Annotated in this window: 37 protein-coding genes; 23 read left to right on the forward strand and 14 right to left on the reverse strand. The window is 72.2% G+C overall.

Annotated elements, in window-relative coordinates; genetic code table 11:
• Positions 1-1,874: 1,874 nt before the first annotated feature.
• The 4 genes from ACFWEJ_RS04000 to ACFWEJ_RS04015 are packed head-to-tail and all read right to left on the reverse strand — an operon-like array spanning position 1,875 to position 5,828.
• Positions 1,875-3,434 carry a glycosyltransferase gene (locus ACFWEJ_RS04000; protein WP_377227913.1) on the reverse strand — a complete coding sequence of 520 codons (1,560 nt, stop codon included), beginning with the start codon at positions 3,432-3,434 and terminating at the stop codon, positions 1,875-1,877.
• Positions 3,431-3,670: an acyl-CoA carboxylase epsilon subunit gene (locus ACFWEJ_RS04005; protein ID WP_377227914.1), complete on the reverse strand. Its 240-nt coding sequence runs from the start codon at positions 3,668-3,670 to the stop codon at positions 3,431-3,433. The genes ACFWEJ_RS04000 and ACFWEJ_RS04005 overlap by 4 nt, the downstream gene beginning before the upstream one ends.
• A complete protein-coding gene (locus tag ACFWEJ_RS04010; protein WP_377227915.1) occupies positions 3,667-4,191 on the reverse strand; it encodes a hypothetical protein in 525 nt (174 codons plus the stop codon). The genes ACFWEJ_RS04005 and ACFWEJ_RS04010 overlap by 4 nt, the downstream gene beginning before the upstream one ends.
• A 38-nt stretch (positions 4,192-4,229) precedes the next feature.
• Positions 4,230-5,828, reverse strand: a complete 1,599-nt coding sequence (locus ACFWEJ_RS04015; RefSeq protein WP_377227916.1) for an acyl-CoA carboxylase subunit beta — start codon at positions 5,826-5,828, stop codon at positions 4,230-4,232.
• A 120-nt stretch (positions 5,829-5,948) separates the two neighbouring features.
• Here ACFWEJ_RS04015 and ACFWEJ_RS04020 point away from each other — a divergent pair, with 120 nt between their 5' ends.
• From ACFWEJ_RS04020 to ACFWEJ_RS04030, 3 genes are all read left to right on the forward strand, one after another.
• Positions 5,949-6,797 (forward strand): biotin--[acetyl-CoA-carboxylase] ligase, encoded by an 849-nt coding sequence (locus ACFWEJ_RS04020; protein WP_377227917.1) that lies wholly within the window; start codon positions 5,949-5,951, stop codon positions 6,795-6,797.
• 209 nt (positions 6,798-7,006) lie between these two features.
• Positions 7,007-7,303 carry a hypothetical protein gene (locus tag ACFWEJ_RS04025; protein ID WP_377227918.1) on the forward strand — a complete coding sequence of 99 codons (297 nt, stop codon included), beginning with the start codon at positions 7,007-7,009 and terminating at the stop codon, positions 7,301-7,303.
• Positions 7,304-7,380: 77 nt separating this feature from the next.
• Positions 7,381-8,448, forward strand: coding sequence for an adenylate/guanylate cyclase domain-containing protein (locus ACFWEJ_RS04030; protein WP_377227919.1), 1,068 nt, complete (start codon positions 7,381-7,383; stop codon positions 8,446-8,448).
• 71 nt (positions 8,449-8,519) lie between these two features.
• Here the strand turns inward: ACFWEJ_RS04030 and ACFWEJ_RS04035 are convergent, their stop codons facing one another.
• From ACFWEJ_RS04035 to ACFWEJ_RS04045, 3 genes are all read right to left on the reverse strand, one after another.
• Positions 8,520-9,317: a crotonase/enoyl-CoA hydratase family protein gene (locus ACFWEJ_RS04035; RefSeq protein WP_377227920.1), complete on the reverse strand. Its 798-nt coding sequence runs from the start codon at positions 9,315-9,317 to the stop codon at positions 8,520-8,522.
• A 55-nt stretch (positions 9,318-9,372) separates the two neighbouring features.
• Entirely contained in the window at positions 9,373-11,070 is a 1,698-nt protein-coding gene (locus tag ACFWEJ_RS04040; protein WP_377227921.1) for a lysyl oxidase family protein, read from the reverse strand.
• A gap of 109 nt (positions 11,071-11,179) precedes the next feature.
• Positions 11,180-12,016, reverse strand: a complete 837-nt coding sequence (locus ACFWEJ_RS04045; RefSeq protein ID WP_377227922.1) for a helix-turn-helix domain-containing protein — start codon at positions 12,014-12,016, stop codon at positions 11,180-11,182.
• A gap of 101 nt (positions 12,017-12,117) precedes the next feature.
• On the opposite strand from ACFWEJ_RS04045, the gene ACFWEJ_RS04050 reads away from it, so the two are divergent.
• The gene (locus ACFWEJ_RS04050; RefSeq protein ID WP_377227923.1) at positions 12,118-12,858 is read left to right on the forward strand and encodes an SDR family NAD(P)-dependent oxidoreductase; all 741 of its coding nucleotides are present in this window, start codon (positions 12,118-12,120) and stop codon (positions 12,856-12,858) included.
• Positions 12,859-12,882: 24 nt separating this feature from the next.
• Positions 12,883-13,554 carry an HAD family hydrolase gene (locus tag ACFWEJ_RS04055; RefSeq protein ID WP_377227924.1) on the forward strand — a complete coding sequence of 224 codons (672 nt, stop codon included), beginning with the start codon at positions 12,883-12,885 and terminating at the stop codon, positions 13,552-13,554.
• A 57-nt stretch (positions 13,555-13,611) separates the two neighbouring features.
• On the opposite strand, the gene ACFWEJ_RS04060 is transcribed toward ACFWEJ_RS04055, so the two are convergent.
• Positions 13,612-14,367 (reverse strand): SOS response-associated peptidase, encoded by a 756-nt coding sequence (locus ACFWEJ_RS04060; RefSeq protein WP_377227925.1) that lies wholly within the window; start codon positions 14,365-14,367, stop codon positions 13,612-13,614.
• 140 nt (positions 14,368-14,507) lie between these two features.
• Between ACFWEJ_RS04060 and ACFWEJ_RS04065 the strand changes: the two genes are divergently transcribed.
• The 4 genes from ACFWEJ_RS04065 to ACFWEJ_RS04080 all read left to right on the forward strand — a co-directional run bounded on the left by ACFWEJ_RS04065 (position 14,508) and on the right by ACFWEJ_RS04080 (position 20,897).
• The gene (locus ACFWEJ_RS04065) at positions 14,508-15,764 is read left to right on the forward strand and encodes a multidrug effflux MFS transporter (RefSeq protein ID WP_377227926.1); all 1,257 of its coding nucleotides are present in this window, start codon (positions 14,508-14,510) and stop codon (positions 15,762-15,764) included.
• A gap of 111 nt (positions 15,765-15,875) precedes the next feature.
• Positions 15,876-18,122: an esterase-like activity of phytase family protein gene (locus ACFWEJ_RS04070; protein WP_377227927.1), complete on the forward strand. Its 2,247-nt coding sequence runs from the start codon at positions 15,876-15,878 to the stop codon at positions 18,120-18,122.
• A gap of 53 nt (positions 18,123-18,175) precedes the next feature.
• Positions 18,176-19,402 (forward strand): LCP family protein, encoded by a 1,227-nt coding sequence (locus ACFWEJ_RS04075; RefSeq protein WP_377227928.1) that lies wholly within the window; start codon positions 18,176-18,178, stop codon positions 19,400-19,402.
• A 208-nt stretch (positions 19,403-19,610) separates the two neighbouring features.
• Positions 19,611-20,897: an LCP family protein gene (locus tag ACFWEJ_RS04080; RefSeq protein WP_377227929.1), complete on the forward strand. Its 1,287-nt coding sequence runs from the start codon at positions 19,611-19,613 to the stop codon at positions 20,895-20,897.
• Positions 20,898-20,915: 18 nt separating this feature from the next.
• Here the strand turns inward: ACFWEJ_RS04080 and ACFWEJ_RS04085 are convergent, their stop codons facing one another.
• The gene (locus tag ACFWEJ_RS04085; RefSeq protein WP_377227930.1) at positions 20,916-21,521 is read right to left on the reverse strand and encodes a LysE/ArgO family amino acid transporter; all 606 of its coding nucleotides are present in this window, start codon (positions 21,519-21,521) and stop codon (positions 20,916-20,918) included.
• Positions 21,522-21,618: 97 nt separating this feature from the next.
• Positions 21,619-22,545, reverse strand: coding sequence for a LysR family transcriptional regulator ArgP (locus tag ACFWEJ_RS04090; protein ID WP_377227931.1), 927 nt, complete (start codon positions 22,543-22,545; stop codon positions 21,619-21,621).
• 90 nt (positions 22,546-22,635) lie between these two features.
• Here ACFWEJ_RS04090 and ACFWEJ_RS04095 point away from each other — a divergent pair, with 90 nt between their 5' ends.
• Positions 22,636-23,253, forward strand: a complete 618-nt coding sequence (locus ACFWEJ_RS04095; protein WP_377227932.1) for a LysE/ArgO family amino acid transporter — start codon at positions 22,636-22,638, stop codon at positions 23,251-23,253.
• Here the strand turns inward: ACFWEJ_RS04095 and ACFWEJ_RS04100 are convergent.
• Together ACFWEJ_RS04100 and ACFWEJ_RS04105 are read right to left on the reverse strand one after the other, a co-directional pair.
• On the reverse strand, positions 23,250-24,524 hold the full coding sequence (locus ACFWEJ_RS04100) for a pyridoxal phosphate-dependent aminotransferase (protein WP_377227933.1): 1,275 nt from the start codon (positions 24,522-24,524) through the stop codon (positions 23,250-23,252). The genes ACFWEJ_RS04095 and ACFWEJ_RS04100 overlap by 4 nt on opposite strands.
• Positions 24,525-24,806: 282 nt before the next feature.
• Entirely contained in the window at positions 24,807-27,776 is a 2,970-nt protein-coding gene (locus ACFWEJ_RS04105; protein ID WP_377227934.1) for an AAA domain-containing protein, read from the reverse strand.
• Positions 27,777-27,860: 84 nt separating this feature from the next.
• On the opposite strand from ACFWEJ_RS04105, the gene ACFWEJ_RS04110 reads away from it, so the two are divergent.
• The 6 genes from ACFWEJ_RS04110 to ACFWEJ_RS04135 all read left to right on the forward strand — a co-directional run bounded on the left by ACFWEJ_RS04110 (position 27,861) and on the right by ACFWEJ_RS04135 (position 32,231).
• Positions 27,861-29,258: a CpaF family protein gene (locus tag ACFWEJ_RS04110; RefSeq protein WP_377227935.1), complete on the forward strand. Its 1,398-nt coding sequence runs from the start codon at positions 27,861-27,863 to the stop codon at positions 29,256-29,258.
• Positions 29,258-30,115 (forward strand): type II secretion system F family protein, encoded by an 858-nt coding sequence (locus tag ACFWEJ_RS04115; RefSeq protein ID WP_377227936.1) that lies wholly within the window; start codon positions 29,258-29,260, stop codon positions 30,113-30,115. Before ACFWEJ_RS04110 ends, ACFWEJ_RS04115 begins: the two co-directional genes overlap by 1 nt.
• Complete coding sequence (locus ACFWEJ_RS04120) at positions 30,112-31,029, forward strand: type II secretion system F family protein (RefSeq protein WP_377227937.1); 918 nt, start codon at positions 30,112-30,114, stop codon at positions 31,027-31,029. The genes ACFWEJ_RS04115 and ACFWEJ_RS04120 overlap by 4 nt, the downstream gene beginning before the upstream one ends.
• Positions 31,030-31,096: 67 nt before the next feature.
• A complete protein-coding gene (locus ACFWEJ_RS04125) occupies positions 31,097-31,282 on the forward strand; it encodes a hypothetical protein (RefSeq protein ID WP_377227938.1) in 186 nt (61 codons plus the stop codon).
• Positions 31,279-31,659: a TadE/TadG family type IV pilus assembly protein gene (locus ACFWEJ_RS04130; RefSeq protein WP_377227939.1), complete on the forward strand. Its 381-nt coding sequence runs from the start codon at positions 31,279-31,281 to the stop codon at positions 31,657-31,659. The genes ACFWEJ_RS04125 and ACFWEJ_RS04130 overlap by 4 nt, the downstream gene beginning before the upstream one ends.
• A 164-nt stretch (positions 31,660-31,823) precedes the next feature.
• Positions 31,824-32,231, forward strand: coding sequence for a pilus assembly protein (locus ACFWEJ_RS04135; RefSeq protein ID WP_377227940.1), 408 nt, complete (start codon positions 31,824-31,826; stop codon positions 32,229-32,231).
• Between the two features lie 163 nt (positions 32,232-32,394).
• Here ACFWEJ_RS04135 and ACFWEJ_RS04140 read toward each other — a convergent pair whose 3' ends face one another.
• A complete protein-coding gene (locus ACFWEJ_RS04140; RefSeq protein WP_377227941.1) occupies positions 32,395-33,717 on the reverse strand; it encodes an endo-1,4-beta-xylanase in 1,323 nt (440 codons plus the stop codon).
• Positions 33,718-33,947: 230 nt separating this feature from the next.
• Here ACFWEJ_RS04140 and ACFWEJ_RS04145 point away from each other — a divergent pair, with 230 nt between their 5' ends.
• The 3 genes from ACFWEJ_RS04145 (at position 33,948) to prfB (ending at position 36,051) form a co-directional block, all read left to right on the forward strand.
• The gene (locus ACFWEJ_RS04145; RefSeq protein WP_377227942.1) at positions 33,948-34,427 is read left to right on the forward strand and encodes a hypothetical protein; all 480 of its coding nucleotides are present in this window, start codon (positions 33,948-33,950) and stop codon (positions 34,425-34,427) included.
• Positions 34,428-34,459: 32 nt separating this feature from the next.
• Entirely contained in the window at positions 34,460-34,873 is a 414-nt protein-coding gene (locus ACFWEJ_RS04150; RefSeq protein ID WP_377227943.1) for an ankyrin repeat domain-containing protein, read from the forward strand.
• A 68-nt stretch (positions 34,874-34,941) separates the two neighbouring features.
• Positions 34,942-36,051 carry a peptide chain release factor 2 gene (gene prfB, locus ACFWEJ_RS04155; RefSeq protein ID WP_377227944.1) on the forward strand — a complete coding sequence of 370 codons (1,110 nt, stop codon included), beginning with the start codon at positions 34,942-34,944 and terminating at the stop codon, positions 36,049-36,051.
• 64 nt (positions 36,052-36,115) lie between these two features.
• Here the strand turns inward: prfB and ACFWEJ_RS04160 are convergent, their stop codons facing one another.
• Positions 36,116-37,159: an NAD(P)-dependent alcohol dehydrogenase gene (locus ACFWEJ_RS04160; protein ID WP_377227945.1), complete on the reverse strand. Its 1,044-nt coding sequence runs from the start codon at positions 37,157-37,159 to the stop codon at positions 36,116-36,118.
• Between the two features lie 198 nt (positions 37,160-37,357).
• On the opposite strand from ACFWEJ_RS04160, the gene ftsE reads away from it, so the two are divergent.
• The 4 genes from ftsE (at position 37,358) to smpB (ending at position 40,999) form a co-directional block, all read left to right on the forward strand.
• Positions 37,358-38,134, forward strand: a complete 777-nt coding sequence (ftsE, locus tag ACFWEJ_RS04165) for a cell division ATP-binding protein FtsE (protein WP_377205701.1) — start codon at positions 37,358-37,360, stop codon at positions 38,132-38,134.
• Between the two features lies 1 nt (position 38,135).
• Positions 38,136-39,047: a permease-like cell division protein FtsX gene (ftsX, locus tag ACFWEJ_RS04170; RefSeq protein WP_377227946.1), complete on the forward strand. Its 912-nt coding sequence runs from the start codon at positions 38,136-38,138 to the stop codon at positions 39,045-39,047.
• Positions 39,047-40,426 carry a peptidoglycan DD-metalloendopeptidase family protein gene (locus ACFWEJ_RS04175; protein WP_377227947.1) on the forward strand — a complete coding sequence of 460 codons (1,380 nt, stop codon included), beginning with the start codon at positions 39,047-39,049 and terminating at the stop codon, positions 40,424-40,426. The genes ftsX and ACFWEJ_RS04175 overlap by 1 nt, the downstream gene beginning before the upstream one ends.
• A 90-nt stretch (positions 40,427-40,516) precedes the next feature.
• Complete coding sequence (gene smpB / locus ACFWEJ_RS04180; protein WP_377227948.1) at positions 40,517-40,999, forward strand: SsrA-binding protein SmpB; 483 nt, start codon at positions 40,517-40,519, stop codon at positions 40,997-40,999.
• Positions 41,000-41,194: the final 195 nt, after the last annotated feature.

Below are 41,194 nucleotides of genomic sequence, written 5' to 3' on the forward strand. Positions count from 1 at the left end.
GGCCTCGTCCGGGCCCTTCGCGTTCCCGGCGACGGCACCGACCTGCCGACGGCGAGGCGCCGGGCGCGCGATCTCGTGGCCGCGGGCGCGCCCGTGTCCGAGGTGGACGACGCCTACGGTCGGGTGCTGCTCCTCGACCCGACGAGCGCCCAGGCCTGGGCCGAGTGGCGGGACGCGCCTCGCGGGGCCGACGACGTGCCGCTCCCCGAACGGCTCTCCGAGCTCCAGGCGGGTTCGCCCCGGCCGCTTCCCGTGGTGCTGCTCGCCCTGCTCGGCGGGCCCGAGGCGGACACGGCGCGGCACGAGCACGCCGCGCACCTCGCGGCGTTCCTGGAGACCGACGACGCCGCTGCGTGCGCCCGCGTCTGGGCGGCGTACTCCGCCCTGCGTCCGCTGCCCGAGGCGGACGCCGCCCGCGTCGGCGCGCTGCAGCCCGCCGTGATCAAGCTGTACTTCACCGCCACGCGGCCCCGGGTGCTGACGTTCGAGGAGGCGGCCGAGGCCGGGGAGCCGCTGTCCGCCGACGCGCTCGCGTGGTGGCAGGACGAGTTCCTCCGCCCGGACGTACCCCGGGCGCACGACCGGGAGTTCGTCACGCCGGCGCAGCGGCGGATCCACGAGGCCGCGGACCCGTACCTGGGCCACCAGACGCGGGCCGTCCGCGACCGGCGGCTCGTGCTCCGCGACCCGGTGACCGGCGCCGAGTGCGCGCCGTTCGACGCGGTGGTGACGGCCGGCAAGGCCGTCTACTCCTTCGGCGACACCGAGCACACCATGCTCGTGAGCGTCCTCGGCGGCTTCAAGGCCGCCTACCTGTTCCTGCCTGCCCGCGGGCTCGTGCTGAACCTCGGCGCGTTCAAGGGAGCGGTGCTCGCACCGAGCAGGATCACCAACCTGGCGGCGGACCTGCTCCGCCGGGTCGTGGCCCGGCGCGACCAGTACGCCCGCGCGGTCGCCACCCGCCCGGACCCCCGCGCGCGGCGCCGGGTGGTGCTCCAGATGACGGTCGCGGAGAACTTCGCGCACCACGTCTGGAACTTCTACCCCGGCGTGGAGCGGCTGATCGACCACGGGCTGGCCGGCAACGTGGCCGAGGTGCGCACGGCGGGCACCGGGTTCTTCGGGGCGTTCGAGGAGCTGTTCCCGGAGTTCTCGGCGGCCCGCGTCGTCGACGAGCCCCGGCGGCCCCTGCGCGACCCCTACCCCTTCTCCCGCGAGCACCTGGTGCTCTCGGTCGGCGGGTACTTCATCCGGCGCTCGCTGGTGGACCGGATCCGGCGGCGGATGGTGCAGGCCGAGCCGGCGCCCGGGTACCCGCAGCCGCCGCCGGCCACGGACGGCCCGGTGGTCTGGGTCGGGCTGCGCGTCCGCAGCCGCGCGTGGGCGGACCAGGAGCGCGAGGCCGCCCGGTTCGTCGACGCACTGCACCGGCGCTACCCGCGGGCGCTGGTGCTCCTGGACGGCTACTCGTACCCCGTCGGCACCGACCTCGTCTCGGACCGGTGGCGCGCCAGCATCGAGGAGCTGCACGCGGTGGCGCGCGCGATCCGGGGCGACGTGCGGCGCCCGGACCAGGTGGTCGACCTGGTCGGCAGCACGCTGCGGGAGGCCGTGCTGTGGGCCGAGGCCACCGACGTGTACGTCGCGCCGAACGGCACCAGCCAGCACAAGGTGGGCTGGTTCAGCGACGCCCCGGGCGTGGTCTACGCGCCCCCGAGCCTGGGCGACGTCCTGCCGGAGCTACGGCCGGGCGCGCGCGAGGCGGAGGGGCGGCCGGTGCCCGTGACCCTGCTGGGCGAGCCGGTGGGTGAGGGCGAGCGCCGTCGGCACGACGACGTCCGCCCCCACCTGGACAACCTCCGGATCGACCGCCGTCAGCTGCTGGCGACGGTGTGCGAGCTGCTCGACTCGCGGCTCGCGACGTGGCCGAGCAGGTCCCGCCAGGCGTCCCTGTACCGGCGCGGCGAGAAGCTCGTGGTGACGCGCTTCGCCTCCCGGCCGAGCCGGCGGGCCAGCCGGTCGTCCTGGAGCACCTGAACCAGGCGGTCGGCCAGCGCGGGCACGTCGTCCCGGGCCACCAGGAACCCGTTCTCGCCGTCCCGGATCACCTCGGCCGGGCCGTAGTTGCAGTCGTACGCCACGAAGGGCGTGCCCACCGACATGGCCTCGGTGAGGGTGAGCGGCAGCCCCTCGTGGAAGGACGTCATGGCCGCGACCCGGGCGCCGGCGAACGCGTGCAGGGCCTGCGACGTCGCGCCGTGGAACCGCACGGTGGTGCCGAGGTCCAGGCCGAGCTCGGTGGTGAGCTTCTTGAGGGACTCCTCCTCGACGCCGTGCCCGTACACGTCGAGGTGCGCGTCCGGGACCTGCTCGTGCACCAGCACGAACGCCCGCAGCAGGTGGTCGAGCTGCTTCTGCGGCGCGAGCCGGCCCACAAACACGACGGAGTCGCCGTCGCGCCGCACGCCGCGCACCTTGGGCTTGGGCGCGGCGTGCCGCAGCACGTGCAGCGGCAGCCCCGGGTATCGCTCCAGCAGGTCGGTGCGCTGCCGCTCGGTGAGGCAGACCATGGCGTCCACGTTGGTCGTGTCCGAGAAGAAGCCGGCCCAGTGCGGCTTGGTGGGCGCAGCGGCGTCGTAGGGCGCCGCGAGGTGCGAGTTGTGCAGCACCGACACGCCCCGCAGGTGCGGGTGGCGCATGAGGCGCAGGCTGCGCTGCCACACGTTCTCGCCGTCGGCGAAGACCACGAGGTGGCCCGAGCCGGCGAAGGTGGTGTCGAGCCAGCGCGCGATCGCCCCCGCGTAGTCCCCGACCTCCTCCTCGCGCAGGCGCAGGTGGGCCTCGCCCGTGCCGACGTGCCCGTCGACCTCGGCCTCCAGCCAGACGGCGCGTCCGTCGACGACGAGCTCGCGCCGGCGGCCGCCGCCCTGCGGGAGGTGGTCGATCGCGATGAGCTCGCCGTGCGCGAACGCCCACAGCGACTCCCGCGAGCCGTCCTCGCGCAGCACGATGAGCTGTCGCGTGGTCTCGGTGCCCTGGTCGAGCAGCTCGATGGTGCGCAGCTTGTCGTCCACCAGCGTGCGCACCTGGAGCACGTCGCCCACGGTCCGCCGACGGCGCTTCACGCCCGGCCCGTCGGCGATGCGGGGCACCGTCACGGGCTCCACCTCGCGGGCGCGCGCCCGGTCGACGGCGTCGGGCCCGTCACGCCACAGGACCAGCAGGCGCACGTCGGGGCGCAGGAGGCCGTGCTCGCGGACCCAGTCGCCGCCGTCGTCCAGCAGGCCCGTGACCACGAGCGTGGTGCGGTACCCGAGGCCGGCGTAGAGGTTGGCGCGGGCCAGGACGGCGCGGGTGCCACCCGCGATGCGCTGGCCGAGCGAACGGACGAACAGGACGACGTCGGTGTCCCCGGGACGGGGCGCCTTGGTCATGAGCGCAGGCTCCAGCGCCACGCGTCGGCGTTGTGCCGCCCGGAGCGTCCGCCGAAGTTCTTGGCGGTCGCGGCACCGTTCCCGCGCAGCACGCGCGAGTGGTTCGTCCACTCGTCGAGCGGCGCGGCGTCGTCGGGCTCCGTGCCGGCCGCCGCGACCGCGGCGAGGCCGGCGACCAGGGCCGCCACCTCGACGTCGTCGGGCTCGCCGCGGACGACTCGGACCTCGGGGCTCACTCGTCGTCCTCCTCGTAGAAGCCGAAGCCGGGGGCCTCGCCGCGCGAGGCCGCCCACTCGGCGATGTCGTAACCACCCTCGGTGAGCTGCGTCGCGACGGACTCGCCGGCGGCGTCGAGCAGGTCGATCACGCCGTCCAGCGAGGCGTCCCCGCCCCGCGCGCCCACGACGAAGCCGAGGTAGAACGACTCGCCCTCCTCCGGCGTCTCGGACTCGAGGATCTCGTCCTCCTCGCCCTCGTGCTCCGGCTCCCACACGGACGACGTGAGGTCGGGGTGCATGCCCAGTGCGCCGTGCAGCACGTCGAACAGTGAGGCGTTCAGGTGCCCCACCTTCGACTCGAGGGCCAGCACGCGCGGGTCCTCGTCGGCCTCGGCGGCGCCGAACTCGGCGCGTACGCCCACGGCGGTCCCCACGTAGTCGTGCAGCGCGGCCGCCAGGGCGTCGACGGCGCGGTGCATCGGCTCCGTGTCGACGCGGCCCATCGGCGCCGGGCCGTGGGTGGCGTCTTCGTGGCTCATGCGGTCTCCTCCAGGTCTGGACCGGCTCGACATCCCGCTCAGAGCGGGATGTTGCCGTGCTTCTTCGGAGGAAGCGTAGATCGCTTGGTGCGCAGCGCGCGCAGGGCACGCACGACCTGCACCCGGGTCTCGGACGGGCGGATGACCGCGTCGACGTAGCCGCGCTCGGCGGCGTCCCACGGGTTGACGATGGCGTCCTCGTACTCGGCGGTCAGCCGGGCGCGCTCCGCCTCGACGTCCCCACCGGCCTCCTGGACGGTGCGCAGCGCGCCGCGCTGCAGGATGTTCACCGCGCCGCTCGCGCCCATGACGGCGATCTGGGCGGTCGGCCACGCCAGGTTGACGTCGGCGCCGAGCTGCTTGGAGCCCATCACGATGTACGCGCCGCCGTACGCCTTGCGCGTGATGATCGTGACCAGCGGCACCGTGGCCTCGGCGTACGCGTAGATCAGCTTGGCGCCGCGGCGGATGATGCCCTGGTGCTCCTGGCCGACGCCGGGCAGGAAGCCCGGCACGTCCACGAACGTCAGCACGGGGATGTTGAACGCGTCGCACGTGCGCACGAACCGCGCGGCCTTCTCGGCGGCGTCGATGTCGAGCGTGCCCGCCATGGACTGCGGCTGGTTGGCGATGATGCCGACCGACTGGCCCTCCACGTGCCCGAACCCGATCAGCACGTTCGTGGCGAACATCGGCTGGACCTCCAGGAACGACTCCGGGTCCAGCACCGCCTCGACGGCGTCGCGCATGTCGTACGGCTGGTTGTCGCTGTCCGGGATCAGCGTGTCGAGCGCCTCGTCCTCGGCCGTGACCTCCAGCACCGTGTCGTCCTCGGGCGGGAACGCCGGGGCGTCCGACAGGTTGTTCTGCGGCAGGTAGCTCACGAGGTGGCGCACGTAGTCGAGCGCGTCGTCCTCGTCGCTGCCCATGTAGTGCGCCACGCCCGACTTCGAGTTGTGCGTGCGGGCGCCGCCCAGCGTCTCGAAGTCGACGTCCTCGCCCGTCACGGTGCGGATCACGTCCGGGCCGGTGATGAACATGTTGGACGTCTGGTCCGCCATGACGATGAAGTCGGTCAGGGCGGGGGAGTACACCGCACCGCCCGCGCTCGGGCCGAGGATCAGGGAGATCTGCGGGATCACGCCCGACGCCGCGACGTTGCGCCGGAACATCTCCGCGAACTGCGTCAGCGCCGCGACACCCTCCTGGATGCGCGCGCCGCCGCCGTCGCTGATGCCGATCAGCGGCACGCCCGTGCGCAGCGCGAGGTCCTGCACCTTGGTGATCTTCTGGCCGTGCACCTCGCCGAGGCTCCCGCCGAACACCGTGAAGTCCTGGGAGAAGATGCACACCTGGCGGCCGTCGATCGTGCCGTAGCCGGTCACGACGCCGTCACCCGCGATGCGCTTCTTGTCCAGGCCGAAGTTGCGGCTGCGGTGCTTGGCCAGCGCGTCCAGCTCGGTGAAGCTGCCCTCGTCCAGCAGCGCGTCGATGCGCTCGCGGGCGGTCTTCTTGCCCCGCTTGTGCTGCTTCTCCTGGGCCGTCACCTCCGGCTCGTCGATGGCGGCGGCCCGGCGTGCGTCGAGGTCGTCGAGCTTGGCGCGCGTGCCGGCGAGGGTCGTCGTGGAGTCGTTCACATCTCCGAGGGTAGTTGTCGGATGCCTCCCGCTCGATGCGGGAGCGTCCAGCGGGTCGCGCCGCCGACTTGTGGGTTTCCTCCAAGGGCGGTCGTGCGGCCCAGGAGAGAGGATGAAGACGTGCACCCCGCCCTTTCCCGCGACCGGCTCACCGTCCCCGGGTTCGCCCGGGTCGAGGTGGTCGAGACCTCGCCCTCCACCAACGCCCAGCTCGTCGCCGCCGTCCGGGACGACCCGGCCGCCTGGCCCGCGCCGTCGGCCCTGGTCGCGGAGGAGCAGACCGCCGGGCGCGGACGCGCCGGGCGCTCCTGGGAGACGCCGCCGCGCGCTAGCCTGACCGTCTCCGTGCTGCTCCGGCCCCGCGTCCCCGCGCAGAGCCTCGGCTGGCTCCCGCTCCTGGCCGGCCTCGCGGTGGTCCGCGCGGTGTCCGACGGCGGGGTCACCGCCGCCGTGAAGTGGCCCAACGACGTGCTGCTTCCCGCCGCCGACGCCGTCGGCGGGCTGGGCCCGTACCGCAAGGTCGCCGGGATCCTCGCCGAGGTGGTGCCCGAGGCGCCGGACGCCTCGCGGGCCGTGCCGGGCGCCGCCCCTGCCGTCGTGCTCGGGATCGGCCTCAACGTGTCGCAGTCCGCCGAGGAGCTCCCCGTGCCGACGGCGACGTCGCTGGCGCTCGCGGGCCACCCGCGGCCCGACCGCACCGACGTGCTGGTGCGGATGCTCGGCGAGGTGCACGCCGTCGTCCGGCGCTGGGAGGAGGCGGGCGGCGACGTGGTCGCGGCCGGCCTGCTGGCGGAGTACACGGCCGTGTCCGCGACGTTGGGCACCCGCGTGCGGGCCGAGCTCGCCGGGGACGCGGGCGTGGTGGAGGGCGAGGCCGTGGGTCTCGACGGCACGGGTGCGCTGACGATCCGCACGGACGCGGGCGAGGAGCGCACGGTGACCGCGGGCGACGTCTGGCACCTGCGGTAACGCGATCTCCCGCCCCGCGTCGTTGCGCCTCCCGCCTCGTGCGGCGCCGTCGGCCGGGCCCGTGCGCCGCCGTCGGCCGGGCCTGGGTGAACTCGTGCGCGGCGCCGGGTGAACTCGACGGCAGCCCCTGCCGCAGAGCCCCTGACCTGCGGTAATCTCCGCCACAAGCGACGACGGGCAGCACGGGCGGGTGACGGTCAGGAGACGCCATGGAGGCAGGTCGAGCCACGGTAGGGGTGGCCAAGGGAATCGTGTGCGCCGCGGCGGTGGTCGCGGTCTATCTGATCAGCACGGTCCGGCTGGACCGGGGCATCGTCCAGACGGAGGGGACGCCGACGGCGGGCCTCATCGCGGCGGGGATCTCCTGGCTGCTGGTGGTCTGGGTGCTGCTCTACCGGGACGACGGCGTCCCGGGCGTGCGGCTGGGCCTCTGGAACGTCGTGACCGTGGTCGGGATGCTCCTGGTGCTCACGGGGATCCCCCTCGTGCTGACGTTCTGGAGCTGAGCTCTCCGGAGCCCTGACCGCGGTGTGCCCCACTGATGCATGCGGTTGCATGAGGTGCGCCCGCCTACAGTGGTGACGTGCTCCACAACTCCGAGACGTCCCCCACGAACCACGAGACCCCCGGCGCCGACACCGCGGCCCGGCTCGACGAGACCCTGCTCGGCGGCGCCCGCCGCTACACCCTGTCGCAGGTCGTGGAGCTCACCGGGCTCGACAAGCAGTTCGTGACCCGCTACTGGCGCTGGATCGGCCTGCCCGTCACGCACCCCACCGAGACCTGGTTCACCGACGCCGACGTCGAGGCGCTCAAGGACGCGGCCGGCCTGTTCGAGGCGGAGCAGATGGACGAGCGCGCCCAGATGACCTTCATCCGGTCCGTGGGCCACACGACCGAGCGGCTGGCGCTGTGGCAGGTCGAGGCGCTCGTCGAGCACCTCGCCCGGCGGTACGAGCTCGACGAGACGTCGGCCCGGCTGCTCGCGCTGGACAAGCTCCCGGAGATGTCCGAGATGCTCAGCCGCCAGCTCGAGCACGCCTGGCGGCGTCAGCTCGCGGCGCTCACGGGGCGTACGGCCATCGAGTTCGCCGGAGCGCGCGGGGACGAGAGCAACGACGGCCACCAGCTCCCGCTGCTGCGGGCGGTCGGCTTCGCAGACATCGTCTCGTTCACCAAGCGGACGGCGGGGCTCGGCTCGGAGGAGCTGGCGGAGTTCGTGCAGCGGTTCGAGGCCGGCGCGCGCGACGTCATCGTCAACGCGGGCGGCCGCGTGGTGAAGACCATCGGCGACGCCGTCCTGTTCGTCACCGACGACGTGGCCACCGGGGCGGAGGTGGCCCTCGGCCTGGCCGAGACCTCCGGGGCGCAGCTCGGCACCGCCGCGCCGGGCGACCCCGAGATCCCGGTGCGCGTCGGGTTCGTCTGGGGGCGGGTGCTCTCGCGGTTCGGCGACATCTTCGGCCCCACGGTCAACCTCGCGTCGCGGCTGACCGAGCAGTCCGACCCGTCGACGGTGCTGGTCGACAAGGAGACCGCCGCGCTGCTCGCCACGAGCTCGCGCTACGCGCTCACCGCGCAGCCCGAGCGCGACGTCCCGGGCATCGGCCCGCTGGCGCCGGTGCGGCTGCAGCGGGCGTACCGGGGCTGACGCCGGGGCGGTTCCGTCGGGCGCGGCCGTCAGGCCCACCCGTCGGGCGCAACCGCCGGGCGCGGCCGCCCTCAGTCTGCCCGGCCGCCCTTCATCCGCTGGAGCGCGCGCATCGCGCCGGGCAGCAGCCGGAGCTGCTCGCGGCGCTCGGCCGCGAACGTGCGCCGGTCGCCCGACGACCAGCGCCGGTCGAAGAGCCGCTTGGCCGCCGCCACGGCCTCGGGCCGCCGCTCCGCGATGCGGCCGGCGAGCGCGAACGCCTCGTCCAGGGGCGTGTCGGTGACGGTGCCCGCCAGGCCGAGCCGCCCGGCGTCGGCGCCGGTGAACTCCTCGGCGGTGAAGGTGAGGCGCTTCGCCGTCTCGATGCCCACGAGCTGTGTCAGGGCGCGGATCCCGGACATGTCGGGGATCAGGCCGCGCTCGACCTCCTTGACGGACCAGCGCGCGTCCGGCGTGGTCAGGCGCAGGTCGGCGGCGAGGGCGATCTGCACGCCCGCGCCGATGACGTGCCCGTGCACGGCCGCGATCACCGGTACGGGCAGGCGACGCCAGGCCCAGCAGGCCTCCTGGAACAGGTTGGTGCCCCGCGGCGTCGGCACGAAGGCCCGGGCGACCGCCGCCGGGTTCCGCGCCGCCGAGCCGAGGTCGAGCCCCGCGCAGAACGAGCGGCCGTTGCCGGAGACGACGACCGCACGCAGCCCGGGTTCGCGCCCCAGGCGGCGTGCGGTGGCCCTCAGCTCGCCGAGCATGCCCAGCGACAGGGCGTTCAGCTTGTCGGGCCGGTCGAGGCGGACGTCGGCGATCCCGTCCGAGAGGGTGCAGGAGACACCGCTCCCGGACGGGATGCCGGTCGTGCTGCTGGCGTTCATGGGCCGCAGCCTACGGTTCGGTGCGCGACCAGTCGTACTGGTCCACGACCTCCGTCTAGTTCACGATCTCCGTGTCGACGCCCTCGTACGGCGGCACCGTCACAGTGCGCTTGCCGGGCTTGCCGCCCAGCACGACGGTCCGGTAGCTGACGTTGTTGTCCGTCGTCAGCTCGTGCAGGGAGCCGTTCGGGTTCACGGTGATCTTGATCTGGTAGGTGCCGTTCTTGACGCCCGTCAGCTTGAACGCCTGCGTCTGGGTCTGGTTGTAGGTGTCGCCCCAGCCCACGGGCAGGACCTCACGCAGCCAGAGCGCGGACCGGTCGCCGCAGGTGCTGTCGAGGCCGGTGGCCTCCGGCCGCCAGGTCGCGCCGGGCACCGACAGGTCGACGGCGTTGGTGGGCGCGAGGCACCAGGACTGCTTGCCGCTCGTGGTCACCAGGGTGCCGTCGGGCTTGACCAGCTCGTAGCTCGCGAAGTCCAGGAAGTGCCAGTGGTCGTGCTCGGGGGCGGCGTGGTACTTCATCTTGCCGGTCTTGGTGCTGCCCACCTCCTTGCCGTCCCGGTAGAAGAACTGGTAGGCGTCCATGACCTCCGCGGCGCCCTTGCGGTAACCCTCGACCACCAGGGGCGCCGGGCCGGCGTTCCACTCGTTGGCGTTGAAGGTGAGCCGGTCGGCGCCGGAGGACCGCTCGATCCCGATCTGCCACGCGGGCAGGGACTGGAGGTCCGGGAGCGTGTCCTCGGCGGGGGCCTTGTTCGACGGCTTCGAGCCCGGCTGGCCGAGCGCGGGGTGGTCACCGCCGTGCTCCTGGCTCCCGCCCTGCAGGGTGAAGAGGTTCGCGCGGTGCGAGGAACCGGCGCCGTCGCCGGCGCCGTGGGTCCCGTGGGCGCCGCTGGCCATCGCCCGCACCTGGTCGGCGTGGGTGGACGCTGCGTCACCCTCGGCCAGCGTGCTGAAGCCCTCGGCGGGCGCCCCGAGGAGCGCGTCCCCGACCTCGCCGCAGTCCACGACGGTGCACTCGTCGATCACCTTGACGCGCTGCGACACCGAGCGGCCCGTGGCAGGGAGGCCCAGGAAGTCCGCGACGGGGTCGCTGATGGTCACCGTCATCCGGAGGTTCTTGCGCGTGGTCTTCAGCTCGAAGTACGTGTCCAGCTTGGTGGCCCAGCCCTGCTCGATCCCGGAGACGCTGGACTTGGTGAACCAGTCGCCGCCGCAGAACATGGGGTAGATCGGCTCGGTGTTGCCGGTCGGCTCGACACGCTGGCGCTCCATGCCGCTGAGGCACAGGCTGCGCGACTTCTTGATCAGCACCTTGCCCGTCGAGTCCGTGACCTGGACCGTGAGGCCCTTCTTGAAGCCGCCCAGCCCGTCGACGATCGCGGCGGGTGCCTTCGTGGTGGTGCGCTCGTCGCCGCGGATCACCGTCTTGGTGAGCGTCGCGCGGGCGGAGGGCTTGGCCTTCTTCGCCCAGAACTCGTAGCCCTCGCCGTAGGCGGCCATCCAGACGCCCGAGTCGAAGTACACAAAGCCGTCGTAGTTGTAGGCCTCGACGGTGCTCGCCGCCGGGGCGAAGCGCAGGCCGCGCTGCGCGGCGGTCGGCGCGGCGTCCGCCGGGGCGGTCGCGATCGGCGCGGCTGAGGCGGTGGCGTTGGTCGCGCCGCCCTCGCCGAGCAGGCCGAGGGCCAGCACGACGGCGACGCCCATGGTGAGCAGGCGCGGCGACGGCCGGGACAAACGTAGTGCGGTCATGGATCCCCCAGATCGGTGAGGACAGGAACCTGTCACCGCTAGGGACGCACGAGAGGGCCAGTTCGTTGGCAGGCGCGCCGAATTCACCCGCCGAATTTGTCCGGGCAGGTCAGACGGCGCGCAGCGCGCCCGGCCGGCGCCCGGCGAGCCGGTCCAGCGCGTCCGACGTCGCCGCGTCCGCGGGCAGGTAGGCCACGAGGCGCTGGCCGTCGGCGTCGGGCAGGGCCAGGGTCTCGACGTCGAGCCGCAGGTCGCCCGCCTCGGGGTGCCGCATCCGCTCGGTGCCGGTGCGGTAGCGGGCCGAGAGCGGCGCCCTGAACCGGTCGCTGAACGCGGCGCCGGCCAGGACGGCCAGCGCCTCGGCGAGCTCCGCGACGTGCGGGTCGCCCGGCACCGACTCCATCCGGAGCGCGGCGACCTGCCGGTCGGCGACGTGCTCCCAGTCCGGGTAGGCCGCGCGGGCGCGGGGCTCGGTCAGCACGAACCGGAGCAGGTTGGGGTGGTCGTCGTCGAACATGCCGAACGGGGCGAGCAGCGAGCGGTATCCGCTCGTGGCGGCCAGCACGTCGCCCAGCCGGTTGAGCAGCACCGCGGGCGACGGCTCCAGCCGGTCCAGGAGCGCGCGGACGGGCGGCCGCACCGAGTCCGCGGGCGGGTCGACGGAGCACGCGCCGCCCGAGCCCTTGGTGGCGCGGAGCAGCAGGAAGCGCTCGTCCGGGGGCAGCCGCAGCGCGTCGGCCAGCGCGCCCAGGATCTCGGGCGACGGGTGCTGGTCGCGCCCCTGCTCCAGGCGCGTCAGGTACTCGACGCTCACCTCGGCCAGCGTGGCGAGCTCCGACCGGCGCAGTCCCGGCGTCCGGCGCCGGGCGCCGCGCGGCAGGCCCACCTCCTCCGGGGAGAGGGCCTCGCGGTGGGCGCGCAGGAGGGTGCCGAGCTCGCTGGTCATGCACCTCAGCGTAGAGCGGTCGCGCGGTCGGAGGGTGGCCCGCTCAGGGCCAGTCTCGGGCCGGTCTGGTTACCCGGTCGCGCCGCGAGCACGGTGGGGCCATGGACATCGGACTTCAGGAACGGACAGTCATCGTGACCGGCGCGTCGGGCGGCGTCGGCAGGCACATCGCCACCGCCTTCGCGGCGGAGGGGGCGAACGTCGTGCTCACCTACCGCGGCGGGCGCGACGAGGCGCAGAAGGTGGCCGACGAGATCGGCGACCGGGCGCATGTCGTGCAGTACGACCAGGCGGACCCGGGGGCCGCCGAGGCGCTTGTCGCGGCTGCCGTCGAGGCGACCGGGCGGGTGGACGTGCTCGTCAACAACGCGGTGGCCTGGGGCGACATGGTCCCTTTCGACACCGTGCCCGACGAGGAGTGGACCGCGCTGGTGCGGAGCAACGTCGAGGGCGCCATCCGGCTGACCCGCGCCGTGACGCCGCTGATGCGCGCCGCGCGCTGGGGCCGGCTGGTGCACCTCTCGTCCTCGCTCGTCACCGAGGGCATGGCCGGCGGCGAGTACTACACGGCAGCCAAGGCGGCGCTGCACGGCTTCAGCCGGTCGGTCGCGTTCTCGCTCGGGCGCGACGGCGACCTGCTCTCCAACGTGGCGCTGCTGGGGCTGACCCGGACGGCGACCAACACCCACGTCGTCGAGCAGGTCGGCAAGATCTACGAGGAGCGGTCGCCGCTGGGGCGGCTGATCGACGCCGCCGAGGTGGCCTCCGCCGTCGTCTGGCTCGGATCCGGGGCGAACACCGCGGTGAACGGCCAGGTCATCGGGGTGACGGGCGGGGCATAGACCGGCGTGTGACACGATGCGAGCGTGCTGAAAGTCGTTCTCTTCGATCTCGACGACACACTCGTGGACCAGGAGGGCGCCTCTCGGACGGCGCTCCTGGGCTGGCTCCCCGAGCTGGGTCTGGACCACGACGACCCCGACGAGCTGGTCACGGCATGGGGCGGCATCGCCGAGGAGGCCTACGGCCGGTACCAGCGGCGCGAGATCACGTTCCAGGAGCAGCGGCGCGTCCGCGTGCGCGAGTTCCTGGGGGCGGACGCCACCGACGACGAGGCCGACGAGCTGTTCTCCGGCTACCTGACGCGCTACGAGCAGGCCTGGACGGCGTTCGACGACGCCGTCCCGGCCCTGCGCCGGGTGCGGGACGCCGGCCTCGTCGCCGCGCTGCTCACCAACGGCGACTCCGTCCACCAGCAGCTCAAGCTCGACCGCACGGGGCTGGCCGCGCACCTCGACGTCGTCGTCGCCTCGGACGACCTGCCCGCGGGCAAGCCGGACCCGCGCGCCTACGTGGCGACGTGCGAGGTGCTCGGTGCGGTTCCGGGCGACGTGCTGATGGTGGGCAACGACGTCGAGAAGGACTACCAGGGTCCGCTCGACGCCGGGCTCGCCGCGGTGCTGCTGGACCGGTTCGACCGTTACCCGGACGTCGAGGACCGCATCCGGACCCTCGACGAGGTGCCGTTGGCGGCGTAGGCGCCGTCGGCTGCTGCTCAAGCGTTTGTGCACCAACCTGCTGCACAGATCGGCGCGTCAGACCCGGACCGGCTCGGGATCCCGCGGCTCCGGGTCCTCCTCGATCAGCGACGGCCCGTCGTTCTGCACCGAGCCCACGGCGTCGCCGACCGGGAGCGTGGTCAGCGGGGCGTTGTCCAGCTTCAACAGCTTGGACGCGTCGCCGACCGCGGGGTCGAGCCACTCGTCCCAGGCGCCGGCCGGCAGCACGAACGGCATGCGGTCGTGGATCGGGGCCATGCTCTCGGACGCCGGCCGGGTGATCACCGTGGTGGAGACCAGCCAGCGGTCGGGGTCGGTCTCGCTCGCCGCCGGGTTGCGCCAGAACTCGTACAGTCCCGCGAACGCCGCGACATCCGCCTCGGCCGGGTGGATCCAGTATGGCTGCTTCGGGACCTTCTTCGAGCCCGTCGCGGGCAGCGCCAGCTTGCGCCACTCGTAGTAGCCGTCGGCCAGCACGATGCAGCGCCGCACCTTGAAGGGCTTGGCGAACGCCGGCTTGTCCAGCAGCGACTCGGACCGCGCGTTGATCATGCGCGCGCCGCCGCTCGGGTCCTTGGACCAGGACGGCACGAGCCCCCAGCGGGCGAGCCGCACGGAGCGCGTCACCTCGTCGGAGCCCTTGGCCGCCCGCTCGACGACGATCCGCACCGGGTCGGTCGGTGCCACGTTCCAGGACGGCGGCAGCAGCCGCGCGTCCTCGGCGATCTCGGCGATCGCGAGCTCGTCGGCGAGGTCCTGGGTCTGGGTGAAGGAGGCAAAGCGTCCGCACATGGGACCAGCATGCCCCGAGCCACTGACACTCGCGGGAGCAGGGCGAGCGTCGTCTCCTGCTGGTGAACTCCTGGCGAACGCGTGACCGGAGAGCGAGATCACTCTTCTCATCGTCGTATCGATTCGATAGCATCGTGCGCATGCCAACCTCCGCGCCGTCGGGCGTCTCCCCAGTCGTGCCCGCGCGCCGAGCGTCGTCCCGGTCCACCGTCAAGTGGGTCCTCATGCTCGGGGCCCTGTCGGCCCTGCCCGCCTTCACCGTCGACATGTACCTGCCGGCCCTGCCGCAGGTCGCCCTGGACCTGGGGTCCACGGAGGCGCTGGCGCAGCTCACGGTGTCCTGCATGCTCATCGGCGGTGGTGTGGGCCAGCTCGTCATCGGCCCGCTCTCCGACCGGTTCGGCCGGCGCACCCCGCTCCTGATCGGCCTCGCCCTGCACGTCGTCATCTCGCTGCTGTGCGCCGTGGTCACGAGCATGCCGCTGCTGATCGGCCTGCGCCTCGCCCAGGGCTTCTTCAACGCCGCGGCCGGCGTGGCCTCGGTCGCCATCGTGCGCGACCGCTTCGTGGGTGCCGAGGCCGCCCGCATCCTGTCCCGCCTGATGCTGGTGATCGGCGTGGCGCCCATGTTCGCGCCCACGCTCGGCACCTTCGTGCTGGCGCACGGTCCCTGGCGCTGGGTGTTCGTGGTGCTGGCCGTGATGGGCGCCGCGCTGGCCGTCGTGGTGCTCCGGGTGATGCCCGAGACCCACCCGCCGGTCAAGCGGCTCACCGGCGGCGTCCGCACCGTCGCCGGCGGCTACGGCAAGCTGCTCAGGGACCGGCACTTCATGGCTCTCGCGGTGATTCCGGGCCTGGGCTTCGGTGTGCTGATGAGCTACGTGGTGGGCTCGCCCATCATCTTCCAGCAGGAGTTCGGGCTCAGCGAGGGGCAGTTCGCCCTGCTGTTCGCGGTCAACGGCGTGGGGCTCGTCCTGTCGGCCCAGGTCAACGCGGCGCTCGTGCGCAAGGTCGCCCCGGTCCGGCTGCTCCGGTTTGGCGTGGTCGCCCAGGCGATCCTCGTGGTCGTGCTGCTCGTGGTGGTGCTGACCGGGGCGGGCGGGCTGATCGGCCTGCTGGTCGCCCTGTGGTGCGTGCTCGCGTTCCAGGGGCTCGTCCCGGCCAACGCGTCCGCACTGGCGCTGTCCCGGCACGGCGAGATCGCCGGCACCGCGGCGGCGATGATCGGCGCCGTCCAGTCCCTGATCGCCGGCTCGGTGAGCTCGCTCGGCGGGTTCCTCGGCGGGGACGCCGCGGCCATGGCCCTGGTGATGCTCGCGGCGGTCACGCTGGCGATCCTCGTCCTGGCGACCGCCACCCCGGCGTTCCGGCGCGGCGGCTGGCACATGCCGGTCTGAGACCCGCCGGAGCGCTGCGGCCCGGTGGGGCGCTGAGACCCGCCCGAGAGTTCACCGGGAGGTAGCGCCAGGTTCACCGGGATGTGGGGTGCGCCCACTTGGCTCGGCCGCATGAGCACACCCCTGCGTACCCGCGCCACGCGCGTGGTGGCCGCCGCGGCCGCGGCATCGTTGCTGCTGCCGGCGGCCTCCGCCGTCGCCGGCCCTCGTCCCGGCCCCGCCGCCGAGCACCACGGCGGGACCCACCTCGCCGCGTCCCTGGCGGGCCGCGCCACCCTGTCCGCCGACTACCTGGCGGACGGCCCGCCGTCGGGCGCCGCCGCGAGCCCGGGCAACGGGCGCCAGGGACCCTGGGACGGCCAGGTGATCCCCGGCTTCTCCGCGATGGTCGACAACCACGACGGCACCTTCTGGGCCCAGCCCGACAACGGGTTCGGCGCCAAGGGCAACTCCGCCGACTTCCTGCTGCGCAACTACCTGGTGCGTCCCCAGTGGGACACGGGCCGCCGCGGCTCGGGCGACGGCGAGATCGAGGTGCTCGACCTCATCGAGTACAACGACCGCAACGCCGTGCTCGACTTCGACATCGTCAACGAGGACACCGACGAGCGGCTGCTCACGGGTGCCGACTTCGACATCGAGTCCCTGTTCCGTGCCGCCGACGGCACGCTGTGGGTGGGCGAGGAGTTCGGCCCGTTCCTGCTGCACTTCGACGCCGACGGCACCCTGCTGGAGGCCCCGTACGCGTTCCCCGACGGCAAGTCGCCCGGCAACCCGTACCTGGAGCCCGGCGAGACGCCCAACGTGGGCAGCAGCCGCGGCTTCGAGGCCATGGCGGGCGTCGGTCGCTACCTCTACCCGGTGGTCGAGGGCGCGCTGGCGAACGACACCGACCCGCGCCGCCGCTGGATCTACCAGTTCGACACCCGCCGCGGCGAGTACACGGGCAAGCGCTGGGCGTACCAGACCGACCAGCCCGCCGACGTCATCGGCGACGCCTTCGCGACCGGCCGCGACACGATGCTGCTCATCGAGCGCGACGACTTCGAGGGCGACCAGGCGGTCACCAAGCGCGTCTACGAGATCGACCTGGGCACGAAGGACCGCGCCGGGTTCGTGCGCAAGGAGCTCGTGGTGGACGCCCTGCGGATCGACAACCCGCGCGGCATCGACGCGGGGGAGGGCTACGGCCTGGGCGACACGTTCGCCCTGCCCGTGCAGTCCTTCGAGACCGTCCTGTTCGTCGACAAGGACACGCTCCTGATCGGCAACGACAACAACTACCCGGGCAACGACGCGCGCGTCACCGGCACCCCGGACGACACCGAGATGGCCCTGGTCGACCTGAGGAAGAAGCGCGTCACGGACGACGGCGTCACCGTCGTCGGGCACCGCGGCGCCTCCGGCTACCGGCCGGAGCACACGCTCGCCGCCTACGAGACCGCCATCAACCAGTGCGCCGACTACATCGAGCCCGACGTGGTCTCCACCAAGGACGGCGTGCTCGTCGCCCGGCACGAGAACGAGATCAGCGGCACCACCGACGTCGCCGCGCACGCCGAGTTCGCCGGCCGCCGCACGACCAAGACGATCGACGGCACCCGGATCACCGGCTGGTTCACTGAGGACTTCACGCTCGCCGAGCTGCGCACCTTGCGCGCCAAGGAGCGCCTGCCGCAGGTCCGGCCGCAGAACACGGCCTTCGACGGGCTGTACCTGATCCCGACGCTCGACGAGGTGCTCGACCTGGCCCGGAACAGCCGCACCTGCGACGGCGCGCCCGTCGGCGTCTACCCGGAGACCAAGCACCCCACCTACTTCGACTCGGTGGGTCTCTCCCTGGAGGAGCCGCTGGTCGCCGAGCTGCGCCGCAACGGGTTCGACGACGAGGACGCGCCGGTGATCGTGCAGTCCTTCGAGGTCGGCAACCTGCAGGAGCTCGACGAGCTCACCGACGTCCCCCTCGGCCAGCTCGTCAGCAGCAGCGGCGCGCCCTACGACCTGGTGGCTGCCGGCGACCCGCGCACCTACGCGGACCTCGTCACCCGCCAGGGGCTCCGCGAGATCGCGACGTACGCCGACGGTATCGGCGCCGAGAAGAACGTGCTGATCCCGCGCAAGGCCGACGGCACCCTCGGCGCGCCGAGCAGCGTGATCCGCGACGCGCACCGCGCGGGCCTCGAGGTGCACACCTGGACCTTCCGCCGGGAGAACCAGTTCCTGCCCGCGGAGTTCCGTTCGTCGACCGACCCGAACGCCGTCGGCGACCTGGTCGGCGAGATCCGCGTCTTCCTGGATGCCGGACTCGACGGGTTCTTCTCGGACAACCCGGACCTCGGCGCCGCCGCGGTCAGGTGATCTCCGGGTGACTTAACAGGCCCCGTGCCGGGGTACGTGCTTATGCTCCGCATGTGCCCCGGCACCTCCGTCACCAGCGCAGTCATCGCGTCGCGCGCGCCGCGGCGCTCGTCGTCGTCGGCGCGCTCGCGCTCGTGGTCGCCGGCGGCGCGGCCGCCTATCTCGACTTCAAGCAGCAGATCGGCGTCAGCGACGTCTCGGGTCTCGTCAAGGGGCCGACGCCGTCCGTGGACCCCGACGACCCGTTCACCGGGCGCAGCCTGAACATCCTCGTGCTGGGGACCGACCTGCGCGGCGGCGAGAACACCGAGATCGCCGGTGCGGGCGACGGCGGCATGCGGTCGGACACCACGATGCTGGTGCACATCTCCGGCGACCGGTCGCGCATCGAGGTGGTCTCGATCCCGCGCGACTCGCTGGTCGACATCCCGTCGTGCAAGCTGCCCGAGGGCGGCGAGTCCGGTGCCACGTACGGCATGTTCAACAGCGCGTTCACGATCGGCGGCGGCGCGGCCGAGGACCTCACCTATGCCGCCGCCTGCACCATCTCGGCCGTGCAGACCCTCACGGGCGTGCCCGTCACCAACCACATGGTGGTGAAGATGGACGGCGTGGTCGACGTCGTCAACGCCCTCGGCGGGGTGCGCATGTGCCTGCCCGAGCCGCTCGTCCAGAACCCGGCGTACGGCCGGTTCGAGCTGCCCGCCGGCGAGCAGACCCTCGACGGCCGCCAGTCCATCGGGTTCCTCCGGGCGCGGCACGGCACCGGCCTGGGCCTGGAGCAGGGCAGCGACCTGACCCGCATCGACCGCCAGCAGGCGTTCGTCGACGCGCTGGTGCGCCAGATCCTGGACCAGAACATCGTGACCAACTCGCCGAAGCTGTACCGCACCATCGAGGCCGTGCTGCGCGCCATCTCGGCCGACCCCGGGCTGGCCGACCCGGCGGCGCTCGCGGGCCTGGCGTTCAGCATCCGGAACATCGACCCGGCCGAGATCGTGTTCACCGAGCTGCCGGTGGTCGCCGCGCCGACGGACCCCAACCGGGTGGTCTGGACCGAGGACGCCACGGCGATCTGGGAGCGGCTCGCGGCCGACGAGCCGCCGCCCGGCCACGAGAGCGCGGCGTCCGGGTCCGGCGGGGCCTCGGACAAGCCGTCGGGCGGGGTCACGGACGAGGCCACCGACAAGGCGACGGACGGCGGCGGCACCACCACGCCGTCGGACACCCCCAGCCCGTCGCCCTCGGCCTCGCTGCTCCCGGGCGTCTGCGCGAACTGACCCGCGGGGCGGACCGACCCGCGGGCCGGATCCCTGACGCGGCCTGAACACTGCCTGGGAACGGCGCGACTTATTTACACGATTGTTGCACTGAGGCCCTAGTCTCCGATGCGTGGCGAGTGACTTCTGGACGGCAGTCCGACCTGTCGGCGAGATAATTCCCGGGGTTCCCCGACATGCGCGCACCGGTGAGCGTCAGCCGCGCCACGTGCGCAGCTGGCGCCGGGCGCTCGTGTTCCGCAGCGTCACGATGGGCCTGGTCGGGGTGATGGCCTTCGGTTCCGCGGCGGCCGCTACGGCGTACCACAACGCGATCTCGCAGATCGAGGTCCAGGACCTCGACGGCCTGGTGACCGAGGTGGTCGAGCCGAAGGACCCGTCCGACCCGTTCAAGGACCAGGCCGTCAACCTGCTCCTCATGGGCACGGACATCCGGGACGGGACGAACGCCGACATCGGCGGCACCGTCTCCGGCATGCGCTCGGACACCACGATGCTGGTGCACATCTCGGCGGACCGGCAGTGGATGGAGGTCGTGTCGCTGCCCCGCGACACGTTCGTCGACATCCCGTCGTGCAAGCTCCCTGACGGGAGCCAGTCGCAGCCGTACCGGGACAAGTTCAACGCCTCGTTCACCGTCGGCAGCGGCGGCACGGACATGAAGTACGCCGCCGCCTGCACGATCAACACGGTCAACGCGATCACCGGCGTGACGGTGACCAACCATGCCGTGGTCAAGATGAACGGCGTGATCGACGTGGTCGACGCGATCGGCGGCGTCAAGATGTGCCTGCCCGAGGCGCTGCACGGCAACCCGAAGTCCGCCCGCATCGACCTGCCCGCGGGCGAGAACCTGCTCGACGGCAAGACTGCGATCCAGTTCCTCCGCGTGCGCAAGGGCACGGGCATGGGCCTGGAGATGGGCAGCGACCTGACGCGCATCGAGCGCCAGCAGGCCTTCATCAACGCGACGATGCGGCAGATCCTGTCCGCCGAGACGCTCGCCGACCCGACCAAGACGTTCCGCCTGATCAACGCCGCCCTCGGGTCGCTGAGCGCCGACCCGGCGATCGCCAACCCGGGCAGCGTGGCCGGTCTGGCGTGGTCGCTGCGCGAGATCGAGAAGCGCAACATCGTGATGACCAAGATCCCGGTCTACGACACCGAGGAGGGCGGCGTCGGCGGCCTCGGCTGGGGGCCGGAGGCCGCGGAGATCTTCGCCCGCATCGCCGCCGACCAGCCGCCGGCGGACGTCGTCCTGGACACGCCGGAGCCGACCGCCTCGGGCAGCCCCAGCGGAGAGCCGCAGGAGGGCGACACCGCCGGGGACGCCGGCGGCGACACCGAGGAGGGCGCGGACGCCGGCACGGGCGACACGGAGGGTGGCGACGCCGGGACGGGTGACACCGCCGAGGGCGACGGCACCGCTTCCGAGCCGCCCACACCGAAGCCGAGCCCGAGCCCCGAGGTGCTGCTCGACGGCGTCTGCGCCTGACGGACGCTCGTCCTGGGCTCAGACGCCCAGGACGAGCGTGGCCGCGACGACCACCATGGTCAGCGCGACCACGCTGTCCAGGACGCGCCAGGCGCCGGGCTTCTCCAGCAGCGGCGCGAGGTAGCGGGCCCCGTAGCCCAGCGCGACGAACCACAGCGTGCTGGCCAGGCAGGCGCCGAGCCCGAACCACCAGCGGTCGTCGCCGTGCGTGGCCGCCAGGCCGCCGACGAGCACCACGGTGTCGAGGTAGACGTGGGGGTTGAGCCAGGTCAGCGCGAGGGTGGTGGCGACGGCGGCCCCCATGGTCCGCGACGTCATGCTGTGCCGCCCCATGACGACCTGCTGGCCCTTCCAGGCGCGGCGGGCGGCCATGCCCCCGTAGACCAGCACGACGACGGCGCCCGCCCACCGCGCGATGTCGACCACCAGGGGCGCGCTCTGGATCAGGGTGCCGAGCCCGCCGACCCCGGCCGAGATGAGCACGAAGTCGCTGACGGCGCAGATGCCCGCGACGAGGCCGACGTGCTCCCGCCGCAGGCCCTGGCGGAGGACGAAGATGTTCTGCGCACCGACGGCGACGATGAGGGAGAGGCCGAAGGCCATCCCGGCGAGCGCTGAGAGCATGCGTGAACCGTAGGAAGTCGGACAGGGTATGTCCGGTTCATGATTCGGAAGTGCGGAAGGACTGGAACAGGGTTAATGATGGCGGTACGTCCAGATTTCACGCTGGCAGCAGCTTGCGCGTCGCTTCTTTTCGCAGCGCTGCCGTGACCCGGTCCAGCACCGCGGAGCGGAGCTTCCACTGCTGCAGCAGGAGCGGGATGTCCAGGACGTAGCCGGGCTCCAGCAGCGTGATACCGCCGCCCGAGCCGGCGTGCAGCCCGCCGATGGCGGGCCGCTCCAGGAGCATGCCCCAGCCCAGCCCCAGCCGGATGGTGTCCTCGTACTCGACGGTGCTCGGCACGTGGAACCGCGGCGGCCGGGCGTGCGGCGCGCGGGCGCGCAGGTAGACGTCCTGCAGGTCGTCGGTCCGGTCGAAGGCGACGACGGGCGCGGCGGCGAGCGCCTCCGGCGTCGGGCCGTGGGGGAACCAGCGCTCCGCGAAGGCGCGCGTGCAGGCGGGGCGGTAGCGCATGATCCCGAGCGGGGTGCTGCGGCAGCCCTGCACCTGGGCGGTCTGCGAGGTCACCGCCGCCATGACCACGCCCTCGCGCAGCAGGTCGGCGGTGCGGCTGTCGTCGGCCCGGTGCAGGTCGAAGGTGATGCCCTCGACCTGGGCGAGGGCGGGCAGCACCCACGTGGCCAGGGAGTCGGCGCTGACCGCCAGCGGCACGGTGACCAGGCGGTCCGGCGCGCCGCTGCCCGGGTCCTCGGGCGGGTCGTCGGCGCCGTGCGCGCCCAGCTCGGCGGCCACCTCCGCGCCGAGCAGCTCGGTCTGCCGGGCGAGCCGCAGCAGCGCCTGGCCCGACGGCGTGGCGACGACCGGCCGGGCGCGGCGCACGAGCACGCTGCCCGCCGCGTTCTCCAGCGCGCGGATGCGCTGGCTCACCGCCGACGGGGTCACGTGCAGGGCGCGCGCCGCGGCGTCGAACGAGCCCTCGGCTACCACGGCGGCCAGCGCCTCGAGCTGGCGGGAGTCCCATCGCATAGAGCCAGTGTGGCGCATCTTCAGTTCTGCTTACGCGGGCTGAGAAACATGAACTGGTCTTCAGGTGGTTCCGCTGCCTAGCGTGGAGGCATGCTCGCCCTGCTCGCCGGACTCGGATTCGGCCTCTCGCTCATCGTCGCCATCGGAGCCCAGAACGCCTTCGTGCTGCGTCAGGGGCTGCGCCGCGAGCACGTGGGCGTCGTTGCGGCGATCTGCGCCGCGTCCGACGTCGCGCTCTACGCGGCCGGCGCCGCCGGGTTCGGACCGCTGGTCGAGCGCTGGCCGGACGCCGTGGTGGTGGTGCGCTGGCTGGGCGCCGCCGTCGTGGTCGGGTACGGGGCCATGGCCGCCTGGCGGGCGGTCAAGGGCGACACGACGCTCGCCGCGGCCGACGACGGCGCCCTCGGCGACAGCCCCGGCCGGCGCCTGCGCCCCGTGGTCCTGACCGCGCTCGCGCTCACCTGGCTCAACCCGCACGTGTACCTCGACACCGTGGTGCTGCAGGGCTCGGTCGCCACCACCTACGGCGACACGCGCTGGTGGTTCACCGCCGGGGCCATGGTGTCCAGCGTCGCGTGGTTCGCCGCCCTCGGGTACGGCGCACGGCTGCTCGCGCCCGTGCTCCGGCGCCCGAACGCGTGGCGCGTGCTCGACGGCGTGATCGCGCTGATCATGCTGGCCGTGGCGATCTCGCTGGTCACGGGCTAGCTGAGGGGGACCCCCAGCCCCGCGAGGCGTGTCGCGGCGTCGCGCAGCACCTCCTCGCGCTTCACGAACGTGAATCGCACGTGGTTCGCGAGAGCCCGCGCCGTCGGCGAGCCCGCGCGGCAGAACGCCGACGCCGGGATCGCCACGACCCCCGCCAGCTCGGGCAGGCGGCGGCACAGCTCGACACCGTCGCGCAGGCCGAGCCGCGCGAGGACGGCCGACGCGTCGGCCATCACGAAGTACGTGCCCGCCGGGCGCGTCACCACGAAGCCGGCGGCCTCCAGGCCCGCGCACAGGAGGTCCCGGCGGTCGGCCAGCGAGGCGGCCAGCGCGCGCGGCGTGTCGTCGTCGGCCAGGGCCTGCGCGATGGCGGGCTGGAAGGGCGCGCCCGACGTGTACGTCAGGTACTGCTTGACCGTCCGCACCGCCGTGACCAGGTCGGCCGGCCCGTGCACCCAGCCCACCTTCCAGCCCGTGAACGAGAACGTCTTGCCCGACGACGAGATGGTCAGCGTGCGCTCCGCCATGCCCGGCAGGGTCGCGACGGGGATGTGCTCCGCGCCGAACGTGAGGTGCTCGTAGACCTCGTCGGTCACCACGATCGCGTCGTGCTCCCGGGCGACCGCCGCGACCGCCTCCAGCTCGTCCCGCGTCAGCACCGTCCCGGTCGGGTTGTGCGGCGAGTTGAGCAGGATCATCCGCAGGCGGTCGGTGGCCGCCGAGCGCAGGGCGTCGACGTCGAGCCGGAAGCCCTCCGGCCCCGGGACCAGCGGGACGGTGACGTGCGTGGCGCCCGACATGCCGATCGCCGCCGCGTGCGAGTCGTAGAACGGCTCCAGCGTCAGCACCTCGTCGCCAGGCCGCGTCAGGGCCAGCACGGACGCCGTCAGCGCCTCGGTGGCACCCGTGGTGACCAGCACCTCCGTGTCGGGGTCGACGTCGAGCCCGTAGTGCCGCTTCTGGTGCTCGGCGACGGCCTGACGCAGCTCCGGCACGCCGTCACCGGGGGCGTACTGGTTGCGGCCGGCCTCGATCGCCTTGATCGCCGCCTGCTTGACGTACTCCGGGCCGTCGACGTCGGGGAACCCCTGGCCGAGGTTGATCGCCCCCGTGCGGACGGCCAGGGCCGACATCTCGGCGAAGATCGTGACGGCGACGCTGCCGTCCTCGGCCAGCAGCCCCGCGGCGCTCGCGGTGGCCTGCCAGCGGTCGGTGCCGCGGCCGGAGGAGTCGCTGCCGGAGTCGTGGTCGGATGAAGGATGGGCGTTCATGGGCTAGACGATATCCACCGCGCGTCCACCGCGGGTTCATCTCCGGGCATCCCTGACAACCCGGTTTACCTGCACCTTTGTGGACAAGTCTGTGGATTAGGTGGATAACCCCGGCTTCTGGGGAAAGTTATCCACAGGGTGGCCTGCGGAGATGAATGTGTGGATCTAGCGTTGCCGGCGCAGTTCTGCGAGCACGAGGTCCATGCTGCGCAGGGGTTGGACGCGATGGGTGATCGAGAGTGGTCGTCGAGCCTGGCCACCGACGCGGTGCGGGGTTCCTACCTACTCGGCGCGCTCCAGCGCCTGTATGAGGCCCCGGCGCAAGGTGTCCGCAGTGACCACCTTCTGGGTGAGCAGGCGTAGTGGCTCTCCCAGCGGCGTCATCGCGAGGATCTCGTTCTTGAACTTGTCCCGCGCCTGCTGCTTCGGATCGTTCGCGTGATACTCGAAGCCGTCGACCTCGATCGCGAGCACATTCCGGTTCGAGACGCGGTTGTAGACCACGAAGTCGACCCGCGCTCGGTTCTTCACGTACTTTCGATGCGCGGGGTCCAGGTGCTCACCCCCGGAGAGCAGCGCCGCCACCGGGACCTCGTGATGGAACGCCAGATGCTGGAACGGCTCCTCCGCCAAGACGTCCTGAAGCAGGGTCCAGATGATGTTCTCGGACTTGAACCGTGACCGCCGTACGAGCCGGCGCTCCAACTCGTGCAGTCGCTCGGAGTAGTCGTGGTAGAGCAGGTCGAACGCGGAGACGACTTCGCTCTGAGTGACGGCGTTCGGGTCGCGGTACTCGATGTATCGCTGCAGATCACGCAGATACTTGGTGTAGGGAAGCCCGTCGGCGTCGATCAACAGCGCGAGGTGTCGCTCGGCGCGCGACACCGCCACGTTGATCAGCTTTGGGTTGTCGGCGTGCTTCTTACGGAACTTCGCTTGGCGGGTGGAGTCGAGCACGGTCGTGAAGACGACGGCCCGCTTCTCTCGCCCTTGGTACTTGTGAACCGTGTCGGTGTCCATGTCGGCGACGGTGTGGCTCACTGTCTCGGTCTGCAGCCGGAACGCGGCGATGATGCCGATGTCGTCTGGCGGCACGTGCGGAATCAACTTGGGGAGCACATCCTCCAGGATGATGTCCGCCTGCCGCTGGCTCATGGCACCGCGCCCCGGGACGGCTCGCATGTGGTTGCCGAACGGATCCTTGTGTACCCGCATCGGCGGGATGGCGGGAGGGGCGTCGTTCAGGCCGGCGACGTCGTCGGACACGATCGGAATGAGCGTGCCTTCGTAGAACTGTCGGTTGCAGTACTCGATGATCATCGGATGGCAGCGGTAGTGCTCACGAAGTGTCGTCTCGGGGAGCTGTTCATTGTCGTAGCGGGCCCCCACAGAGGTGAGGATGCTGTGCGTCAGGTAGTCGACGTCCGGCGTCGGAGCCGTGACTGCCTTGGCAGCCATCTCGTTGGGAATCGGCGGCAGCTGCTTGTCATCGCCGACGACGACGAGACGCCTGCAACGCGCCATCGCCAGTGCCGCGGTAGGGAGATCTGCCTGTGACGCCTCGTCGATGATGATGTAGTCGAGCAAGACACCGCCAGGCAGACTGCCGTTGAGGGAATGGCAGGTGCTGAGGACGACTGGGAACTCTGCGAGAAGGCCGGGGGTGAGTGCGGCGTTGTCGAACCGAGGGAGGGCGCCGTGAGGGGTGCCCTCGAAGCGGTCCGCGAGGTCTTCGGCGAAGCGCGTCATCGACCGTTCCCTGATCTCCTCGTTCAGTTGCGTGAATCTCTTGCCTGTGAGGCGGCGCGTGGCCCTCTCGAACGCCGCTTCGAGCTCGACGATCCGCCTGTCGTAGTAGGTCGCCTGTAGCTGTAGCGCGGCCTCGGCGTCCTCGGGGGACAGCGGACGGACGACACCATGCAGCAGGTACTGCCGCAGCCACCAGATGATCCGGCCGATGCGACGTTCACGGTCCGGCGCGAGTGCGCCTTCGGCCATGATCGTGAGGATTCGGCGCGAGGACTTCCAAAAGAGCGGGACACGGTCCGGCGCGGGTACCTCCTGGCGGGCGAGGTGCTCGTCGAAATGGCGCTGCTCGACACGAAGGTCTCCCAGCTGCCTGCTGAGTTTGGCCTGTTCGCGCTTGAGGTAGTGCAGCTTCAGGAGCTGTTTGTCGAGGTCGGCGATCTCCTGGTCGGTAGTCGATCGACGGACATCCTCACCGTGCTCGCGGCCTCGGAGCTCGGCTCCGCGAGCGTTACGGGTCTTTGCTAGAAACTTCTCGCGCTCACCCCGGCGGTCCTCGATCGTCCGGTAGAACTCCTGGCGGTTGTCGCTCTTGCCGACCTCCGCGATGAGATGGCGGAGATTGGCCTTACCGAGTTTTGTTGCCACGTTCGCCACCGCCGAGTTGTTCGACGAGACCACGCCGACCGTGACGCCTGGTTCGCGGACGAGATTCGCGACGATGTTAAGGATCGTCTCCGTCTTGCCCGTGCCGGGTGGTCCCTGGATCACCGAGACGGTGTGGGTCAGGGCCGTGTGGATCGCGTCCCGCTGGCTGATGTTCAATCGGAACGGGTAGATCACGGGGCGTGCGAGTGCCTTGACGTTCGGGTCAGTGAGTGACGTGAGGGCACGGCGGATCGTGCCGCGGCGCAGGAAATGGGCGAGCACGCTACGTCGGTCGATGACGTCAAGTTTTTCGAACGGGCGGGCGAGGAAGTTATCCGCTTCCGGGATGTTGCGGACAATCGTGCGCCAGTAGTCGAGGACTGCTTCGGACTCGGCGAGTCGCTCGGCGTCGACCACCCTGTGGATCTCGGATTCTGGCACCGCAGGCAGATGGGTGCCGTCGTCGAGGACCGGTCGGAGCCAGCTGCCTTCAGGGCCTGCGAATCGCAGGATGGTGGCGGGCGCAGAGACCCGATCGCGCCAGCCTGTGTGGTGTAGATGCACGGAACGGGGAAGCTGTTCGCTCTCCATCTCGGTGAGGAGCTGCACGTCGCGCCGAGCCTTGGGATAACGCGAGCCGTTCATATATGTGATCAACAGGGGCTTCCCGGCGACGTCTTCGATATCGGTGACCTCGAAGGTCTGATCGACGATCGGCTTTCCCTTGAGTCTCACGAGGAGGACAGCGACGGACGGGTCGTGCAGCGGGGTAGCGGCCACAGCCCATGAATGTAGGCCGAATGCCGTGCAATCAAGTCTCTTGGTTGTGATGCGGTGGGCGAGGAAGAGGTTATCCACAGGCTCTCCTGCGCGGGTGGGGCCGAGCGCTTACCCTCGCTCAGGGGCCCCATGAGGGGGCGCAGGTGAAGCCGGGGGCAGCGGATGTCCGATCACGACGGTGTCGCGATCTTGGTAGGGGAAGTGCGCGAGCTGGTGCGGCGCAGGGGGCTGGACCCGATTGGTGATCGGGAGGGGTTGTCGAGCCTCGTCACGGACGCGGTGGGCGACTACGCGACACGGGCGAGCGTCGGCGTGGTGCCGCCGCTCGACGATCCCGATGCGGCGGCACGCACGGTGACCGACGCCGTGGGCGGCTTCGGGCCCCTGCAGCCCTACCTCGACGACCCTGAGATCGAGGAGGTCTGGCTCAACGCCCCGACCCACGTCTACGTCGCGCGGCGCGGGGTGTCCGAGCTGACCAGCACGGTCCTGACCGACGAGCAGGTGCGCGACCTCGTGGAGCGGATGCTCAAGACGTCCGGGCGCCGGCTCGACCTGTCCAGCCCGTTTGTGGACGCCCGGCTGCCGGGCGGGGAGCGGCTCCACGTCGTGATCCCCGACATCACGCGCGCGGCCTGGGCCGTGAACATCCGCAAGCACGTGGTGCGGGCCCGTTCGCTGGCGGACATGGTGCGGCTCGGTTCGCTGACGGCCCAGGCCGCGACGTTCCTCGACGCCGCCGTGCGGGCCGGGCTCAACGTGCTCGTCTCGGGCCAGACCCAGGCGGGCAAGACCACGATGCTCAACGCGCTGGCAGGTTCGATCCCGGGCTCCGAGCGGGTCATCTCGGCCGAGGAGGTCTGGGAGCTGCGCCTCCCGGTCCGCGACCACGTGGCACTGCAGACCCGCCCCGCCAACCTGGAGGGCACCGGCGAGGTGCCCCTGCGGCGTCTGGTCAAGGAGGCCCTGCGGATGCGCCCGGACCGGCTGGTGATCGGCGAGGTCCGCGAGGCGGAGGCGTTCGACCTGCTCATCGCCCTCAACAGCGGGGTGCCCGGCATGTGCACGCTGCACGCCAACACGGCGCGGGAGGCCGTCGCGAAGATGACCACGCTCCCGCTGCTCGCCGGCGAGAACGTGTCCGACCGGTTCGTGGTGCCCACCGTCGCCTCCGCCGTGGACCTCGTGGTGCACCTCGGCCTGACCCGGGCCGCGGACGGCGTGGTGCGTCGCCAGGTCCGCGAGATCGTCGCGGTGACCGGACGGGTCGAGGAGGGGCGCATCGAGACCGCCGGGATCTTCGACCGGGACGCCGACGGCGACTTGCGCCGCGGCGACGGCATGCCGCCCGGCGAGGACCGGTTCGAGCGCGCCGGGTTCGACGTCCGGGCCCTGCTCGCCGACCCGCGGGCGCTGTCGTCGGACGGGCCCCTGCAGGCGACACGCTCCGTCCGCGGTGCCGCCACCGGTCCCTGGGCCGGGGTGGACGCCCGTGCCGCAGTGGGCGCGCGAGCCGCCGTGAGCAGTCGCGCGGGCGCGAGCCCCTGGGCGACCCGCTGATGGGCGTGGTGGTGGGCCTGCTCCTGGGCGCCGGGCTGTTCTGCGTGTGGTGGTCGTTCTGGGCCCCGACGCCGCGCCCTGCGGGCCGGGTGACGTGGCAGATGCGCACCAGGGACCTGCTGACCCAGGCCGGGGCGCCCTCCGTGACGCCCGCGATGCTCGTCGGATCGTGCGCGGCACTCGGCGTCGTGACCCTGCTCGTCGCGCTCGCCCTGACCCGTTCGCCGGCCATCGCGGCCTGCTTCGCGCTGCTCGCCGCGCCCGGCCCCGTGGTGCTGGTCCGCGCCCGGGCGCGCCACCGCCGTCGGGCACTGCGTGAGGTGTGGCCCGAGGTCGTGGACCACCTCGCCTCCGGCGTCCGCGCCGGGTTGTCGCTGCCCGAGGCGGTGGCCCAGCTCGCGCACCGCGGTCCGGTCGAGCTGCGCGAGCCGTTCGGCCGTTTCGCCCAGGACTACCGCGCCGGCGGGCGGTTCGGCGACGCCCTGGACACGCTCAAGGAGCGCCTCGCCGACCCGGTGGCCGACCGCATCGCGGAGGCCCTGCGCCTCACGCGGGAGGTCGGCGGTCAGGACCTGGGCCGGCTGCTGCGGACCCTGAGCGGTTTTCTCCGCGAGGACGCCGCGACCCGGGGCGAGCTCGAGGCGCGGCAGAGCTGGACCGTCAACGGCGCGCGCGTGGCGGTCGCCGGGCCGTGGGTCGTCCTCGCCCTGCTGTCCACCCGGCCGGAGACGGCGCGCGCCTACGACTCGCCGGCCGGCGTCACGGTGCTCGTCACCGGCGGTCTCTGCGCCCTGGTCGCCTACCGGTTGATGCTGCGGATCGGACGCCTGCCCGCCGAGCGCCGGGTACTGCGGTGACCGGCTGGGCGGCGGGGGCTCTCGTCGGGCTCGGCGTCGCGCTGGGGGTACTGATCGTGCTGGCGCGCCTGCGGGCCCGGGCCGTCAGCCTCGACGAGCGGCTCGCCCCCTACCTGCGCCCGCGCGACGCGACCTCGACGCTGCTGCGCGAGGCCAGCCGCACCTCGGCGGTGGTCCGGCTCCTCGGCCTGCACGACGTCGGCGCGCGCCTCGAACGCTTCGGCGCACCCCGGGAGGAGATCCGTCGCCGGCTCGACCGGGCCGGGTCCGCGGAGACCGTCGACCACTTCCGCGCCCGTCAGGTGGTCTGGACGGTCGCGGGCCTCGCGGTGGGTCTCGGCCTCGCGCTGCTGCTCGCGGCGACCCGCGGAGCAGGGGCCGTCCCGCTCGTGGCGCTCGTGGGGGTCGCGGGCGGCTGCGGCTACGTCGCGTGCGACCAGGCCCTCACGCTCCGGGTACGGCGCCGCGAGGAGCGGCTGCTCGCCGAGCTGCCGACCATCGCGGAGCTGCTCGCCCTCGCCGTGGCGGCGGGGGAGAGCCCGCCGGCCGCGCTGGAACGGGTGGCGTCCACGGCGCGCGGCGAGCTGGCAGGCGAGATCCGGCGCATGGTCGCCGAGGTGCGCGCGGGCGCGCCCGTGACCGCCGCCCTCACCGCGCTCGCGGACCGCTCCGGCCTGCCGCCCCTGTCCCGGTTCGCCGAGGGTGTGGTGGTCGCGCTGGAACGCGGCACCCCGCTGGCGGACGTGCTGCGCGCGCAGGCCCGCGACGTCCGCGAGGCCGGCCGCCGCTCCCTCCTGGAGGCGGGCGGCCGCAAGGAGATCCTGATGATGGTCCCGGTCGTTTTCCTCGTGCTGCCGGTCACCGTCGTCTTCGCCGTTTTTCCCAGCCTGGCCACCCTCCGGATCGGGCTCTGACATGACCTCGCCGCGGGGTCTGCCGACGAAAGGAAGCGCTGTGCGCGACGACCGAGGGACCAAGAGCATGAGCGAGACCACCCAACCCGCCGGGGCCGCCGAGGCTGCCGATGCCGAGCGGGGCGACGTGCCGGGCTGGGTGCTCGTCACCTTGATGACCGCCGGACTGGTGGTGGCGCTCTGGGCCGTGGCGGGACCGCTGCTCGAGGACGCGTTCCGCCAGGCGATCAGCAGCGTCACGGGCCAGGGGTGAGCGCCGGCCGGCGCGAGCACGGCTCCGCGGCGGTCGAGTTCCTGCTGGTGTCGGTGCTGGTCCTGGCCCTTCTGCTTGGGGTGGTCCAGGTGGCGCTCGCCGTCCATGTGCGTTCGCTCGCGATCGACGCGGCCGCCGAGGGCGCCCGCGTGGCGGCCCGCGCGGACCGGACCCCGGCCGACGGCATCGCCCGCACGCGCGCACTCCTGGCGGGAGCCCTGACCGGCGACTACGCCCGTGACGTCACCGCCGGCAGCACGACGCGCGACGGCCTGGAGGTGACCGAGGTGACGGTTCGCACGCCGCTGCCCGTGGTCGGCCTGCTCGGTCCCGCCGGGACGCTCACCGTGCGCGGTCACGCGCTGGAGGAGGAGTGAGCCAGCCACACAGCAGGGTGCGGGGAGACGTTCACGCAGCCGAGGAGGTAACGCTGGCCGAGCACTGCTACGTCTCCGTTACCTCCTCCGCTGCGGTGGTCGTGCCCCGGGGCTCACGGCGGGGCTCCAGCCGTGCGGGTCGCAGGAGCGAAGAGGGTTCGGCGATGGTCGAGTTCCTCGGTGTCGCCCTGATCCTGCTGATCCCGCTGGTCTACCTCGTGGTCACGCTCGGCCGCGTGCAGGCCGGCGCGTTCGCCGCCGAGGGCGCGGCCACGGGTGCGGTCCGCGCGCTGGTCACCGCGGAGTCGACGACGGTCGGCACCGCTCGGGCCGACGCCGCCGTGCGCATCGCCCTGACGGACCAGGGTTTCGGCGGCGACGAGGGCGGGCTCACCCTGGAGTGCTCGCAGTCCCCGTGCCTGACGCCGGGCGGCTCCGTCGGCGCCGTCGTGCGGGTCGAGGTACCCCTCCCGCTGCTGCCCGACGCCGTGCGCGGCTGGGTGCCGCTGTCCGTCCCCGTGGAGGCGGCGCGCACGGGGACGGTCGACGAGTACGCGGCAGTGCGGCCCTGAGGAGCGCCCGGTACAGCCTGGGCACGACGACGGTCCGCACCCTTCGCGGGGTGCGGACCGCCGTCGTCCTGCACGGCCGAACGGCCGCGCGGGCCGCCGTCGTCCTGCACGGCCGAACCGCCACGCGGACCGCCGTCGTACCTGGCAGGACCAGGTCAGACCGTCAGCTGGTCGAGCAGGTCGCCGTGGGCAGGTTGGTGTTCCCGTTCTTGTAGAGCGTGATCCCGAAGTTGTTGCCGGCCCCGTTCGGTGTGGCCGTCAGCGTGCCCGAACTTCCGGAGACCGTGGCGTTCCAGGAGTTCTGCAGGCTCTGGCTGCCCTGGAGCTGGATCGAGACGCGCCAGGTCGAGCTCCCGGAGACCGCGAGCGACACGTTGAACCGGTCGGACCACTCCTCGGCGCGGGTGACAGTGACGGTGCAGCCGTCGCCGGGCTGCGGGTTGCCGGTGCCGCCCGCGTTGAGCGCGTCCAGCGTGTAGTTGTAGGCGAGCTTCTTGTTGCCGTTGCCGTCGAAGAGGAGCGGGGTGTCGCCGGACCGCCACGAGTCGGAGTCCCGCACGCCCCAGACGCTGATGCCGGTGCAGCGCGAGACGGCGAGGCACGCCTGGACGATCCCGCGGTACTGCTCGGCCTGCGAGGTGCCGGAGCCCGCGATGTCGAGCTCGGTGATCTGGACGTCGACCCCCAGCGCCGCGAAGTTGCCCAGGGTGGTGTGGTAGTTGCTCGGGACCGGGTTCCCGCTGTTGAAGTGGGCCTGGAAGCCGACGCAGTCGATCGGCACGCCGCGGGACTTGAAGTCGCGGACCATGTTGTACACGGCCTGGGTCTTGGCGTGGCTCCAGTTGTCCGTGTTGTAGTCGTTGTAGCAGAGCTTGGCGTTCGGGTCGGCGGCCCGGGCGGCGCGGAACGCCGCCTCGATCCAGTCGTTCCCGGTGCGCTGCAGGTTCGAGTCGCGGCGGGCACCCGACGAGCCGTCGGCGAACGCCTCGTTCACCACGTCCCAGGAGTGGATCTGGCCGCGGTAGTGGGTGGCCACCTGGGTCACGTGGTTGAGCATCGCGGACCGCAGCGCGGAGCCGCTCATGTTCTGCATCCAGCCCGGCTGCTGCGAGTGCCAGGCCAGCGTGTGCCCCCGGACCTGCTTGCCGTTGCTCCGCGCCCAGCTCACGATGCGGTCGCCGTTGGTGTAGTTGAACTGGTTCTGGTTCGGCTCGGTGGCGTCGAGCTTCATCTCGTTCTCGGCGGTGACCATGTTGAACTCGCGGTTGGCGATGGTGGTGTAGGCCGAGTCCGAGAGCTTGTTCGCCGCGATCGCCGTGCCGAAGTACCGGCCGGACTCCGCGGCGGCGGCCTGCAGGGTGCTGCCGGCGGCCTGGGCCGAGGTGACGGCCACTCCGGTGCTGAGCACCACCGCGGCCAGTGTGGCGAGCGAGACCGCGCGCAGCGTGCGCCGGTGCCGCGATGGGGTGAGCGTTCGGGTCATCATCGTCGATCCCCTTCGTTCAGGACGTGCCGTCATTGGCCCGTCGGGACGTGGAAAAGGATTTCTATGCCTCCCACCAGGTGTCAAGGGTTTCGCTAAACGTTTTCGAAGATCGGACGAATCTAAACGTTTAGGTCGCGTCCCCGGCGATGGCAAGGGCGTCGAACCGCCGCTCCGAGACTTTTCCACAGGCCCGCCGAGCCGGGTCCGCCTGCCCGGCGAACAATGGGCGGATGACCCTCGCCGACCGCCCCGACGCCCGCCCGGACGCCCCTGACGGGTCACGCGAGAGCGGCCGCATCATGCTGCTCACCTCGGCCTTCGTCGCGTTCGCGCTGATGCTGGTCGCGGTGGTCGCCTCGGCGAGCGCGGTGTACCTGGACCGCAAGGCCCTCTACGACGTCGCGGACCTCGCCGCGGCCGACGCGGCGGACGCGATGTCCCCGGAAGCCTTCTACGCGGGCGCGGGCGCGCGAGCCGACGGCGCCCCGCTCACGCTGACTGACGCCGACGTGCGCGCCGCCGTCGAGCGCTATCTCGCCGCGCACCCGCCGGGCCTGCCCGTGGCAGTGACCGGGGCGACGTCGCCGGACGGGCGGTCCGCGCGGGTGACGCTCGCGGCCGTGTCCCGCCCGCCGCTGCTGCGCTGGTTCACCGACGCGTTCGGCGGCGGGATCGGCATGACGGCGTCGTCGACGGCCCGGGCCTGGTGAGCGCGGCCGGCGGCGCCGGATCGGGTTAGGTTGTGGCCATGAGCGAGCACGGCACAGGCGACCAGCACGGCGACGACCAGGGCGGCACGCGCCTGGAGCCGGACCAGATCTTCGACCTGGCCCGCCAGGGCGCGGACGTGCTGCTCGACCTGGTGGACGCCGGCCTGCCGGTCGAGCTGGCCGACGACGCCGGCAACACGCTGCTGATGCTCGCCGCGTACCACGGGCACGCGAGCCTCACGGCGGGCCTCGCCGAGCGCGGCGCGGACGTGAACCGGCGCAACGCCAACAACCAGGCCCCGCTCGCGGGTGCCGTCTTCAAGAACGAGGCCGACGTGATCCGGGTGCTGGTCGAGCACGGCGCGGACCCCGACGCCGGGACGCCGAGCGCCCGGGCGACCGCGCAGATGTTCGGCCGTGAGCTGCCCGAACCGGGAGCTCGCTGAGTCGGACAGAGGCCGGCGCGAGATTTTCCGGCGTCGGGCACCGGGATGCGCGGGTAACCTTGAACATCGTGGCCACCAACGACTTTCCCGCTGAGATCAAGGCGCTCCGCACGACCCTCGAGTCCATCGAGGCCGTGAGCGACCCCACCGCGCTCGAGGCGAAGATCGCCGAGCTGTCGGAGCAGGCGTCGGCGCCCAACCTGTGGGACGACCCGGAGGAGGGTCAGAAGGTCACCTCCGCGCTCTCGGCCGCGCAGGCCGAGCTGAGCCGGGTCGAGAAGCTCGGCGCGCGCATCGACGACGTCGAGACGCTCGTGGAGCTCGGCCAGGAGATGGACGACGCCGACTCGCTCGCCGAGGCCGAGGAGGAGGTCGCCAAGATCCGCAAGGATCTCGCGGCCCTCGAGGTGCGCACCCTGCTGAACGGCGAGTACGACTCCCGCGAGGCCGTCGTGACGATCCGTGCCGGGGCCGGCGGTGTGGACGCCGCCGACTTCGCCGAGATGCTGATGCGCATGTACCTGCGCTGGGCCGAGCGGCACGGCTACCCCACCAAGGTGGGCGACACGTCGTACGCGGAGGAGGCGGGCCTCAAGTCCGCGACCTTCGAGGTCAACGTGCCCTACGCCTTCGGCAACCTGTCCGTCGAGGCCGGTACGCACCGCCTGGTGCGCATCTCGCCGTTCGACAACCAGGGCCGCCGGCAGACGTCGTTCGCCGCCGTCGAGGTGATCCCGCTCATCGAGACGACCGACCACATCGACATCCCGGACACCGAGCTCAAGATCGACGTGTACCGCTCCTCGGGCCCGGGCGGTCAGTCGGTCAACACGACGGACTCCGCCGTCCGCATGACGCACATCCCCACGGGCGTCGTCGTCGCGATGCAGAACGAGAAGTCGCAGATCCAGAACCGCGCCGCCGCCTACCGCGTGCTCCAGTCGCGCCTGCTGCTGCTCCGCAAGGCGGAGGAGGCCGCGAAGAAGAAGGAGATGGCCGGCGACATCAAGGCCAGCTGGGGCGACCAGATGCGGTCCTACGTGCTGCAGCCGTACCAGATGGTCAAGGACCTGCGCACCGAGCACGAGTCTGGCAACCCGCAGGCCGTGTTCGACGGGGCCATCGACGACTTCATCGAGGCCGGCATCCGCTGGCGCCGCGGCGGCTCGGGGAGCTGACGCCGGACGGCGGGCGGCCCGGCCGCGGTTGCCCGCGCCCGGCCCGCTCCAGGCTCGCGCTCGCTCAGGCGTGCGGCACGATGACGGCGCGCCCGGAGAGCTGCCCGGACTCCAGCTTGCGGTACGCCTCGTCGTACTGGTCGAGGCTGTACCGCTCGATGTCGGGCACGATCTGCCCCGCCCGGTACATCGCGACCACCTCGTAGAGCTCCTCGACGGTGCCCCAGTAGGTGTTGGTGATCTCGGCCTCGTACGGGTTGGTGAAGAAGCTCCACTCGGTCACGCCGCCCGCGATGCCGACCACGGTGAGCCGCCCCCGCTGGGCCAGGCACGCCTGCGCCGTCCTGATCGTGGGTGCCGCGCCCACCAGGTCGAAGGCCGCGTCGACGCCGCGTCCGCCGGTGAGCTCGCGGATCGCCGCGACCTGGTCCGGCCCGCCGGGCACGGTGACGGCGCCGTTGGCGGCCGCGCGGTCCATGGCGTCCTGCTTCATGTCGGTGGCGATCACGGTGGCGCCGGTCAGGGCCGTGAGGATCTGCACGGCCACCTGACCGAGCCCGCCCAGGCCCACGACCAGCGCGAACTTTCCGCCGCCCGCCAGCTTCGGCAGCGAGAGCTTGATCGCGTGGTACGGGGTGAGGCCGGCGTCGGCCAGGGGAGCGGCCGCGACCGGGTCGGCGTCGCCCAGCGGCACCAGGTTGCGTGCGGGAGCCACCATGTACTCCGCCATGCCGCCGTCGCGGCCGATCCCCGTTGCCGCCCACGGCATGGTCGCGGCGTTCTCGCAGTAGGTGTCCTGCCCGCGTGAGCAGGCCTTGCAGTGCCCGCAGCCGTTGGGCCCGTACACGAGGAAGGCGTCGCCCTTCGTGAACCCGGTGACCCCCGGCCCCAGCTCCTCGACCCAGCCGGACGCCTCGTGCCCCAGCACGAACGGCGGCGCGGACGCCCCCGGCTGCCCTTCCGCGAACTCCTTGTAGAGCGCCACGTCGGAGTGGCACGCCCCGGAGCCGGCGATCTTCAGCAGCACCTCGCCCGGTCCCGGGCTGGGACGCTCCACCTCCTTGAGGCGGGGGAAGGTCTGGAACTTCTCGAACACGACAGCACGCATCAGCTCACGCTCCTGTTGCCGGGGGCCGGTTTCTCCATGAGAACTCATCCGTCGCGGTCCGGCGCGGGGTAACGCTGAGGCAAAATGCGGCTTGCGCACGTTTTGGCCAGATATGGCGGACGACGCCGGGCAACGGGGTGGGTGTCGTCGGCGTGTCTGCCCGACACGCCACCCGATCTCCCACCTAGGGTCGGGCTCGTGATCAGGTTCGAGAACGTGTCGAAGGTCTATGCGCGGGGCGCACGACCTGCCCTCGACCAGGTCTCCGTGGACGTCGAGCGCGGCGAGTTCGTCTTCCTCGTGGGGGCCTCCGGGTCGGGCAAGTCGACCTTCCTGTCGCTGGTGCTGCGCGAGCAGCGGCCCACGCGCGGCCGCGTCTACGTCGCGGGGCGGGACGTCGCGAACCTCTCCGGCTGGCGCGTGCCCACGCTGCGCCGCCAGCTCGGCGTGGTGTTCCAGGACTTCCGGCTGCTGCAGAACAAGACCGTCCACGAGAACGTGGCGTTCGCCCTGCAGGTGATCGGCAAGCCGCGGCACGTCATCCGCGACACCGTCCCCGAGGTGCTGGACATGGTCGGCCTCGCGGGCAAGGGCAAGCGGATGCCCACCGAGCTCTCCGGCGGTGAGCAGCAGCGCGCCGCGATCGCGCGCGCGATCGTCAACCGGCCACAGATCCTGCTGGCCGACGAGCCCACGGGAAACCTCGACCCCACCACCTCGCTGGGCATCATGCGCCTGCTGGACCGCATCAACCGCACCGGGACCACGGTGGTCATGGCCACGCACGACGACGAGATCGTCAACGAGATGCGCCGCCGCGTCGTCGAGCTGTCCGACGGCGTCGTCGTCCGCGACGAGGCCCGCGGCGGCTACGGCGAGCGCGAGTCGATCCTGCCCGACGTCGGCGCCTCACCCGTGCTCGACGCCCCCGGCAGCGGGACGCGTGCGCCGGTCCAGACGGTGCGGGGGTCCTGAGGTGCGCTTCCAGTTCGTGCTCGGTGAGGTCTTCAGCGGCCTGCGCCGGAACACCACCATGGTCGTGGCCGTGGTGCTCGTGACGTTCGTGTCCCTGACGTTCGTCGGCGCGGCGGCCCTGCTGCAGGCACAGATCGGCAAGCTCAAGGACGACTGGTACGACCTCGTCGAGGTCTCCGTCTTCCTCTGCCCGGAGGGCTCGGTCTCGCCCACGTGCGCCACGGGCCAGGCCACCGACGACCAGATCGACGCCGTCCGCCAGGTCATCGACACCGAGCTGTCCTCCCAGGTCAGCAAGGTCTACTTCGAGTCGAAGCAGCAGGCGTTCGAGGCCTTCAGCGAGCGTTACCCCGACGGCTACCAGGGCACCCAGCTCACTGCCGACGACATGCAGGCGTCTCTGCGCCTGAAGCTGACCGACGCCGAGCAGTTCGCCGTGGTGAGCGACGTCCTGTCCGGGCGGGACGGCGTCGAGATCGTCGAGGACCAGCGCGCCGTCTTCGAGCCGCTGTTCCGCACGCTCAACGTCGCCACGCTGCTCGCGGCCGGGCTGGCCGGCGTCATGCTCCTCGCCGCGGTCCTGCTGATCACCACCACCATCCGGCTCAGCGCCGTCTCCCGGCGCAAGGAGACGGAGATCATGCGCCTGGTGGGCGCGTCCAACCTGTTCATCCAGCTGCCGTTCCTGCTGGAGGGGGCGCTGGCGGCCGTGCTCGGCTCCCTGCTCGCCGGCGGCGGGCTCTGGCTCGCCGTGCGGTTCATGGTCAGCGACTGGCTCGAACGGTCGGTCGACTGGGTCGCCTACGTGTCGGAGGTCGACGTGTTCCGCGTCGCGCCGCTGCTCGTGGTCATGGCGGTCGCGCTGGCCGCCCTCTCGTCCTTCTTCACCCTGAACCGGTACACGAGGATCTGATGTCCACTCCCCGAAATCCCCGCTCCAGGGTCCCCGGCCGCAGCGCCCTTGCCGCGGCGCTCGCCGTCCTGCTCCTGCTGGGCGGCTCGACGGCCGTCCAGGCCGACGACCTGGACGACCGCCGCGCCGCCGCGGAGCGCCAGCAGGCCGCCAAGGAGAAGGAGCGCGAGGGCCTGGAGGCCGAGCTGGAGCACACGGACTCGCAGCTCGCGGACGCCGTGCTTGAGCTGGACCAGGTCGAGGGCCGGCTGCCGGTGGCGGAGGCGGAGCTCGCCGTGGCCGAGGCCGAGCTGCAGCGGGCCGAGCGGGAGGCCGCGATCCTGGCCCAGCGGCTGGCCGACGCCCAGCTCGAGGAGGCGCAGGTCACCCAGCTGCTCCAGGACGGTTCCGGGAAGGTCGACGACGCCCGCGACGACATCGCGCAGATGGCCCGCGAGGAGTTCCGGGGGTCCGGCAGCGCCTCGACGCTCGGGCTGGTCACCGGCGCGCAGAGCACCGAGGAGTTCATCGACGGGTACTCGGTGTCGTCGTCCGCGGCCCGGATCCGGGCGCGCACGCTCGCCGAGCTGCAGGACGCCGAGGCGACCGCCCGCAACCTGCAGGCGCGGCTCACGGCCATCCGGGAGATCGTCACCGAGCTCAAGCGCCTCGCGGACGAGAACGTGGACTCGAAGGAGCAGGCCAAGCAGGCCGCGGTGGAGCGCAAGGCGGAGATCGAGCGCCTGATCGACCAGCAGCAGCGGCTCAAGAACCGCATCGAGCACCGCAAGGACGCCGCGCTGGCGAGCATGCAGGCGAACGAGCAGGAGCTGGGCTCCATCGAGTCCGACCTGAAGTCGATCATCCGCAAGCAGCAGGCGCGGGACGAGCGCCTTGCCCAGCAGCGGCAGGAGGAGCAGGGCTCCTCGGGTGGCTCCTCCGGGGGCGGCGGCTCCTCGTCCGGCGGTGGAGGTGGTGGCGGCGGGGGCGCCGGCACCATGACGTTCCTCAGCTACCCGACGGCGAACCCGTTCGTCACCTCGTCGTACGGCATGCGGTTCCACCCGGTGCTGAACTACTCCCGCCTGCACGCCGGCACCGACTTCCGCGCCTACTGCGGCACGCCGATCCTGGCCGCCGCGGACGGCACCGTGCTCTACGCGCGCACCCTGGCGGGTCTGGGCAACCAGGTGCTCATCGACCACGGCTACACGTCGAGCGGCACCAGCGTGATGACGAGCTCGAACCACCTCACGTCGTTCGCCGTCTCGGCGGGGCAGCGCGTCTCGCGCGGGCAGCTCATCGGCTACTCGGGCACCACGGGCACGTCCACCGCCTGCCACCTGCACTTCGAGCTCTACATCAACGGTTCGACCGTGGACCCGATGACCTGGCTGTAAAAGCCTGGTCGGGCTGGACCGGGCGCGTAAACTGGGACGTCGCGCCGCCCGCAGCGGGTACGGCGCGCCCGCAGACCCCGGAGGGAGACCATGGCCAAGAAGAACGTCGACGACCCGCGCAAGATCGTGGCGAACAACAAGAAGGCCCGTCATGACTACGTGATCGAGGACGTCTTCGAGGCCGGACTGGTGCTCTCGGGCACCGAGGTCAAGGCGCTGCGGATGGGTCGCGCGTCCCTGACGGACGGCTACGCCGCCATCGACCGCGGCGAGGCGTGGCTCGAGAACGTGCACATCCCCGCGTACTTCCAGGGCACGTGGAACAACCACGCGCCGCGGCGCCGGCGCAAGCTGCTGCTGCACCGCGAGGAGATCGCGCGCCTGGAGTCGAAGTCGCGGGAGAAGGGGCACACCCTCATCCCGCTGTCGCTGTACTTCCTGGACGGCCGCGCCAAGGTCGAGATCGCGCTCGCGCGAGGCAAGAAGGAGTACGACAAGCGCCAGACGCTGCGCGAGCAGCAGGACATGCGGGAGGCCCGGCGGGCGATCCGGCACAAGGAGATGCTCGGCTGAGCCGGAGGCGCAGCGCAGGGTGGGGGCCGAGGGACGAGGCACGCGCCCGGAGCGGAGCCGCAGGCTCAGCCGACAACAAGCAGAGCCTGAGCCGGTCTCGCAGCGCAGGGTGGGGGCCGAGGAACGAGGCACGCGCCCGGAGCGGAGCCGCAGGCTCAGCCGACAGACAAGCAGAGCCTGAGCCGCAGGCTCAGC

Origin of the sequence: Promicromonospora sp. NPDC060204 (genome assembly GCF_042728455.1) — a bacterium.
Classification (GTDB): domain Bacteria; phylum Actinomycetota; class Actinomycetes; order Actinomycetales; family Cellulomonadaceae; genus Promicromonospora.

Excerpts from the sequence above, each read along its gene's own strand:
- ACFWEJ_RS04000 (WP_377227913.1), bottom strand. The coding sequence starts at position 3,434 with ATGACCAAGGCGCCCCGTCCCGGGGACACCGACGTCGTCCTGTTCGTC.
- ACFWEJ_RS04010 (WP_377227915.1), bottom strand. The coding sequence starts at position 4,191 with ATGAGCCACGAAGACGCCACCCACGGCCCGGCGCCGATGGGCCGCGTC.
- ACFWEJ_RS04025 (WP_377227918.1), top strand. The coding sequence starts at position 7,007 with ATGGAGGCAGGTCGAGCCACGGTAGGGGTGGCCAAGGGAATCGTGTGC.
- ACFWEJ_RS04035 (WP_377227920.1), bottom strand. The coding sequence starts at position 9,317 with ATGAACGCCAGCAGCACGACCGGCATCCCGTCCGGGAGCGGTGTCTCC.
- ACFWEJ_RS04040 (WP_377227921.1), bottom strand. The coding sequence starts at position 11,070 with ATGACCGCACTACGTTTGTCCCGGCCGTCGCCGCGCCTGCTCACCATG.
- ACFWEJ_RS04045 (WP_377227922.1), bottom strand. The coding sequence starts at position 12,016 with ATGACCAGCGAGCTCGGCACCCTCCTGCGCGCCCACCGCGAGGCCCTC.
- ACFWEJ_RS04050 (WP_377227923.1), top strand. The coding sequence starts at position 12,118 with ATGGACATCGGACTTCAGGAACGGACAGTCATCGTGACCGGCGCGTCG.
- ACFWEJ_RS04060 (WP_377227925.1), bottom strand. The coding sequence starts at position 14,367 with ATGTGCGGACGCTTTGCCTCCTTCACCCAGACCCAGGACCTCGCCGAC.
- ACFWEJ_RS04065 (WP_377227926.1), top strand. The coding sequence starts at position 14,508 with ATGCCAACCTCCGCGCCGTCGGGCGTCTCCCCAGTCGTGCCCGCGCGC.
- ACFWEJ_RS04070 (WP_377227927.1), top strand. The coding sequence starts at position 15,876 with ATGAGCACACCCCTGCGTACCCGCGCCACGCGCGTGGTGGCCGCCGCG.
- ACFWEJ_RS04085 (WP_377227930.1), bottom strand. The coding sequence starts at position 21,521 with ATGCTCTCAGCGCTCGCCGGGATGGCCTTCGGCCTCTCCCTCATCGTC.
- ACFWEJ_RS04090 (WP_377227931.1), bottom strand. The coding sequence starts at position 22,545 with ATGCGATGGGACTCCCGCCAGCTCGAGGCGCTGGCCGCCGTGGTAGCC.
- ACFWEJ_RS04095 (WP_377227932.1), top strand. The coding sequence starts at position 22,636 with ATGCTCGCCCTGCTCGCCGGACTCGGATTCGGCCTCTCGCTCATCGTC.
- ACFWEJ_RS04100 (WP_377227933.1), bottom strand. The coding sequence starts at position 24,524 with ATGAACGCCCATCCTTCATCCGACCACGACTCCGGCAGCGACTCCTCC.
- ACFWEJ_RS04110 (WP_377227935.1), top strand. The coding sequence starts at position 27,861 with ATGTCCGATCACGACGGTGTCGCGATCTTGGTAGGGGAAGTGCGCGAG.
- ACFWEJ_RS04115 (WP_377227936.1), top strand. The coding sequence starts at position 29,258 with ATGGGCGTGGTGGTGGGCCTGCTCCTGGGCGCCGGGCTGTTCTGCGTG.
- ACFWEJ_RS04125 (WP_377227938.1), top strand. The coding sequence starts at position 31,097 with ATGAGCGAGACCACCCAACCCGCCGGGGCCGCCGAGGCTGCCGATGCC.
- ACFWEJ_RS04135 (WP_377227940.1), top strand. The coding sequence starts at position 31,824 with ATGGTCGAGTTCCTCGGTGTCGCCCTGATCCTGCTGATCCCGCTGGTC.
- ACFWEJ_RS04140 (WP_377227941.1), bottom strand. The coding sequence starts at position 33,717 with ATGATGACCCGAACGCTCACCCCATCGCGGCACCGGCGCACGCTGCGC.
- ACFWEJ_RS04145 (WP_377227942.1), top strand. The coding sequence starts at position 33,948 with ATGACCCTCGCCGACCGCCCCGACGCCCGCCCGGACGCCCCTGACGGG.
- ACFWEJ_RS04160 (WP_377227945.1), bottom strand. The coding sequence starts at position 37,159 with ATGCGTGCTGTCGTGTTCGAGAAGTTCCAGACCTTCCCCCGCCTCAAG.
- ACFWEJ_RS04175 (WP_377227947.1), top strand. The coding sequence starts at position 39,047 with ATGTCCACTCCCCGAAATCCCCGCTCCAGGGTCCCCGGCCGCAGCGCC.
- smpB (WP_377227948.1), top strand. The coding sequence starts at position 40,517 with ATGGCCAAGAAGAACGTCGACGACCCGCGCAAGATCGTGGCGAACAAC.